Annotated in this window: 52 protein-coding genes (2 of these 52 only partly in view); 26 read left to right on the forward strand and 26 right to left on the reverse strand. The window is 67.2% G+C overall.

The features are described 5' to 3' along the window. Positions 1 to 310, reverse strand: partial view of a glycosyltransferase family 9 protein gene (locus ASF72_RS15345; RefSeq protein WP_231686114.1) — the 5' end (the start) only. The gene continues 836 nt to the left of window position 1, outside the view; only the first 310 of its 1146 coding nucleotides appear in the window; the start codon lies at positions 308 to 310; the stop codon falls past the left edge of the window. 209 nt (positions 311 to 519) lie between these two features. On the opposite strand from ASF72_RS15345, the gene ASF72_RS15350 reads away from it, so the two are divergent. The 5 genes from ASF72_RS15350 (at position 520) to ASF72_RS15370 (ending at position 5089) form a co-directional block, all read left to right on the forward strand. Continuing rightward, the gene (locus tag ASF72_RS15350) at positions 520 to 822 is read left to right on the forward strand and encodes a DUF4193 domain-containing protein (RefSeq protein WP_050687344.1); all 303 of its coding nucleotides are present in this window, start codon (positions 520 to 522) and stop codon (positions 820 to 822) included. 120 nt (positions 823 to 942) lie between these two features. Then, positions 943 to 1683, forward strand: a complete 741-nt coding sequence (locus ASF72_RS15355) for a M50 family metallopeptidase (RefSeq protein WP_050687346.1) — start codon at positions 943 to 945, stop codon at positions 1681 to 1683. Positions 1684 to 1692: 9 nt separating this feature from the next. Further along, positions 1693 to 2799, forward strand: coding sequence for a glutathione S-transferase family protein (locus tag ASF72_RS15360; RefSeq protein ID WP_056600358.1), 1107 nt, complete (start codon positions 1693 to 1695; stop codon positions 2797 to 2799). 13 nt (positions 2800 to 2812) lie between these two features. Next, a complete protein-coding gene (locus ASF72_RS15365; RefSeq protein WP_056600361.1) occupies positions 2813 to 3928 on the forward strand; it encodes a serine hydrolase domain-containing protein in 1116 nt (371 codons plus the stop codon). 27 nt (positions 3929 to 3955) lie between these two features. After that, positions 3956 to 5089 carry an FUSC family protein gene (locus ASF72_RS15370; protein WP_231686115.1) on the forward strand — a complete coding sequence of 378 codons (1134 nt, stop codon included), beginning with the start codon at positions 3956 to 3958 and terminating at the stop codon, positions 5087 to 5089. Here the strand turns inward: ASF72_RS15370 and ASF72_RS15375 are convergent. Genes ASF72_RS15375 through ASF72_RS15385 form a run of 3 tightly spaced genes read right to left on the reverse strand, consistent with a single transcriptional unit; the run spans position 5086 to position 8698 of the window. After that, entirely contained in the window at positions 5086 to 5997 is a 912-nt protein-coding gene (locus tag ASF72_RS15375) for a MaoC family dehydratase (RefSeq protein ID WP_056600364.1), read from the reverse strand. The genes ASF72_RS15370 and ASF72_RS15375 overlap by 4 nt on opposite strands. After that, the gene (locus ASF72_RS15380) at positions 5994 to 7334 is read right to left on the reverse strand and encodes a 3-oxoacyl-ACP reductase (RefSeq protein WP_056600367.1); all 1341 of its coding nucleotides are present in this window, start codon (positions 7332 to 7334) and stop codon (positions 5994 to 5996) included. Before ASF72_RS15380 ends, ASF72_RS15375 begins: the two co-directional genes overlap by 4 nt. Before the next feature lie 8 nt (positions 7335 to 7342). Further along, positions 7343 to 8698 (reverse strand): acetyl-CoA C-acetyltransferase, encoded by a 1356-nt coding sequence (locus ASF72_RS15385; protein ID WP_050687355.1) that lies wholly within the window; start codon positions 8696 to 8698, stop codon positions 7343 to 7345. A 61-nt stretch (positions 8699 to 8759) separates the two neighbouring features. Here ASF72_RS15385 and ASF72_RS15390 point away from each other — a divergent pair, with 61 nt between their 5' ends. Further along, the gene (locus ASF72_RS15390; RefSeq protein ID WP_231686116.1) at positions 8760 to 9479 is read left to right on the forward strand and encodes a TetR/AcrR family transcriptional regulator; all 720 of its coding nucleotides are present in this window, start codon (positions 8760 to 8762) and stop codon (positions 9477 to 9479) included. Between the two features lies 1 nt (position 9480). Beyond that, entirely contained in the window at positions 9481 to 11583 is a 2103-nt protein-coding gene (locus ASF72_RS15395) for an acyl-CoA dehydrogenase family protein (RefSeq protein WP_056600370.1), read from the forward strand. 83 nt (positions 11584 to 11666) lie between these two features. On the opposite strand, the gene glgA is transcribed toward ASF72_RS15395, so the two are convergent. Beyond that, a complete protein-coding gene (glgA, locus tag ASF72_RS15400; protein ID WP_056600467.1) occupies positions 11667 to 12875 on the reverse strand; it encodes a glycogen synthase in 1209 nt (402 codons plus the stop codon). A 101-nt stretch (positions 12876 to 12976) separates the two neighbouring features. On the opposite strand from glgA, the gene glgC reads away from it, so the two are divergent. Continuing rightward, complete coding sequence (glgC, locus tag ASF72_RS15405; RefSeq protein ID WP_056600373.1) at positions 12977 to 14374, forward strand: glucose-1-phosphate adenylyltransferase; 1398 nt, start codon at positions 12977 to 12979, stop codon at positions 14372 to 14374. Positions 14375 to 14458: 84 nt separating this feature from the next. After that, the gene (locus ASF72_RS15410; protein ID WP_056600376.1) at positions 14459 to 15910 is read left to right on the forward strand and encodes an SDR family NAD(P)-dependent oxidoreductase; all 1452 of its coding nucleotides are present in this window, start codon (positions 14459 to 14461) and stop codon (positions 15908 to 15910) included. A gap of 45 nt (positions 15911 to 15955) precedes the next feature. Here the strand turns inward: ASF72_RS15410 and ASF72_RS15415 are convergent, their stop codons facing one another. Genes ASF72_RS15415 through ASF72_RS15425 form a run of 3 tightly spaced genes read right to left on the reverse strand, consistent with a single transcriptional unit; the run spans position 15956 to position 19347 of the window. Continuing rightward, entirely contained in the window at positions 15956 to 16807 is an 852-nt protein-coding gene (locus tag ASF72_RS15415; protein ID WP_050687365.1) for a transglutaminase family protein, read from the reverse strand. Further along, positions 16804 to 17730: an alpha-E domain-containing protein gene (locus ASF72_RS15420; RefSeq protein ID WP_018761308.1), complete on the reverse strand. Its 927-nt coding sequence runs from the start codon at positions 17728 to 17730 to the stop codon at positions 16804 to 16806. The genes ASF72_RS15415 and ASF72_RS15420 overlap by 4 nt, the downstream gene beginning before the upstream one ends. A 60-nt stretch (positions 17731 to 17790) precedes the next feature. After that, complete coding sequence (locus tag ASF72_RS15425) at positions 17791 to 19347, reverse strand: circularly permuted type 2 ATP-grasp protein (protein ID WP_050687367.1); 1557 nt, start codon at positions 19345 to 19347, stop codon at positions 17791 to 17793. 113 nt (positions 19348 to 19460) lie between these two features. Between ASF72_RS15425 and ASF72_RS15430 the strand changes: the two genes are divergently transcribed. After that, complete coding sequence (locus ASF72_RS15430; protein WP_056600379.1) at positions 19461 to 20513, forward strand: YeiH family protein; 1053 nt, start codon at positions 19461 to 19463, stop codon at positions 20511 to 20513. A 33-nt stretch (positions 20514 to 20546) separates the two neighbouring features. Beyond that, entirely contained in the window at positions 20547 to 23147 is a 2601-nt protein-coding gene (gene pepN, locus ASF72_RS15435) for an aminopeptidase N (protein ID WP_056600381.1), read from the forward strand. Positions 23148 to 23182: 35 nt separating this feature from the next. On the opposite strand, the gene ASF72_RS15440 is transcribed toward pepN, so the two are convergent. The 5 genes from ASF72_RS15440 to ASF72_RS15460 form a co-directional block, all read right to left on the reverse strand. After that, positions 23183 to 24280 (reverse strand): lipoate--protein ligase family protein, encoded by a 1098-nt coding sequence (locus tag ASF72_RS15440; protein ID WP_056600383.1) that lies wholly within the window; start codon positions 24278 to 24280, stop codon positions 23183 to 23185. Positions 24281 to 24375: 95 nt separating this feature from the next. Continuing rightward, complete coding sequence (locus ASF72_RS15445; protein WP_050687374.1) at positions 24376 to 24633, reverse strand: type B 50S ribosomal protein L31; 258 nt, start codon at positions 24631 to 24633, stop codon at positions 24376 to 24378. A 153-nt stretch (positions 24634 to 24786) separates the two neighbouring features. After that, on the reverse strand, positions 24787 to 25596 hold the full coding sequence (locus ASF72_RS15450) for a TrmH family RNA methyltransferase (protein ID WP_056600385.1): 810 nt from the start codon (positions 25594 to 25596) through the stop codon (positions 24787 to 24789). 7 nt (positions 25597 to 25603) lie between these two features. After that, on the reverse strand, positions 25604 to 26389 hold the full coding sequence (locus tag ASF72_RS15455) for a sulfite exporter TauE/SafE family protein (RefSeq protein ID WP_056600387.1): 786 nt from the start codon (positions 26387 to 26389) through the stop codon (positions 25604 to 25606). 16 nt (positions 26390 to 26405) lie between these two features. Continuing rightward, positions 26406 to 27191, reverse strand: coding sequence for an ABC transporter ATP-binding protein (locus tag ASF72_RS15460; RefSeq protein WP_056600389.1), 786 nt, complete (start codon positions 27189 to 27191; stop codon positions 26406 to 26408). Between the two features lie 89 nt (positions 27192 to 27280). Between ASF72_RS15460 and serB the strand changes: the two genes are divergently transcribed. Beyond that, positions 27281 to 28174, forward strand: coding sequence for a phosphoserine phosphatase SerB (gene serB / locus ASF72_RS15465; RefSeq protein ID WP_056600391.1), 894 nt, complete (start codon positions 27281 to 27283; stop codon positions 28172 to 28174). A gap of 84 nt (positions 28175 to 28258) precedes the next feature. Here serB and ASF72_RS15470 read toward each other — a convergent pair whose 3' ends face one another. After that, positions 28259 to 29017 carry an SDR family oxidoreductase gene (locus ASF72_RS15470; RefSeq protein ID WP_050687383.1) on the reverse strand — a complete coding sequence of 253 codons (759 nt, stop codon included), beginning with the start codon at positions 29015 to 29017 and terminating at the stop codon, positions 28259 to 28261. Between the two features lie 119 nt (positions 29018 to 29136). Then, positions 29137 to 29862, reverse strand: coding sequence for a 3-oxoacyl-ACP reductase FabG (gene fabG / locus ASF72_RS15475; RefSeq protein WP_056600393.1), 726 nt, complete (start codon positions 29860 to 29862; stop codon positions 29137 to 29139). A 150-nt stretch (positions 29863 to 30012) separates the two neighbouring features. Here fabG and ASF72_RS15480 point away from each other — a divergent pair, with 150 nt between their 5' ends. From ASF72_RS15480 to ASF72_RS15490, 3 genes are read left to right on the forward strand one after another with little or no spacing between them, the layout of a single operon-like run. Next, on the forward strand, positions 30013 to 30444 hold the full coding sequence (locus tag ASF72_RS15480; protein WP_050687388.1) for a DUF3099 domain-containing protein: 432 nt from the start codon (positions 30013 to 30015) through the stop codon (positions 30442 to 30444). After that, on the forward strand, positions 30441 to 30710 hold the full coding sequence (locus ASF72_RS15485) for a hypothetical protein (protein ID WP_050687390.1): 270 nt from the start codon (positions 30441 to 30443) through the stop codon (positions 30708 to 30710). Before ASF72_RS15480 ends, ASF72_RS15485 begins: the two co-directional genes overlap by 4 nt. After that, the gene (locus ASF72_RS15490) at positions 30711 to 31607 is read left to right on the forward strand and encodes an SURF1 family cytochrome oxidase biogenesis protein (protein ID WP_056600396.1); all 897 of its coding nucleotides are present in this window, start codon (positions 30711 to 30713) and stop codon (positions 31605 to 31607) included. A gap of 58 nt (positions 31608 to 31665) precedes the next feature. On the opposite strand, the gene ASF72_RS15495 is transcribed toward ASF72_RS15490, so the two are convergent. After that, entirely contained in the window at positions 31666 to 33264 is a 1599-nt protein-coding gene (locus ASF72_RS15495; protein WP_050687394.1) for an ABC-F family ATP-binding cassette domain-containing protein, read from the reverse strand. A gap of 290 nt (positions 33265 to 33554) precedes the next feature. Between ASF72_RS15495 and ASF72_RS15500 the strand changes: the two genes are divergently transcribed. The 3 genes from ASF72_RS15500 to ASF72_RS15510 are packed head-to-tail and all read left to right on the forward strand — an operon-like array spanning position 33555 to position 35557. Next, complete coding sequence (locus ASF72_RS15500; RefSeq protein WP_050687396.1) at positions 33555 to 34196, forward strand: biotin transporter BioY; 642 nt, start codon at positions 33555 to 33557, stop codon at positions 34194 to 34196. A 9-nt stretch (positions 34197 to 34205) separates the two neighbouring features. Continuing rightward, positions 34206 to 34937, forward strand: coding sequence for an energy-coupling factor ABC transporter ATP-binding protein (locus ASF72_RS15505; RefSeq protein ID WP_056600398.1), 732 nt, complete (start codon positions 34206 to 34208; stop codon positions 34935 to 34937). Continuing rightward, on the forward strand, positions 34934 to 35557 hold the full coding sequence (locus ASF72_RS15510) for an energy-coupling factor transporter transmembrane component T family protein (protein ID WP_056600399.1): 624 nt from the start codon (positions 34934 to 34936) through the stop codon (positions 35555 to 35557). Before ASF72_RS15505 ends, ASF72_RS15510 begins: the two co-directional genes overlap by 4 nt. A gap of 11 nt (positions 35558 to 35568) precedes the next feature. On the opposite strand, the gene ASF72_RS15515 is transcribed toward ASF72_RS15510, so the two are convergent. Together ASF72_RS15515 and ASF72_RS15520 are read right to left on the reverse strand one after the other, a co-directional pair. After that, entirely contained in the window at positions 35569 to 36756 is a 1188-nt protein-coding gene (locus ASF72_RS15515; protein WP_056600402.1) for a thiolase family protein, read from the reverse strand. After that, the gene (locus tag ASF72_RS15520) at positions 36746 to 38158 is read right to left on the reverse strand and encodes a class I adenylate-forming enzyme family protein (protein ID WP_056600404.1); all 1413 of its coding nucleotides are present in this window, start codon (positions 38156 to 38158) and stop codon (positions 36746 to 36748) included. The genes ASF72_RS15515 and ASF72_RS15520 overlap by 11 nt, the downstream gene beginning before the upstream one ends. 60 nt (positions 38159 to 38218) lie before the next feature. Between ASF72_RS15520 and ypfJ the strand changes: the two genes are divergently transcribed. Next, a complete protein-coding gene (ypfJ, locus tag ASF72_RS15525; protein WP_056600407.1) occupies positions 38219 to 39103 on the forward strand; it encodes a KPN_02809 family neutral zinc metallopeptidase in 885 nt (294 codons plus the stop codon). Between the two features lie 61 nt (positions 39104 to 39164). Here the strand turns inward: ypfJ and ASF72_RS15530 are convergent, their stop codons facing one another. The 6 genes from ASF72_RS15530 to ASF72_RS15555 form a co-directional block, all read right to left on the reverse strand. Further along, positions 39165 to 39497 carry a metal-sulfur cluster assembly factor gene (locus tag ASF72_RS15530; protein WP_050684829.1) on the reverse strand — a complete coding sequence of 111 codons (333 nt, stop codon included), beginning with the start codon at positions 39495 to 39497 and terminating at the stop codon, positions 39165 to 39167. A 10-nt stretch (positions 39498 to 39507) separates the two neighbouring features. After that, entirely contained in the window at positions 39508 to 40296 is a 789-nt protein-coding gene (sufC, locus tag ASF72_RS15535) for a Fe-S cluster assembly ATPase SufC (protein WP_050684828.1), read from the reverse strand. Between the two features lie 78 nt (positions 40297 to 40374). Then, positions 40375 to 40734 (reverse strand): non-heme iron oxygenase ferredoxin subunit, encoded by a 360-nt coding sequence (locus ASF72_RS15540; protein WP_050684827.1) that lies wholly within the window; start codon positions 40732 to 40734, stop codon positions 40375 to 40377. A gap of 20 nt (positions 40735 to 40754) precedes the next feature. Then, on the reverse strand, positions 40755 to 42041 hold the full coding sequence (sufD, locus tag ASF72_RS15545) for a Fe-S cluster assembly protein SufD (protein WP_050684826.1): 1287 nt from the start codon (positions 42039 to 42041) through the stop codon (positions 40755 to 40757). A gap of 2 nt (positions 42042 to 42043) precedes the next feature. After that, positions 42044 to 43507 carry a Fe-S cluster assembly protein SufB gene (gene sufB / locus ASF72_RS15550; protein ID WP_050684825.1) on the reverse strand — a complete coding sequence of 488 codons (1464 nt, stop codon included), beginning with the start codon at positions 43505 to 43507 and terminating at the stop codon, positions 42044 to 42046. Next, the gene (locus tag ASF72_RS15555; protein WP_082178215.1) at positions 43507 to 44349 is read right to left on the reverse strand and encodes a helix-turn-helix domain-containing protein; all 843 of its coding nucleotides are present in this window, start codon (positions 44347 to 44349) and stop codon (positions 43507 to 43509) included. Before ASF72_RS15555 ends, sufB begins: the two co-directional genes overlap by 1 nt. Before the next feature lie 107 nt (positions 44350 to 44456). Between ASF72_RS15555 and ASF72_RS15560 the strand changes: the two genes are divergently transcribed. The 3 genes from ASF72_RS15560 to ASF72_RS15570 are packed head-to-tail and all read left to right on the forward strand — an operon-like array spanning position 44457 to position 47195. Beyond that, complete coding sequence (locus ASF72_RS15560; protein WP_050684823.1) at positions 44457 to 45425, forward strand: ABC transporter ATP-binding protein; 969 nt, start codon at positions 44457 to 44459, stop codon at positions 45423 to 45425. Continuing rightward, a complete protein-coding gene (locus ASF72_RS15565; protein WP_082178214.1) occupies positions 45422 to 46237 on the forward strand; it encodes an ABC transporter permease in 816 nt (271 codons plus the stop codon). The genes ASF72_RS15560 and ASF72_RS15565 overlap by 4 nt, the downstream gene beginning before the upstream one ends. Positions 46238 to 46244: 7 nt before the next feature. After that, on the forward strand, positions 46245 to 47195 hold the full coding sequence (locus ASF72_RS15570; RefSeq protein WP_050684822.1) for a COX15/CtaA family protein: 951 nt from the start codon (positions 46245 to 46247) through the stop codon (positions 47193 to 47195). Between the two features lie 72 nt (positions 47196 to 47267). Here the strand turns inward: ASF72_RS15570 and ASF72_RS15575 are convergent, their stop codons facing one another. Then, positions 47268 to 49616, reverse strand: coding sequence for a SulP family inorganic anion transporter (locus ASF72_RS15575; protein WP_056600410.1), 2349 nt, complete (start codon positions 49614 to 49616; stop codon positions 47268 to 47270). A 142-nt stretch (positions 49617 to 49758) separates the two neighbouring features. On the opposite strand from ASF72_RS15575, the gene ASF72_RS15580 reads away from it, so the two are divergent. After that, positions 49759 to 50442: an SDR family NAD(P)-dependent oxidoreductase gene (locus ASF72_RS15580; RefSeq protein WP_050684820.1), complete on the forward strand. Its 684-nt coding sequence runs from the start codon at positions 49759 to 49761 to the stop codon at positions 50440 to 50442. A gap of 22 nt (positions 50443 to 50464) precedes the next feature. On the opposite strand, the gene ASF72_RS15585 is transcribed toward ASF72_RS15580, so the two are convergent. Then, positions 50465 to 51424, reverse strand: a complete 960-nt coding sequence (locus ASF72_RS15585) for a heme o synthase (RefSeq protein WP_050684819.1) — start codon at positions 51422 to 51424, stop codon at positions 50465 to 50467. A gap of 510 nt (positions 51425 to 51934) precedes the next feature. On the opposite strand from ASF72_RS15585, the gene tkt reads away from it, so the two are divergent. The 3 genes in view from tkt to ASF72_RS15600 are tightly spaced (at most 23 nt apart) and all read left to right on the forward strand, a layout consistent with a single transcriptional unit that may run on beyond the window. Then, on the forward strand, positions 51935 to 54052 hold the full coding sequence (gene tkt / locus ASF72_RS15590; protein WP_056600412.1) for a transketolase: 2118 nt from the start codon (positions 51935 to 51937) through the stop codon (positions 54050 to 54052). A 23-nt stretch (positions 54053 to 54075) separates the two neighbouring features. After that, positions 54076 to 55191, forward strand: coding sequence for a transaldolase (gene tal / locus ASF72_RS15595; RefSeq protein ID WP_050684817.1), 1116 nt, complete (start codon positions 54076 to 54078; stop codon positions 55189 to 55191). 6 nt (positions 55192 to 55197) lie between these two features. Then, positions 55198 to 56592: the 5' portion of a glucose-6-phosphate isomerase gene (locus ASF72_RS15600; RefSeq protein WP_056600414.1), read on the forward strand. The gene runs 237 nt beyond the window's last position; 1395 of the gene's 1632 nt are visible here — the first part of the coding sequence; the start codon lies at positions 55198 to 55200; the stop codon falls past the right edge of the window.

Genomic DNA, 56592 nt, shown 5'->3' on the forward strand with positions numbered 1-56592 from the left:
CGTCCACGGCAGCAGGGTCCTTTGTCCCGGGACGGACCCCCTCAGCGAAGGGCAGGATCTGCACCTCATCCACCGCGGACTGCACTGCAGCCAGCAGGCTCCGGTGGACGGGCGTGCCCAGCAAGGTAATGACCGCGCCCGGATATGCGCTCCTGAGGGCAGTGATTGCCGGCAGTGCAAAAATCAGGTCGCCCAGGCCACCGCCGCGAAGCACCGCGATCCGGCGTACGCCGCTGAACCTTTGCAGGACCGGACCGACGGCGGTATCCATCTGTTCGGCGCCGCCGAATTCAGCTGTGAGGTGATCCACCGATCTCCCCTTCCGGTGTGGCGGGTGCCGCCATTGCCGTGGGCAAGCCGCCGTCAGTGCTGCCACAATAGGGCCAAACCGGGCTCTCCGCCAGTCCGTTCCGGCACCGGGGCGGGCGCCGCGCCGGTCACCACCTCTTGGGGAATACCGGGTTGATGCTGTACGTTTCATACGCGACAGGCGAACCAAAGAAAAGAGAAGCACCCAAAGTGGCAACCGATTACGATGAACTGCGTTCCGACGTCAAGGAATCGCAGGACAACTCACTCGAGCAGCTCCAGTCTGCCAATGCTCCCGACGCGCGCAGCGTTGTCCTGGAGCTGGATGAGGCTGACGGGCTGGACGGCGCCGGAGTTCCCGGAGGCGAATTTGTCGCCGAAGAACTTGTGGTGCAGGTCATTCCGCAGGCTGACGACGAGTTTACCTGCTACTCCTGCTTCCTGGTCCGTCACCGGTCCCAGATCGCGAAGCAGAAGGACGGCCACAGCTACTGCACGGAGTGCGAAGGCTAATCCGTCCACCCCGTTCGGGGCGGCGGGATGACCCGCGGCCCCGTTGCCTTGAGGGCACGCCCCGATTCCGGCGTGCCTTTTGGCTTTTAACCCGGACCCTACACGGAAACAACGGTACCCATGGACTTCGCCGGCAACGCCGGGCAGTGGCTTGCTGCCCTTTTCAGCCGGGCAGAGCTGCCTGCCATCACCGCGGTGGAGCTCCTGGTGGCGCTGCTGGCGGCCATTACCCTTTCCATTCCGCAGGCCTCGTGGCGATATTTCGGCCTGCTGACCACTGCCACGCATGAGCTGGGCCACGCGTTCGCGGCGGTGCTGAGCGGCCAGCGGCTCTCGGGAATCACGCTGCGGCTGGACCACTCCGGGACCACCACCAGCTACAGCAGGAGCCGGGCGGCCGCCGCCTGGTCGTGTTTCTGGGGTTATCCTGTACCCGCCCTGGCGGGAGCGGCCTTCGTCTGGTGCGGCTTCAGCGGGTGGGGGCCTGCGGCCCTGGCCACGGGAACCATCATACTGGCCGTCTCGCTGGTGTTCCTGCGCAACCCGGCAGGCTTCCTCATCACCTTCAGCGCGATCGGCGCTTCGGCTGGCCTGCTGCTGCTGGTCCCCCACGCGTTTGCGGGGCACGTTGCAGTCGTCCTGGGACTGGCCCTCCTGGTGGGGGCGGTCCGGGACATCTTCAAACTCGTCCACCTGCACCTCAAGCGGCGGAACCGGCTGTCGAGCTCGGACGCCTATATCCTCTACCGCGCCACGAGGGTGCCGTCGGGGCTGTGGATCGCCGCGTTTGCCGTGGTGGTTGCAGCCGCCTGGCTGCTGGCCTGGCAGCCGATCGCGCGGATTCCGTTGCCGGGCGCATAGGCTGGAGCGATGAGCCAGGACACGGACAGCAAGCAGAAGGCCTCCGACAGCGGGGCGGACCACAGCACGCGCGGGGCTTACGTTACGGGCGGCGCGGAATTCACCCGGGACACCAACTACATCGAAGACCGGATCACCAGCGACGGCAAACCCGGTGCCAATGGGGAACCCGGCTGGCCGGTGGAAACCGGACGCTACCGGCTCATCGCCGCCCGGGCCTGCCCCTGGGCCAACCGCACGGTGATTGTGCGCCGCCTGCTGGGCCTCGAGGACGCAATCTCCCTGGGCCAACCAGGCCCCACCCACGACTCCCGCTCCTGGACCTTCGACCTGGATCCCGGCGGTGTGGACCCGGTGCTGGGGATTGAGCGGATCCAGGACGCCTACTTCACCCGCTTCCCCGGCTATCCGCGGGGCATCACTGTCCCGGCACTCGTGGACGTGCCATCCGGGGCCGTGGTGACCAATAACTTCCCGCAGATCACCCTGGACTTCTCAACCGAATGGAAGGCATTCCACCGGTCCGGGGCACCGGATCTCTACCCCGAACACCTGCGAGCCGAAATCGACCACGTCAACAAGCGGGTGTTCACCGAAGTCAACAACGGTGTGTACCGCTGCGGGTTTGCCGGCTCCCAGGACGCCTATAACGCGGCTTACGACCGGCTGTGGACAGCCCTGGACTGGCTGGAGGAGCGGCTTTCCGGCCAGCGGTTCCTGGTGGGTGAGACCATCACGGAGACGGACGTACGGCTGTTCACCACCCTGGCCCGCTTTGACGCCGTCTACCACGGCCATTTCAAATGCAACCGGCAAAAACTGACAGAGATGCCCGCGCTCTGGGGTTACGCCCGTGACCTGTTCCAGACGCCCGGCTTCGGCGACACCACCGACTTTGTGCAGATCAAGCAGCACTATTACATCGTCCACGAGGACATCAACCCCACCGGAATCGTCCCCGCCGGACCTGACCTTTCCGGGTGGTTGGAAGCCCACGGCCGCGAGGCCCTGGGCGGGCGCCCGTTTGGCGATGGGAATCCCCCGGGACCTGTCCGCGCCGGCGAGGAAGTCCTGCCCGGGCACGGTGCGGCCCCTCGGGTGGAAAGCGCTTTCTGACTAGACTGGCAGGATGCAGATTTCGTCAGGCTTTGCCGCTCCCGGTTATGAAAGCGTCCGGGACCTCTTTGACTCCTTCCTGGCAGCGGACCCGGGCTACAGCGCCCAGGTGGCGGCCTACCACCACGGAAAAGTTGTGGTCCGCCTCACCGGCGGCCCGGACATGGCCCCGGACACGGTGACCGGGGCCTATTCCTGCTCCAAGGGGGTTGCCGCCATGGTGATTGCCCTCCTGGTGCAGGACGGGCTGCTTAACCTGGATGCCGCCGTCGCGCACTACTGGCCGGAATTTGCAGTGCACGGCAAAGACCGGCTGCTGGTCCGCGAGGCGCTGTCGCACCAGGCCGGGCTGATGGGCTTGGCGGGCGGAATTGCCCTCGAGGATTTCACCACAGCCGCCGGAGCCGCACGGCTGGCCGCCGCCCGTCCCACCTGGCGGCCCGGCAGCCAGTTCGGCTACCACGCCCTTACCATCGGAATCATCATGGAGGAACTGTGCCGGCGCACCGCGGGCCGGTCCCTGCAGGAGCTGTACAACCAGCTGATCCGTACCCCGCACGGTGTGGACTTCTTCCTGGGCCTTCCCGGGGACCACGAACACCGGTACCGCGACGTGCTGTACGCAGCTGCCCCGGAGGACCAGATCTGGCTGGACCCCCTGAGCCTGGAAGGCCTGAACGGCAACGCTCCGGTAAGCACCATCATGGAGTTGCCCAACCTCCGGATTGTCCGTGCGGCAGGCATGTCGGCCGCCGGTGGTGTTGGCTCAGCCGAAGGGCTGGCGCGGCTCTACGCGGCCGCCGCCACGGGGGTGGACGGCGGTGCTGCTTTCCTGCAGCCCGGGACCATCGAGGCGATGGCCCAGGAGCAGGTCTGGGGATTGGACCGGTCCTCCGGACAGGACAACGCCTTCGCGGTTGTTTTTATGAAACCGCACCCCACGCGGAATTTCGGCAGCCACCGTGCGTTTGGTCACGAAGGCGCCAACGCGGCCCTGGGTTTCGCGGACCCCGCCTACGCCCTGTCCTATGGCTACATTCCGCGGCGTGCGGAGGAAGGCCGCACGCCGGGCAAAGCCCACCGGCTGGCCGCGGAGGTCCGCCGGTCAGCTGCCGCCACCTTGTCGTAGGCCGCCCCCGGCCCTACTGTGGGGCTGATGCATAAAGCTCCAGCACGTAACAACGTCAGGTGGGCACGGGGAACCCAGCTTCTGAAACAGGCAGTCACCGGCTTGTCGGCCGCCTTCGCGGCCCAGCGCCTCCAGCTGGCGGCCAAAGCCGCCCTCGCGGCGGGGCTGGCGTTCCTGATAGCGCCCCTGATGCCTGGGGCCGCAGCGCAGTACCCCTACTACGCACCCCTCGGCGCCCTCGTGGCGATGTACCACAACGTGGCCGGCTCGGTGCGGCAGGGACTGCAGGCACTGATCGGCCTGTCGCTTGGCATCGGCCTCGCATTCATCCTGGTCAACGTCACAGACCCCTCCCCGCTGACAGTTGCCGTTTTTATGGGCATCGGGGTCCTGCTCGGCGGGCTGCCGCTGATCGGCTCAGGCAGCGACTGGATTCCGACGGCGGCCCTGCTGGTGTTGCTGGTGGGCGGAAGCAATCCGGACGACTTCTCGTTTGGCTACCTGGTGCAGATGGGTGCCGGCGTGGCGGTGGGCATTGGCGTCAATTTCCTGATCTTTCCACCGCTGCACCTGAACGCCGCCGCCTCGAGCCTGGCCGACCTGCGCCGCGCCCTGGGCCGGCAGCTCACGGACATGGGCTCGGCCCTGAAGGAGCAGTGGCCGCCCGAACACGAGGAGTGGTCCAGCCGTTCGGAGGAGCTTGCGGCGGCTGCGAGGTCCGTGCGGCACCTGGTCAAGGAAGCGGATGCCAGCCGCCGGGCCAATCCGCGGCGGAAGCTGCATCCCCGCGACGTGGAGGGCGACTACCGCGACCTGCGGAACCTGGAACGGGTCACCTTCCACATCCAGGACATGACGGACGTCCTCACCGACGTGATCTGGGACAGCGACGTGCCATACGACGTTCCGGTGCAGGACAGCGGTCCCTTGGCGGACGCGATGACCGCGACGGGCAGCTATCTCACCGCCTCAGCCGACGTAAAAGCCGACGGCAAGGCTGTGGGCTTCGACTCGGAAGGCTTCGATGCAGCGCGGACGGCGGTGGAAGCCTGCATGGCCTCCACCGCCGGCCGTGAGGCGGAACCGGAGATGGTTCCGGCCTCGGAATCAATCCTCCTCAGCCTGCACCGGATCCTCCGGGCCCTGCGGCCCCCCAACTAAAGCGCAGTCACCGACCCCGCGAAATGGCGGCGCCCGGACCTCGGGCTCCAGGCCACAAAGTCGGACCTGCCCGGTTCGGCACCCCCGCCGTGGGTGGACCTGATTTCCAACGCCACCCGGCAGGGCAGGAATACCGGTGCGTCGAAGCTGACGTCCCAGGTGAAGGCATCCCCGCGGGCCGGGCCCACATCCGCAAGTGCCCTTGAGGCCAGGTACATGCCGTGCGCGATGGACCGCCGCATGCCCAGGGCCTTGGCGGACAGCACGCTCAGGTGGATCGGGTTGAAGTCACCGGACACGGCCGCGTAGGCCCGGCCTGTGTCGACTCCCAGCTGCCAGGACGCCGTGGGATCCGGGGCGGTGAAGTCCGGGCGTGCCGGGGCAGTGGATGGCTTGTCGATGCCGGGCAGGAACACACCCTTGGCGAGGTACGTGGAGACGCCCCGCCAGCAGGGAAGCGCACGTCCGGCCTGCCGCACTTCAGTCACCACGTCCACCTGGGTTCCGGCCCGGTGTCCACGCAGGTTTTCCACCCGGGACGTCATATCCAGGGTGTCGGTGAAGACCAGGGGCCGCAGGTTCTCCACGGTGTTGCTGAGGTGGATCATCCCCAGCAACGGGAGCGGGAAGTCGTCCCGGTTCAGCACACTCATGGCCAGCGGAAAGGAGAGTGCGTGGATGAACCCGGCGGGAAGCACGTCACTGGCAGTCTCCCCCACCAGGTGCTGGTAGGCGGTGAGGTTGCCTACATCCACCGCCACACCGCGGACTTCATGGCTGTCCCCGGGAAGGGCGGGAAGGTCGTGCGCACCCAGGATCCTTCGGCGCGCAGCCTGGGCTGCGGCGTTGACATAAAGCTTGGACAACGACGGCATCTCGCCCAGGATCACCGGCTGGCCGGTGCTCATGCTCCCACCAGGTTCTGCCCGCAGACCCGGAGTACCTGGCCATTGATGCCGCCGGCGGCACCGCTGGCCAGGAAAGCGATCGCTTCGGCCACATCGATGGGCTGGCCGCCCTGCTGGAGCGAGTTGGCCCGGCGGCCCAGTTCACGCAGGGCCACCGGAATCCGGGCCGTCATGTCCGTTTCGATGAAGCCCGGTGCCACGGCGTTGATGGTGCCGCCGTAAGCTGCGATGAGCGGCGCGGTGGCACGCACCATGCCCATCACGCCGCCTTTGGATGCCGCGTAATTGGTTTGGCCCCTGTTGCCTGCGATGCCACTGGTCGAGGCCAGGGAGACGATCCGCGGTGCAGTACGGAAATGCTCCGATGCCAGCAGCGCCTCGTTGATCCGCAATTGCGCCGCGATGTTGATGTTGATGACGGAGTTCCACTTCGCCTCGTCCATGTTGGCGAGCAGTTTGTCCCTGGTGATGCCAGCGTTGTGGATGACGACGTCCAGGCTGCCATGGCGTTGCACGGCGTGGTCGATGATGAGCTGGCCGGCACCGGGCGTGGTGATGTCCAGCTGCAGGGCGGTGCCGCGGACCTCATTGGCGACGGCGGCCAGCCGGTCACCGGCGGCCGGGACGTCCACCAGGACCAGGGTGGCGCCGTCACGGTGGAGGGTCCTGGCGATCTCGGCGCCGATGCCGCGCGCGGCGCCGGTCACGACGGCGGTCCTGCCTGCCAGCGGCCGGTCAGGGGTGTCCTGGGGATCGCCGCCCGTGCCCGTCACGGTGATGAACTGGCCATCGACGAAGGCAGAGCGGCCGGACAGGAAAAACCGCACGGCAGCCAGCGCGCTGGGACTGGTGGGTGCCACGTCCGGGGCCAGGAGCACGCCGTTTCCGGTTGCCCCGCGGCGCAGTTCCTTCGCCAGCGAGCGGAGGAACCCGTCCACGCCCTGCCGGGCGGCAGCCGCGGCGGGATCGGCGGTGTCCGACGCCGGCCGTGACACGGTGATGACCCGCCCGCCGGGTCCGAGGTCACGGAGGGAAGCGGCCACCACCAGGACCGGGCCGGCAAGGTCCTCCGGCGTCACCACGTCGTCCAGGACCAGGATGATGGCGCCGAGCCGTTCGCGGGGCACCGCGTGCCGGCGGACGTCCAGGTCCCAGGTGAGGAGCTCGGAAGCGAGGCTGTCGGCGCCCGGGGTGCTGCCCTGCACCAGGACAGGCCCGGTGATCAGCGGCTGCCCCGGCTGGTACCGGCGCAGGAAAGCAGGCTGCGGCAGGCCAAGTTTTTTGGCCAGGTTCCTGCCGAGGCCCTGATTGACCAGTTGGGTGTACTTGTCGGTCATGGTGTCCCCTACAGAGATTCGAGAATGGCGACGACGCCCTGGCCGCCGGCAGCGCAGACGGACACCAGGCCCCGCGCGGGGCGGCCTTCGGTGCTGCCCTTCTGGTGCAGCATCTTGGCCAGTGAGGCCACAATGCGGCCACCGGTGGCCGCGAACGGGTGCCCTGCGGCCAGCGAGGAACCGTGGACGTTCAACCGGCTCCTGTCGATGCTGCCCAACGCGCCGGGCAGGCCCAGCCGGGTCCGGCAGAACTCCTCGTCCTCCCAGGCCGCCAGGGTGCTGAGCACGGTGGCGGCAAAGGCTTCGTGGATTTCGAAGAAGTCGATGTCGTCGAGGGTGAGCCCCTGCCGGGCCAAGAGGCGCGGAACGGCAAAAACAGGTGCCATCAGGAGGCCGTCCTTGCCATGCACAAAGTCAACGGCTGCGGCCTCGGCGTCCACCACTGCGGCGAGCTTGGGCAGGTCGTGGGCGTCAGCCCATTCGTCGGAGGCCAGCAGGACGGTGGCGGCACCATCCGTCAGGGGTGTCGAGTTCCCCGCCGTCATGGTGGCGTCCGCGCCAAGGCCCTTGCCGAACACGGGCTTCAGGGTGCCCAGCTTTTCCAGCGATGTATCTGCGCGCAGGTTGCCGTCGCGGGCCAGGCCGCGGTAGGGGGTGACGAGGTCGTCGAAGAAGCCTGCGTCGTAGGCAGCCGCCAGGTTGCGGTGGCTGTTGAACGCAAGCTCGTCCTGGGCCGCGCGGGAAATCTTCCACTGCGCCGTGGTGAGGGCCTGGTGTTCGCCCATGGACAGGCCGGTCCGTGGCTCGGCGGTGCCGGGCGCCAAGGGTGCCAGGTCCTTGGGCCGGAGCCGGCTGAGGATCTGGAGGCGCTGCGGGATGGTCCTGGCCCGGTTCAGGTCCAGGATGACGGCGCGCAGGCCTTCGCTGACCACCACAGGGGCGTCCGAGGCGGAATCCACTCCTGCGGCGATCGCAGACTCGATCTGGCCCAGCTTGATCTTGTTGGCCAGTCCCACCACGGTTTCAAGCCCTGTGGCGCAGGCCTGCTGCAGATCGTAGGCCGGGGTTTCGGCGGACAACGCGGATCCCAGCACAGCCTCGCGGGTCAGGTTGAAGTCGCGGGAGTGCTTGAGGACGGCACCTGCCGCCACCTCGCCCAGCCGCTCGTCCTGCAGGCCAAACCTGGCGATCAGTCCGTCCAGCGCTGCCGTGAGCATGTCCTGGTTGGAGGACTTTGCGTACGCTCCCCCGGACCTGGCGAACGGGATCCTGTTGCCGCCCACGATCACTGCGCGACGGACGGCTGCTGCACCTGCGGAGCCGGTTTTGGCGGGGCCTGCTGTGGGTTGTCCAACACTGGACATGGGGTCTCCTTTGGTCACGGGGCGGTTACCGATACCCAGCGTACCTGATACGCTGGGTATCGTGAACATCCAGGAACCCGGCGCCGGCGATACCGCGGCCGGCAGCCCCGACGGACGCTCCTCCCGCTGGCAGAACCACCGGGACGAACGGCGCCGTGAACTGATCAAGGCCGCACGCCGCGCCGTGCACACCCTGGGCAGTGATGCCTCCATGGAGGACATCGCGACGGCGGCCGGAACGTCGAAGTCCGTGTTCTACCGTTACTTCGGGGACAAGGCCGGGCTCCAGCAGGCGGTGGGCGAAGTGGTTCTCCGGCAGATGCAGCGCCGCATCCAGGAAGCAGCACAAGGCGCCCAGGTGCCGCGGGAGGGACTGCTGGCCATGGTGTCCGCCTACCTGCAAATGGCGGAGACCAGCCCCAACGTGTACTCGTTTGTGACCCGCTACGGCGTGGGCGAGCCGGACGCCACCCCCGGGTCTGCGGCAGCCCCGGGCGCGCTGGGCCATTTCTTCGATGCGATCGCCGACATGATCGCCGTGCCCATGCGTTCCCACCTGGGTGAAGGCAAGGAAGCGGTCATCGGCTACTGGCCGAAGGCTGCGATCGGGCTGGTCCGCAATGCCGGCGAACAGTGGCTTGGCACTCCTGACTCTCCCGCCAAACCGGGCCAGGAAGCCATGGCCCGCCAAATCACCACCTGGCTCTGCGTGGGCGTCGCCTCGGACCTGCCCGCCCCGCCAGCCATCCACAACTCCCTGTCACTACCAACGAAGGACTGACATGACTGACGTAGTTGACCGTTCCGCCACCTTAGGCGCCGGCACCCCCACGGCGCAGCCGGCCGTGGACACCGCAGCGCTCGGGGAACAGCTGCTGGGCAAATGGGCCGCGATCCGGCACCAGGCCCGCGACCTGGCCGGCCGGCCGGAACTGCACAAGACCGAAGGCCTGACGCACACCGAACACCGGACCCGCGTGACGGGCCAACTGCAGTTCCTGGTGGACAACGGCGCCGTGCACCGGGCCTTCCCGGCCCACCTGGGCGGGGCGGACAACCACGGGGGGAACATTGCCGGGTTCGAGGAACTTGTGGTGGCCGACCCGTCGCTGCAGATCAAGGCAGGCGTCCAATGGGGTCTGTTCGGTTCCGCCGTGATGCACCTGGGCACCGAAACCCACCACACAAACTGGCTGCCCGGCATCATGAACCTGGACATCCCCGGATGCTTCGCCATGACCGAAACGGGTCACGGCTCGGACGTGGCCAGCATCGCCACCACCGCAACGTATAACAACGCCGCCGGGGAATTTGTGCTCAACACCCCGTTCCGTGCCGCGTGGAAGGACTACATCGGCAACGCCGCCATCGACGGCCTGGCAGCGGTGGTGTTTGCACAGCTCATCACTAACGGCGTGAACCACGGCGTCCACGCCTTTTACGTGGAGCTCCGGGACCCGAAGACAGGTGCGTTCCGGCCAGGCGTCGGCGGCGAGGACGACGGCATCAAGGGCGGCCTCAACGGGATCGATAACGGCCGGCTGCACTTCACCAACGTCAGGGTCCCCCGCACCAACCTCCTCAACCGTTACGGCGACGTCGCAGCGGATGGAACCTACACGTCCCCCATCGCCAGCCCAGGCCGCCGCTTCTTCACCATGCTCGGAACCCTGGTCCAGGGCCGGGTGTCCCTGGACGGGGCAGCAGTCGCAGCCTCCAAGGTGGCCCTGACGGCCGCCATCCGCTACGCCACCGAACGCCGCCAGTTCAACGCCTCGTCGCACACGGACGAGGAAGTGCTGCTGGACTACCAGCGCCACCAGAAGCGGCTCTTTACCCGGCTCGCCGGAACCTATGCCGCCAGCTTCGCGCACGAACAGCTGCTGCAGAAGTTCGACGACGTCTTCTCCGGCGCCCACGACACCGATGAGGACCGGCAGGACCTGGAAACCCTCGCCGCCGCCTTGAAGCCCCTCAGCACCTGGCACGCCCTCGACACCCTGCAGGAATGCCGCGAGGCCTGCGGCGGCGCCGGGTTCCTCGCCGAAAACCGGTTCGCCTCGCTCCGGGCGGACCTGGATGTCTACGCCACCTTTGAAGGCGACAACACCGTGCTGCTGCAGCTGGTGGCCAAGCGCCTCCTGGCCGACTACGCCAAGGAATTCCGGAACGTCGACTTCGGCGTCCTGGCGCGGTACGTGGTGGGACAGGCCACCGGCGCCGCGATCCACCGCACCGGACTGCGGCAGGTGGCCCAGTTCATGGCCGACACCGGCTCCGTGCAGCGGGCCGCCATCGCCCTCCGGGACGAGGAAGGCCAACGCGCCCTGCTTACAGACCGGGTGCAGACAATGGTGGCAGGGATGGGCGCAGCCCTGAAGGGAAGCAACAAACTTCCGCAGGAGCAGGGCGCGGCTTTGTTCAACCAGCACCAGAATGAACTCATCGACGCCGCCCAGGCGCACGCCGAACTCCTGCAGTGGGAAGCCTTCACCGACGCACTGGCGGATGTCGAGGACCCGGGCACCAAAAAGGTGCTGACCTGGCTGCGTGACCTGTTCGGGCTGTCCCTGATCGAGAAGAACCTGTCCTGGTACCTCATGAACGGCAGGCTCTCCATGCAGCGCGGCCGCACCGTGGGTGACTACATCAACAGGCTGCTGGTGAAAATCCGGCCGCACGCCCTGGACCTCGTGGCTGCCTTCGGATACGGCGACGAGCACATCAGGGCTGCCATCGCCACGGGCGCAGAGAAGGAACGCCAGGACGAAGCCCGGGCCTACTTCCGGGCCAGCCGCGCCAGCGGCCGGTCCCCGATGGACGAAAAGGTCCTGATCGCCCGCGCCGCCGGGCAGCGCAGGGCAGACGCCCGGCACCCGGCCTGACCGGACGCCCGCAACAGCAACGGCCGCAAACAACGACGGCGCCGCTCCCACCCAAGGGGAACGGCGCCGTCGTCGTCAGGACGTTACTGGCCTTGGGCCGGGAGGACTGAGCGGTAGACCTCCAGGGTGGTTTCCGTGATGGATTCCCACGAGAAGTGCTGTTCCGCACGCAACCGGCCGGCTTTGCCCATGGCCCGGGCACGCTCCGGATCGGACACCACCTCGGTGAGCGCTGCAGCGAACTCGGTGACGAACTTCTCCGGGTCCAGCGGGGTGCCGGTTCCGTCCGTGACCTGCTCAAGGTCAACCAGCAGGCCCGTCTCACCATGCTGGACCACCTCGGGAATGCCGCCGGTAGCGCTGGCCACCACGGCAGCTCCGCAGGCCATGGCCTCAAGGTTGACGATGCCCAACGGCTCGTAGATGGAGGGGCAGGCGAAGGCGGTGGCATGGCTGAGGACCTGGATCAGCTCATGCCGGGGAAGCATCCGCTCGATCAGTACCACGCCGGTGCGCTGCTCCTGCAGCTCTTCGATCAGGCGGGCGGTTTCAGCGGCCAGCTCTGGAGTGTCCGCGGCGCCAAGGCAAAGAACCAGCTGGACTTCCGCCGGCAGCTTCGCCGCTGCCCGCAGGAGGTACGGAACCCCCTTCTGGCGGGTGTTGCGGCCCACGAAGACCACGCTGGGCCTGGCGGGGTCGATGCCCAGGGCGCGGACGGCGTCGTCGTTTTCGTCCCGGGTCCACAGTTCAACGTCGATGCCGTTGTGTACCACCCGCACCTTGGCGGGGTCCACCTCCGGGTAGCTGCGCAGGATGTCCTGCCGCATGCCCTCCGAGACGGCGATGATGGCGGCCGCGGCTTCGTAGGCGGTTTTCTCCACCCAGGAAGACAGGGCGTAGCCGCCGCCGAGCTGCTCGGCCTTCCACGGCCGCAGGGGCTCGAGGCTGTGCGCGCTGAGGACGTGCGGGATGCCGTGCAGCAGACCCGCCAGGTGCCCTGCCATGTTGGCGTACCAGGTGTGCGAGTGCACCAGGTCCGCCCCGGCGATATCGGGTACTATCCGCAGGTCCACCCCGAGCGTCTGCACAGCGGCGTTGGCACTGCCCAGGTCGTCAGGGACCGCATAGGACGTCACCGCCGCCCCATGGTAGTCGGCGTCGCGCGGTGCCCCGAAGGCACGAACCTGCAGGTCAACGTGCTTACTAAGCACCCTGCTCAGTTCTGCCACGTGGACTCCGGCGCCTCCGTAGATCTCCGGCGGAAACTCTTTAGTCACAATGTCTATTCGCACAACACCCAAGGTAGTCGTTCACGCTTAACTGTTCTAGTGTGAAGGAGTCCGGGCCAACCGGACTGTCTTGGGAGTTACGAAGGCGTACAGGAGCGACCACCATGCCGTTGAACAAAAAAGTCCTGGCCATTGTCCTCGCAGGCGGCGAGGGCAACAGGCTGATGCCGCTGACGGCGGACCGCGCCAAACCGGCCGTCCCCTTCGCGGGAAGCTACCGCCTGATCGACTTCGCCCTTTCCAACCTGGTGAATTCGCGCTACCTGCAGATTGTGGTCCTCACGCAGTACAAATCGCACAGCCTTGACCGACATATCTCGGAGACCTGGCGGATGTCCACGCAGCTGGGCAACTATGTTGCCTCCGTCCCCGCGCAGCAGCGCGTGGGCAAGAGCTGGTTCCTGGGCAGCGCCAACGCCATTTACCAGTCCCTGAACCTGATCCACGACTCCAACCCCGACATCGTTGTTGTGGTGGGCGCGGACCACGTGTACCGGATGGACTTCTCCCAGATGGTGGCCCAGCACGTCAACAGCGGGGCCAAGGCCACGGTCGCGGCCGTCCGCCAGCCCCTGCACATGGCGGACCAGTTCGGGGTCATCGAAGTGGACCCCAACGACCCGCAGAAGATCTCCGCCTTTGTGGAGAAGCCGGCCAGCACCCCCGGCCTCGCCGCTGATCCGTCCCAGTTCCTGGCCTCCATGGGCAACTACGTTTTCGACGCCGACGCGCTTGTCGCGGCCCTCCACGTGGACGCCGAACGGCTGGACACCAAGCACGACATGGGCGGGGACATCATTCCCTACTTCGTGAACCAGGGCGAGGCCGGCGTGTACGACTTCACCCTCAACGACATCCCGGGTTCCACGGAACGGGACCGCACCTACTGGCGCGACGTCGGCACCATTGACTCGTTCTACGACGCCCACATGGACCTCATCTCCCCGCTGCCGGTGTTTAACCTGTACAACTCCGAATGGCCCATTTACACCAGGCAGAGCATCTCCCCGCCGGCCAAGTTTGTCCGCGGCCGGGACGACACCGTGGGCACCGCGCTGGACTCCATCGTCTCCAGCGGCGCGGTCATCTCCGGCGGCGTGGTGGAAGGCTCCGTCCTCTCCAACGACGTCAAGGTGGGAACCAGTGCCCGGGTCATCGATTCCGTCCTGATGGACAAGGTCACGATCGGCGAAGGCGCCGTGATCAACCGTGCCATCCTCGACAAAAACGTGAAGGTACCCGCGGGGGCAGCCATCGGCCTGGACGCCGACCTGGACCGTGCCCGCGGCTACAAGGTCACCGATTCCGGGATCACCGTCCTGGCCAAAGGCCAGTTGGTCCCGGAGCCCGGCGACGACGAGCGCCGGCTTGCCGCCGAGCACCTGGACAGGATCCCGAAGTCCGTGATGGCCGCCGCTGACAAGTACCCGGATGTCCGCGGCGCCGTGGGCCGGGTGGGCGAAAACCATGCTGCCGCGGCGGCAAACGCCGCCCAGCGGTAGCGTTTTTCCCTGCCTTGCACCGGGTCCGGCAGCGCGGCACCAGCCGTGCGGCCGGCCCGGGGGCCAGGCTGTAAAATTGATCGAATGAGCTCCCCCGATCTGTCGCCCGAGGAAATCCAGGCCTGCCTGAAGGTCCTGAACACCATCCACGCCTACGACGAGGAGCACCCGGACTACATCTCGGTGCGCCGGGCCACGGGGAAAATGTTCAAGGCCGTGAAGCGGCACCGCCGTGTTTCCAAGCGGGACCTGATCGCCGAGGCCGACCGGGCCGTCATCGCATTGACCGCCACTGCCGCGCCGGACCGCATCGACGACGAAACCCGGGGCAACAAGCTGGCGCCCTCGGCCACCGGAGACGTGGCCGGCCACCTCATCAGGTCCAGGCCCTGCTACATCTGCAAAAACCACTACACCCAGGTGGACGCCTTCTACCACCAGCTGTGCCCCGAGTGCGCGGCGTTCAGTCACGGCAAGCGGGACGCGCGGACCGACCTCACCGGCAGGCGCGCCCTCCTCACTGGCGGCCGCGCCAAGATCGGCATGTACATCGCCCTGCGGCTGCTCCGCGACGGCGCCCACACCACCATCACCACCCGGTTCCCCAAGGACGCCGCCCGCCGGTTCGCTGCCATGGAGGACAGCGGCGAATGGCTGCACCGGCTGCGGATCGTGGGCATCGACCTCCGCGACCCGTCACAGGTGATGGCCCTGACCGATTCCCTCAACGAGGCCGGTCCGCTGGACATCATCATCAACAACGCGGCCCAGACCGTCCGCCGTTCAGGCAATGCCTACAAGCCCCTGGTGGACGCCGAGGACGAGCCGTTGCCTGCTGCCCTGGAGCCCGCCAACGGTGGCCCGGAACTGCTGACCTTCGGGCACGCCCACGACAAGCACCCGCTGGCCCTTGCCGGCAGCGTGATGGAGCACCCTGTCCTGGCAGGGGACGCCATCACGTCGCTGGCGCTGTCCACGGGGTCCGCGTCGCTGGAACGCATCGCGGCAGGAACAGCCATCGACGCCGGCGGCCTGGTCCCGGACCTGGCCGGGATCAACAGCTGGACCCAGGTGGTGGACGAGGTGGATCCGCTGGAAATGCTCGAAGTCCAACTCTGCAACGTCACAGCACCGTTCCTGCTGGTCAGCAGGTTGCGGGACGCCATGCGCCGGTCCACTGCACACCGCAAATACATCGTGAACGTCTCCGCCATGGAAGGCCAGTTCTCCCGCGCCTACAAGGGTCCGGGGCACCCGCACACCAACATGGCCAAGGCGGCCCTGAACATGATGACCCGCACCAGCGCCCAGGAGCTGCTGGACTCGGACGGCATCCTGATGACCGCCGTGGACACCGGCTGGATCACGGACGAGCGGCCGCACTACACCAAGGTCCGGCTGATGGAGGAAGGCTTCCACGCTCCCCTGGACCTGGTGGACGGCGCAGCGCGGGTCTACGACCCCATCGTGATGGGCGAGGACGGCGAAGACCAGTACGGTGTTTTCCTGAAGGACTACAAGCCCAGCCCCTGGTAAGCGAACGGTCCGGCGCCCCACACGGGGGGCGCCGGACCGGTATCCCTAAGCTACCTGCGTGATCTCGACCGTGACGCTCAGCGCCGAGCCGCCGCCACCGGACAGGATGCCCTTCAGTGGCGGGACGTCGCGGTAGTCCCGGCCCCTGGCCACGGTGACGTGGAAGTCCCCGGCGGGCTTATGGTTGGTGGGGTCCCAGCTCCGCCAGGCCCCGTCCCACCATTCCAGCCAGGCGTGCGACTGCCCGGCCACTGTCTCGCCGATTCCGGCGCTGGAGCGCGGGTGCAGGTATCCGGAGACGTACCGGGCCGGGATCCCGCAGCTGCGCAGGGCACCGATGGCCAGGTGCGCCAGGTCCTGGCAGACCCCCTGGCGCTGACCCCAGGCTTCCTCCGCGTTGGTGGTCACCGCCGTCGAGCCTGACATGTACGTCATCTCGCCGCGCATCCACGCAAAAATGGCCAGCGCCGCCTCGTGCGGGTTCTTCCCCGCCACCACTGCCGGCACAATGCCCAGCACCTCGGAACCGGGCCCACTGAGCCTGGACTGCGGGAGCCAGTCGCTGTGGACGTCAAGGGTTTCCGGAGCGGACAGGACATCCCAACCCACAATGTCCGACTCGGACGGGATCTTCTCGGCGCGGTGGACCTCCACTGTGATGTTGGAGACCACCTCAAGGTGCTCGTGCGGCATCTGCATGTCGAACGCGGTGACCCGGGTGCCCCAGTAGTCGCGGTACGTGCTGACCGCGGCCTGGGTGGGCGAAACCTTGACGGTGGATTCCAGGACCACCTGCTGGGCGTCGGTGAGCGGCGTCATCCGGGCCTCGTTGTAGGACAGGGTGACGCGTTTGTTGTATTTGTAGGCCGTCCTGTGGACGATGCTGAGCCGGGTCATGAAACTTCTCCCACCCAGGCCAGTTCGTCCGCCTGATTGAAGTACTTACGGGAAATGGCGTCGGACGCCTGCGAAACGGCCTTCTGCACGCGCTCCATGTGTTCTGGCAGTTCGGACATCAGGTCATCGGTGCGGTGGAACTCGAGGAACGTGCGCGCCTGGCCCACAATGCGGCGGGCGTCGTTGATGAAGCCCACCCGCTGCGCTGACGGGTCCAGCTTCGCCAGGCATTCGTCGGCGTCCCGCAGGGCGTACACGATGGACCGTGGGAACAGCCGGTCCAGCAGCAGGAACTCGGCGGCGTGCTGGTCCCCGAACGCAGCCCGCCGGGTCCGCAGGAAGGACTCGTACGCTCCTGCACACCGGAGCATGTTCACCCAGGACATGCCCGCGGACAGGACATCGCGGGTGGACAGCATGCGGGCGGTCATGTCGGCGCGTTCCAGGGAGCGGCCCAGGACCAGGAACAGCCAGCTCTCGTCGTGGCTGACAGTGGTGTCAGCGAGCCCGCTGACCATTGCCGTGCGCTCCAGGGTCCAGTTGCAGAACCTGTAGGTGCCCACCACGTCCTTGCGGTGCTGGCTCAGCCCGTAATAGGTGGTGTTCAGGCTTTCCCACAGCCCGGAAGACACTGTTTCCCGGGCACGCCGGGCGTTCTCACGGGCGGCCCCGAGGGACCCTGCGATGGAGGTGGCGCTGGTTTTGTCGTACGCCAGCGCGTGCAGGAGTTCAGGCAGGCCGAAGTCCTCACTCTGTGGCCGGGCGCCCATCACGGCCAGAAGCTCCTGGGCCACGCTGCGGCGCTCCTCCATGGGCAGGTGGTTCAACCGCTCCAGGTGCACGTCGAGGATGCGGGCGGTACCGTCGGCCCGCTCAACATAACGGCCGATCCAGAAAAGTGACTCGGCAATACGGCTAAGCATTCGTTGCAACCTCCTGCAGGCCCTGCATGGAAAAAGACGGGAAACTTCCGAAGAGCCGGTTCACTGCTGCTGCTCCGACTGGCGGTCGCGCCAGTTGCTCTCCACGGGCCACACGGACACGCGTTCGCGGACGGTGATGGCCTGCCGCGGCAGGGTTTCCACCGGGACCTGCGGCGAATCGGCAAGGACCCAGGTGTCCTTGGAGCCGCCGCCCTGGCTGGAGTTGACGATCAGGGAGCCCTCCTTGAGAGCCACCCGGGTCAGGCCGCCCGGCAAAACCCAGACGTTGTCGCCGTCGTTCACTGCGAAAGGCCTGAGGTCCACGTGCCGGGGACCGAACTTGTCCCCGCTCAGGGTAGGGACTGTCGAAAGCTGCAGGACCGGCTGGGCGATCCAGCCGCGCGGGTCGCCGATGATCCTCTGCCGCAGGGCATCCAGTTCATCCTTGGAGGCATCGGGGCCGATCACCAGGCCCTTGCCGCCCGAGCCGTCCACCGGCTTCACCACAAGTTCTGCGAGGTTGTCCAGGGTGTACTCCCGGGCTTCCTTCTCCTCGAGGCGGAACGTGTCCACGTTCGCGATGATGGGCTCCTCGCTGAGGTAGTAGCGGATCAGGTCAGGAACGTAACTGTAGACCAGTTTGTCGTCCGCGACGCCGTTGCCCACGGCGTTGGCGATGGTCACCCCGCCGGCGCGTGCGGCGTTGACCAGTCCGGGGCAGCCAAGCATGGAATCGGCCCGGAACTGCAGCGGGTCCAGGAAGTCGTCGTCGATGCGTTTGTAGATGACGTCTACGCGCTGCTCACCCGCAGTGGTGCGCATGTACACGCGGTTGCCGCGGCAGATCAGGTCGCGGCCTTCCACCAGTTCCACACCCATCAACCCGGCCAGCAGGGTGTGCTCGAAGTAGGCACTGTTGAAGACGCCGGGCGTCAGGACAACAACGGTGGGATCGTCCACACCGGACGGCGCCGTTTTGCGCAGCGCGGAGAGCAGCCGGCGTGGGTATTCCTCGACGGGCCGGATCAGCTGCTGGCCGAAAGCCTCGGGCAGGCCCTTGGCCATGGCGCGGCGGTTTTCGAGGACGTAGCTGACGCCGGACGGGACGCGGACGTTGTCCTCCAGCACCCGGAACGTACCGGCGGCGTCGCGGACCACGTCAATGCCGGAAATGTGCACCCGGACGCCGCCGGCGGGTTCGAAGCCCTGGACCTGGCGGTGGAAGTGGGCGCTGGTGGTGACCAGCTGGCGGGGAATGACACCGTCCGCCACAACAGTCATCTTGTCGTAGACGTCGTTGAGGAAAGCCTCCAGGGCGCGCACACGCTGCGCGACGCCCCGCTCCAGGACGTCCCACTCGGCGGCGGGAATGACGCGGGGAACGATGTCGAGCGGGAAGGGCCGCTCCTCCCCCGCGAAATCGAACGTGACTCCGCGGTCCAGGAAGGTGCGCGCCATCGAGTCCGCGCGGGCGCTGACATCAGCCAGGGAAAGTTTCCGCAGGGCGTCCGCCACCTGCCCGTAGGAGTCCCGTGCCTGCTGCCCGGGGGCGAACATCTCGTCGTAGGCTCCGGACCGGCCTGCGGCCTGGGAGTAATCCTGGAATAGGTCTGACATGTCCAATAGCCAACCACCTTTTTGTTTCGAATTCATTACTGTGGCCCATTCTGGCGTGTTGGCGGGGCTGTGTGGGTTCGTGGATTCCGGAGGTTTTCCGGCACAGTAGGTGAGTGCCAGCGAGCAGAAGCCGTTTTCGACCCCCACCGGGGAGCCCCCGTCGTGCCCGCCGGCTGCTTCCCGGGCTCGCCGCCGCTGTCGTAGCCCTGGCGGTGGCCTTCGTGGTCCACGGGCTGGTTCCGGTCCTGCCGGCAATGACCCTGGCCGTGGTGCTGGGAGTCCTCACCGCCAACCTTCCGTGGGCCGGCGCCTTTACTGCCGGGCGCGGCAGGCCGGGACTCGACTTCGCCGGCAAGCACCTGATGCGTGGCGGGATTGTGGTCCTGGGCCTGAAGGTCAGCGTGATGGACGTGCTGGGACTCGGCTGGCTGGCGCTGGTCCTGATCACCGGCGTTGTGGCTGCCAGCTTCGGCGGCACATACCTGATCTCGCGGCTGTTCCGGCTGCCGCCGGTCACGGCCCTGCTGGTGGCCACCGGATTCTCGATCTGCGGTGCCTCCGCAATTGGTGCCATGGCCGCCGTGCGCCGCATCAAGCACGTGGACACCGTCCTGCCGGTGGCCCTGGTGACCCTCTGCGGCACCCTTGCCATCGGCGCCCTCCCCCTGCTGATCCATCCGCTCCAGCTCACCGCCCCGGTCTTCGGCGCCTGGACCGGCGCCTCCGTCCACGACGTCGGACAAGTGGTGGCCACGGCGCAAACGGCCGGCACGGCGGCACTCGGGATCGCCGTCGTCGTAAAACTCACCCGCGTGCTGCTGCTGGCCCCGGTGGTGGCCATCGCCGGGGCCCACCAGCGGCTGGCGCGGCAGCCTGACGACAGCCTGGAAAGCGGGCACGTGCGTCCTCCTGTGATCCCGCTGTTTGTCCTCGGTTTCATCGCCATGGTGGGGCTGCGGTCCACCGGCTGGCTGTCCGATGGCTGGCTGGAGGCAGGGGCGGTGCTGCAGGACATCCTGCTCGGGGCCGCACTGTTCGGACTCGGCTCTGCTGTCCGCATCCGGGCGCTGCTCCTGACGGGCGGCCGGGCGCTCCTGGCCGCCCTCGCGTCGTGGCTGCTGATTGCCGTGCTGGGCCTGGGCGCCGCCGTCCTGATTGCCGGCTGATCCGGACCGACGGCCCCATGATTAGATAGCTGGGTGTCACATGAGAATCTGCAGCGCGATGAAGCCGCCCACCGTTCAGCCCTGATCAGCACCACCAGCTACGACGTCGCACTGGACGTCAGGCAGGCGGCGGATCCGGATGTTGCCGGCTACCGCACCCAAAGCACCATTACCTTCTCCGCCGCAGAGCCGGGCAGTTCAACGTTCCTGGACTTCATCGGCGAGGTGCACAGCGTCCTGCTCAACGGCGTGGAACTTCCCGCCGGGGTGGCGGACGGCGTCCGCATCAGGCTGGAGAACCTCCAGGCGGAAAACCAGGTGGTGGTCACGGCCACGGCGCTGTACAGCAGGTCCGGCGAGGGAATGCACCGCTTTGTGGACCCGGCAGACGGCCAGTGCTACCTCTACACGCAGTACGAGCCGGCCGACGCGCGCCGGGTGTTTGCCAACTTCGAACAGCCGGACCTCAAAGCGGCGTTTACGTTCCACGTCACAGCGCCTGCGGGCTGGCAGGTGGCCTCGAACGGCGTCGAAACGGCCCGCACCGTACTTGGCGATGACCCGGCTGCTGCCCGCTGGGACTTTGCCACCACCGAACGGATGTCCACCTACATCACCACCGTGCTGGCCGGACCCTATTTCAAGGCTGAGGACCGCTGGCAGGCCACGCTGGCGGACGGCACGGCCATGGACGTCCCGCTGGCCCTGTACTGCCGGGCCTCGATGGCGGCGTCGTTCGATGCTGATGCGCTCTTTACGCTGACCAAAAACGGCCTGGACTTCTTCAACCGGCTCTTCGACTTCCCTTACCCGTGGGGTAAGTACGACCAGGCCTTTGTGCCCGAATACAACCTCGGCGCCATGGAAAACCCGGGCCTGGTGACGTTCACGGAAACCTATGTCTTCACGTCGCGGGCCACGGACTCGCAGTACCAGGCCCGGGCCAACACGCTGATGCATGAGATGGCGCACATGTGGTTCGGGGACCTGGTGACCATGCTGTGGTGGAACGACCTGTGGCTCAAGGAGTCCTTTGCCGACTACATGGGCACCCTCGGTGTTGACCGGGCCACCGACTGGGACTCCGCCTGGGTCAACTTCGCCAACAAGCGCAAGGCGTGGGCTTATGTGCAGGACCAGCTGCCCACTACGCACCCGATCGTGGCGGACATCCCGGACCTCGAAGCCGCCAAGCAGAACTTCGACGGCATCACTTACGCCAAAGGCGCTTCGGTCCTGAAGCAACTGGTGGCGTACGTGGGCTTTGACGCCTTTATTGCGGGTTCCCGTGCCTACTTCCGCGAGCACGCCTACGGCAACACCACGTTGGCTGACCTCCTGGCGGCGCTCAGCGCAGCCTCCGGCCGTGACCTGGCCGGCTGGGCACAGCAGTGGTTGCAGACCTCCGGGATCTCCACCCTGGAGCTGGAGATGTCCGCTGCGACAACGGATCAGGTGCTCGGGGCCGTCAGCGTGCGCCAGGACGCCACGGATCCCGTCACGGGCGTGTCCGTCCCCCGTCCGCACCGGCTCCGGCTGGGGCTCTACAACTTCAACGGTGACGCCCTGGTGCGTACCGGAAGTGTGGAAACCGACATCGCCGGTGACCTGACGGCCGTTCCCGAACTCAGCGGCCAGGCACGGCCCGCCCTGCTGCTGCCCAATGACGACGACCTGACCTACGCCAAGGTCCGCCTGGACCCGCAGTCGCTCGCCACGGTCCTGGCGTCCCTGGACCGGATCGCTGATCCCATGGCCCGGGCGCTGTGCTGGACGGCGTTATGGAACTCGGCCCGGGACGGCGAAAGCCCGGCGCTCCGCTACATCGACGCTGTGGCGTCGTTCGGCCCCGCGGAGACGGGGATCGGCGTCCTGCTGAACATCCTCGACAACGCCAGTGCCGCCGTCGAACGCTACACACCCGCCGCTGAAAGGGACGCTGCCCGGTCCTCGTTCCTGGCCACCGCCGCTGCGGAACTGGACCGGGCTGCTCCCGGCTCGGACCAGCAGCTGGCCTGGGCACGCACGGTGGGGACCCTCAGCCGGACCGACGACGCCCTGCGGGGCCGGCTCGCCGGACTCCTGGCCGGCACCTCACCGGTGCCCGGCCTGGCTGTGGACCCCGAACTGCGCTGGCATCTGTGGCTGGCCCTGGCCGCGCAGGGCCACGCCACGGAGGCGGAGCTGGCCGCCGAACTGGCCCGGGACACCACCGCGTCCGGGCGCGCGGGCCACGCCGCGGCCATGGCGGCCCGCCCGGATGCCGCAGTCAAGGCCGCAGCCTGGGCCGCGGCAGTGGAAGGCGAGGAGCTGTCCAACCAACTCCTCAGCGCCACCATCAGCGGCTTCACCACGGCGCCGGCCCACCTGCTGGCTCCTTATGTGGAGCGGTACTTCGACTGCCTGCGGGGCGTGTGGGCCGGTCGCAGCATCGAGATTGCCAGCCGGATTGTAAGGGGCCTGTATCCGTCCGCGCAGGACCTGGCGCCTGGTACGGAGCCGGCGGAGCACCCGGTCCTGCGCCGCACCGACAGCTGGCTCGAAGCCAACGCCGATGCGCCCCGCGCCCTGCGCCGGATCATCATCGAACAGCGCAGCCACCTGCTGCGGGCCCTCACGGCGCAGGCGGCCTGAACCAACCTGCGCAGCGAACCCGGGCCTGGGGGCGCTCAGGGGACCCGGTGGAGCCATTCGTCGGTGCCAAAGCGCTGCTCCACCCGCTCGCGGGCCGTGGTGAGCTCCGCTGGGGTGAGCTCCGCCGGGGTAGCGCCGTACCTTTCGGCGAACACCTCCGTCATGGCCGCGATGATGGCGGTACGGGACAGGCCCGTCTGGCGGCGGAGCGGGTCCACGCGCTTCTTGGCGCTCCGGGTTCCCTTGTCGGACAGCTTTTCCTTGCCGATCCGCAGGACCTCCACCATTTTGTCCGCGTCGATGTCATAGCTCATGGTCACGTGGTGGAGCATGCCGCCGTTGGCCAGCCGCTTCTGGGCCGCGCCGCCGATCTTGCCCTGGTCGGTGGTGATGTCATTCAGCGGCACGTAGTAGGCGCTGATGCCGATCTTCTCCAGGGCCGCCATGACCCAGGCATCCAGGAAGGGGTAGGAGTCGGCGAAGCTCAGGCCGTCCACCAGGGTCTGCGGGACGTACAGCGAGTAGGTGATGCAGTTGCCGGCCTCCATAAACATCGCTCCCCCGCCGCTGATCCGCCGGACCACCTTGATGCCGTGCCGCGCCACGCCGTCCGGGTCCACTTCATTCCGGACCGACTGGAAGCTGCCGATCACCACAGAGGGTTCCTCCCAATCCCAGAAACGCAGGGTGGGGTTGCGGCGGCCGGCGCCTACTTCCTCGGTGAGGACATCGTCCAGGGCAACGTTGATCTCGGTGGGCAGCACGGTGGGGGCAATAACGTCCCAGTGGTGGTCCTGCCAGGACGTGGCTTTCGCGAGGGCCCGGCGGACGGTGATGGCCACGGCGTCCGCGGAGAAGCCGAACAGGACTGCGGCGGCGGGCAGCGCGGCCGTCACGGCCGCGGCGAGGTCAGCGGCCGGCGTCGTCTCCGGCAATCCGGTGAGTGCCCTGTTGATGTCCAGGAGGGCCTCATCCGGCTCCAGGAAAAAGTCGCCGCTGACGGAGACGTCGGCCAGCGCACCGTCAACCACGGCCAGGTCAACCACCACGAGTTTGCCGCCCGGCACTTTGTACTCGCCGTGCCTGCTCCGGGCGTCGGCAGGGTCGTTGGCTGAAAGCTGTTCGGAGGTCATGGTTCCATCCTGCCCCAGGGAAGAGGTGGCCCGCCAACGCAGAACGCCCGCACCGTTTCCGGTGCGGGCGTTCTGGGAACTGCTGGGGCGAAGGGTTACTTCTTGCCGCCGAAGCCCTTGAAGCGTGCGTTGAAGCGCTCGACGCGGCCGGCCGAGTCCATGATGCGCTGCTTGCCCGTGTAGAACGGGTGGGACTCGGAGGAGATTTCGACGTCGATGACCGGGTAGGTGTTGCCGTCTTCCCACTCGATGGTCTTCTTGGAGCCAACGGTGGACTTGGTCAGGAACTTAACGCCGGAAGCCAGGTCGTTGAAAACAACTGCTTCGTACTTCGGGTGGGTGTTCGACTTCATAATGGGGCCTTTGTTCAACGCAACTGGATTTTGCCAGATGCCAGGTATGAATGGGATGGCTGGCCGTTGCTGCAGCAGAAAGCTGGCTTGGCAGGACAACCAGCTACCCATCATAGCGGAAGGCGCCGCGTACTGACGAACGCGCCGCGGCGGTCAGGGCCGCGCCCGGAGCTCCCAGAAAGCCACCGCGGACGCCGCCGCCACGTTCAACGAATCAACGCCCCGCCGCATCGGGATCTTCACGGCAAGATCCACGGCTGCCAGGGTTTCCGGGCTCATGCCGGCACCCTCCGTTCCCAGGACCAGCGCCAGCTTGTCCGGGTTCCGGGCCGCCACCGCGTCCACGTCCTCGGCGTCCGCCGTCAGTTCCAGGGCCGCCACGGTGAAACCGTGCTCCTTGAGCACTGCCAGGTCGCCGGGCCAGTCCGTCAGCCGCGCCCAGGGCACCTGGAAGACGGTACCCATGCTGACTCGGACGCTGCGGCGGTACAGGGGGTCCCCGCACCGTGGCGAAACGAGGACGGCGTCCAGGTCCAGGGCCGCCGCTGAACGGAAGATGGCGCCGACGTTGGTGTGGTCCACGATGTCTTCCAGGACCGCCACCCGGCGGGCGCCGGCGAGGATGGTGGCCAACGGCACCGGCGCGGGCCGCTGCATGGCGGCCATGGCCCCCCGGTGCAGGTGGAATCCGGTGATCTCCTCCAGCACAGCGGCAGTGCCGATGAAGGCCGGCACTTCCGGGTGGGCGGCCAGGACGTCCTGGAGATCCGCCAGCCACTTTTCGGCCAGGAAAAAGGACCTCGGCCGGTGGCCTGCTGCCAACGCGCGGCGCAGCACCCGGGAGGACTCGGCGATGTACATGCCTTCTGCGGGCTCCCGGAGCTTGCGCAGGTGCACGTCGGTGAGCTGGGTGTAGTCGGAGACGCGCGGGTCTTCGGCGGTCTCGAGGTAGTGGAGGGTCACGGGGTGATTATTTCAGCAGGTTGGCGACCATAAAGCCCATGGCCACCAGGCCCAGGACGAAGATCACACCGCGGAGCACTGCGGGCTTCAGTTTCCGGCCCACTTTCGCGCCCACCAGTCCACCCACCGTGGAGGTGACGGCGATCAGAAGGACCACCAGCCAGTGGATCCGGTCAAAGGCGAAGAGCAGGTAGGACAGGGCAGCCACCAGGTTCACGCCGAGCACCAGGACATTTTTCATGGCGTTGGCGTTCTGGATGGTGCCCTTGAGGAAGACCCCCAGGATGCCCACCAGGAGGATGCCCTGGGCGGCCACAAAGTAGCCGCCGTACACCCCGGCCAGGAACACCAGCACCACCAGGAGCAGGCCGTGCCGTTTGTCCCGGACCGCCTGTTCCGGATCGGACTCGCGGTTGCGGACCCATGCCTGCAGCCGGGGCTGGAACACCACCATCAGGAGCGCGAGGACCAGCAGCACCGGCGCGACGTAGTGGAACACCTGTTCGGGGAGGTGCAGCAGCAGCCACGCGCCGGAGATGCCGCCCAGCAGGGACGCCGGCAGGAGCTTAAGCAGCTGCCGGCCGCGGCCCCTGAGTTCGCGGCGGTAGCCGAACGCACCGGCCGCAGTGCCGAACACCAGGCCCATGGCATTGGACATCGACGCCACCACCGGGGTCACGCCCAGTGCAATGAGCACCGGGAACGTCACCAGCGTGCCGGAGCCCACCACCGCGTTGATGGTGCCGGCCCAGAGCCCGGCGATGGACACAAAGATGCTGCTGAGGAGGTCCACGCCGCAGGCTCCGGGGTCAGTGGCGGGCGACGGCGGCGTACCGGCCGGCGTTGACGCTCACGTCGAGGTCCAGGCCGAAGGTCCGGCTCAGGTTCGCACCGGTCAGTACCTCTTCGATGGGGCCTGAGGCCACCACTCCCGCATCGCGGAGCAGCATGGCGTGCGTGAAGCCGGGCGGGACTTCCTCGAGGTGGTGTGTGACCAGGATCATGGCCGGGGCCGCCTCATCGCGGGCCAGTTGGCTGAGCCGGTGGACCAGGTCCTCGCGGCCGCCGAGGTCCAGGCCAGCTCCTGGCTCATCCAGGAGCAGTAGTTCGGGATCCGTCATGAGGGCGCGGGCGATCTGGACCCGCTTCCGTTCACCCTCGGACAGGGACACGAAACGGCGGTTGAGCATCGGGCCCATGCCCCATTCGTTCAGGAGCCGGAAGGCCCGCCGTTCGTCGTCCTTCTCGTAGCCTTCACGCCAGCGGCCGGTCACGCCATAGGCGGCGGTGACCACCACGTTCAGGACGGTTTCATCCCCGGGGATCTGGTTGGCCAGCGCGGCTGAGGAAAGGCCGATGCGGGGCCGGAGTTCAAAGACGTCCACAGCGCCCAGGACCTCGTCCAGAATGCCGGCGGTGCCGCTGCTGGGGTGCAGCCTGGCCGCGGCGATCTGGAGCAGCGTGGTCTTGCCGGCGCCGTTGGGTCCCAGGATGACCCACCGCTCACCCTCCTTGACCTGCCAGTCCACCTTGTCCAGGAGCGTCTTGGCTCCACGCACAACGCTGACGGCGGCCAATTCAAGAACATCACTCATAGGAATAGACACTAGGACAAATAAGAGGCGGACTGCTAACCGGTGCGCACCGGCGCAGCGGGCCGCTGCCGCTCGCTAAGATTGCAGGCATGACTTCGAACGTAACCGCCGTCAGCTATGGCCGGAACATGACCGCTGAAGCACTGGACCGGCTGGGGTCCGTCCTTACCGCCGCCGGTGTTTCCCCGCAGCCCGGAACCACGTCCGGGGACGCCCGTTACCAGGTCCACATTGCCGATCTTTCCCTGCCGGACGCCACCGCCGCCGGACTGGCCGGCCTGCGCCGGGCCGTGGCGGATGCGGCCATCCCGGGAGTTGACACCGCACTGGTTCCGGCCGGCCTCCGGGCCGCCGGCCGGAAGCTGCTGATCATGGATGTTGACTCCACCCTCATCCAGCAGGAAGTCATCGAACTCCTGGCAGCGTACGCCGGCAAGCGCGAGGAGGTGGCTGCCGTGACGGAAGCCGCCATGCGCGGCGAGCTCGACTTCGCCCAAAGCCTGCATGCCCGGGTGGCGGTCCTCGCCGGGCTGCCGGCCGACGTCGTCACTTCCGTCCGGTATGAGGTGAAACTCAGTGAGGGGGCCGCGGAACTCGTTGCAGCGTTCAAGGCCGCAGGCCATGTGGTGGCGGTGGTCTCCGGCGGCTTCAACCAGATCCTGGCGCCGATCGCGGCCGACCTGGGCCTGGACTACTGGCAGGCCAACGAGCTGGAAATTGTGGACGGCGCGCTGACCGGGAAGGTCCTGGGCGCCGTGGTGGACCGGGCGGCCAAGGAGAAGTACCTGCGGGAGTGGGCTGCTGCCGAGGGCATCGCCCTGGAGCACACGGTGGCGGTGGGTGACGGCGCCAACGACCTGGACATGCTGGGTGCGGCCGGAATCGGGGTGGCGTTCAACGCCAAGCCGGCCGTCCGCGCCGTGGCCGACGCCGCCGTCAACATGCCGTACCTGGACGCCGTCCGCCACGTCGCGGGCGTCTGACCCTTAACCGCGAGATGGCACTTCGCGGCAATGTCCGGGAGGATCATTGCCGCGAAGTGCCATCTCGCGGAGGGGCAGGAAAGGCTAGCTTGCAGGCCCGCTCTTGCCGAAGTAGTCGGCGCCGCCGGCGTATTCGGTGTGGCCGGGTTCGACGTCGGCCGTGGCCATGCCCGCAACGACCTCGGCGAACTCCTCGACGGAGTACAGCTTTCCGGCTTCCGCCCGGCGTGCCTCGATGGCACCCGGGGTGGAGCGGTCCAGCAGTGTGGCCGTGACTGTTCCCTCGATCATGTCGCCGGAGACCACCACCAGGGTGATGCCCTTCTCAGCCAGTCCGGGGACCAGTTCGCGCAGTGCGTCCTCGCCGGCACGCTTGCTGCGGGCCACCCCTTCGTAAGCGGGCATGGTGGGGACAGTGTTGATGAAGTGGGCCTGGTGGCTGGTGACAAACACCACGCGGGAGCCTTCGTTCATCAGCGGCACTGCCGCGTTGAGCATGTTCACCTGCGCGTCGCGGTTCAGCCGCAGCGCGTAATCCTCGCCCATGCCGGCCTCCATGCCGCCGGAAGCGTTCAGCACCAGGATGTCCAGGGTGCCGAAGTTTTCCATTGCGGCGCTGGCCAGCGCGTGCACACCCTCCTCGGTGGTGAGGTCGGCGCCAACGGCCACGGCACGGCCGCCGGCTGCTTCGATGCCTGCAACCACCTTGTTGGCGCGCGGCGCCTTCTGGCGGTAGTTGACCACAACGGCGGCGCCCTCGCCGGCGAGTATTTTGGCGACGTCAGCGCCGATGCCGCGGGAAGATCCGGTGACGATCGCGGTTTTGTTGTCCAGCAGTCCCATGGGGCTCCTTTTGTTTGAAACGTCTAAATTGCTCTCGGCCTGCCATCCATCATGCCAGCGGTCAGGACCGATTCCCTTGTCCGACCCCTCCAAAGAAGGCCAGTACGGCTAGTTGCCCGTCAGTGCCCCATGCCCAGGCCGCCATCAACGGGGATAACGGCACCGGAGATGTAGGCGGCCTCATCGCTGGAGATCCAGCGGACCACGTTGGCCACCTCTGAGGCCTCGGCGAAGCGGCGGGCAGGGATGCTGGCCAGGTAATCCTTCTGGGTCGCCTCGGGCAGTTCGGCGGTCATGTCCGTGTTGATGAAGCCGGGGGCCACCACGTTGGCGGTGATGCCGCGGGAGCCCAGCTCGCGGGTCAGCGACCGGGCGATGCCCACCAGTCCTGCCTTGGACGCGGAGTAGTTGATCTGGCCCGGAGCGCCGTAGAGGCCGGACACCGAGGAAATCAGCACCACGCGGCCCTTGCGGAGCCGGATCATGCCCTTGGAGGCGCGTTTGATGACCCGGAACGCGCCCGTGAGGTTGGTGTCGATGACGGACGTGAAATCGTCTTCGCTCATCCGCAGCAACAGGGTGTCCTTGGTGATTCCGGCGTTGGCCACCAGGACCTCAACGGGGCCGTGCGCTGCCTCGACCTCGGCGAAGGCCGCGTCCACGGAGGCTTCGTCGGTGACGTCGGCCTTCACGCCCAGGATCCCTGCGGGCAGCGTGGATTCGCTGCGGTAGGTCACGGCAACCTTGTCGCCGTTGGCCAGGAAGGATTCCGCGATAGCCAGGCCGATCCCCCGGTTGCCGCCGGTGATCAGGACGCTGCGGGGGGCGGGAACTGCTTCAGTCATGAAGGATCTCCAGGAATTCTGCGGCGCTCCGCCGCTGTAGGAAGGGTGATTTGGCTGAAACCGATCTTAGCGCCCGGCCCGGCCGGCGTTTGGGTGCCACTGCCGATGGTGAGAGAATTGAGGGAAGCCTTTGGAGCGTGATCTGCCACCATGACCCTTGAAAACCATGCGGGACAACCCGTGCCCGGAGAACCGGGCCGGTTTTCCGGCGATGCGGAAGTGCACAGCATCACAGAGGCAGGCGGCGCCCACTCCGAGGCCATCCGGCAACGCATGATCAAGTACGCGGTGGCCATGGGCATCCGCATGGTCTGCCTGGTCCTGATCTTTGTGGTGGATGGCTGGTTCAAGATCATTCCCATCGCGGGCGCGGTCTTCCTTCCCTGGTTCGCCGTGATCATCGCCAACGGTGATGACACCGCCGCAGGCCACAGCGATTCGCTGATCGACGCGGCGCCGCTGGCCGAACTGGACAGCCCGTTGGCCGGACCCGCGGAACCGCCGGCAGGCAGCGAAGTCCTGCAGGGAGAACTGGTGGAAGACACCGACGACGACAACCCGGAAGAGGGCCGCCGACCTTGAGTATCTTCGACCTGGCAGCGGGGCTGCCACCAGCTTCCGCCGGCCCCGGCGCGGTCTGTTCCCGCAAGGCCTGCCGTGCGCAGGCGTCGTGGCAACTGCTGTGGAACAACCCGAAAATACACCCGCCGGAGCGCCGCAAGACCTGGCTGGCCTGCGCCGAGCACCGCGGCTGGCTGGAGGACTACCTCCAGACCCGCGGGCTGTGGAAGGAAACCATCCCGATGCCGGCCGCACCCACCACCGGCCCCATGGAGCATGAGCGCTGAATGTACCGTTTCCTTTTTTCCAGCAAATGGCTGGGCTACCTTCTGCTGGCTGCGGTCTTCGCCACCGCCTGCGTGTTCCTTGGCCGCTGGCAGATGGACCGTCGCGCCGAGACCCTCGCGGAAATCAACCGGGTGGTGACCAACTACTCCGCCACACCCGTCCCCTTTGCTGACGTCCGGGACCAGTTCACCAGCCTCGATCCCGCCCGGGAATGGACGCAGGTGACGCTCACCGGGACCTACGACGTGGCCGGGCAGCGGATTGTCCGGAACCGGCCGCTCAACGGCCAGCCCGGCTACGAAGTGGTGGTCCCGCTCCGGCTGTCAACAGGTGAAACGGTGGTGGTTGACCGGGGCTGGCTGCCCATCGGCAACAAAAACCCCGGCAGCCCCGATTCGATCCCGGCGCCCCCGTCCGGTGAGGTAAGCGCCGTCGTGCGCCTGAAGCATCCCGAACCCGAACTCCAGCGGGGCGCTCCCGCCGGGCAGTTGGCGTCCATTGACCTGAACGCCTACGGGGGGCAGCTGGATTACCCGCTGCTGACGGGCGCGTACGGCCAGCTCGCCACGGAGACGCCGGCCAGCGCCGAGATGCCGTTCCCGTTCCCCAAACCGGCCACGGAAGAGGGCACGCACCTTTCCTACTCGCTGCAGTGGTTCGCCTTCGGCGTCCTGATGTTTGTGGGGTTCGGGTACGCCGCCCGCCAGCAGGCCCGCAACGCGGCCATCGATGCCGAGGCGGACGCCGCGGCGGAAGCTGACGGGCCGGTCGATTCCGGCAGCCCCGTACACTCCGCCGCAGCTGCAGCCCGGCGCCGGCCCCCGGCGGCGCGGAAGCGGAAGCACCCCACCGCGGAGGAAGCGGAAGACGCACTCCTGGACGCGCAAGGATACTGAAAAGGTCCGCCACAATTGTGGCGGACCTTCTCAACCGGCAGTGTTCACACCGGGCGGATCACGCCAGGGTGATCAGGTCCAGGTAGTCTTCGTTCCAGTGGTCCTCGACGCCGTCCGGCAGCAGGACAACACGCTCCGGATTGAGGGCCTCGACGGCCCCCTCATCGTGGCTGACCAGGACGACGGCGCCGCTGTAGTTCTTGAGGGCCCCCAGGATCTCGGCGCGGCTGGCCGGGTCCAGGTTGTTGGTGGGCTCGTCCAGGAGCAGTACGTTGGCGCTGGAAGCCACGATGGTGGCCAGCGCCAGGCGGGTCTTCTCGCCGCCGGACAGCACACCGGCGGGCTTGTCCACGTCATCTCCGGAGAACAGGAACGAACCGAGGATGCCGCGCACCTCCGCATCCTTCATGTCCGGGGCCGAGGAACGCATGTTTTCAAGGACCGTACGGTCCACGTCCAGGGTTTCGTGTTCCTGGGCGTAGTAGCCCACCTTGAGGCCGTGGCCGGCGATCACATCACCGGTGTCCGGCTTGTCGACACCGGCGAGCATCCGCAGCAGGGTGGTTTTGCCGGCACCGTTGAGGCCCAGGATGACCACCTTGGAGCCGCGGTCGATCGCCAGGTCCACGTCAGTGAAGATTTCCAGTGACCCGTAAGACTTGCTGAGGCCCTCCGCGGTGAGCGGGGTACGGCCGCAGGGTGAGGGGTCCGGGAACCGGAGCGCTGCCACGCGGTCGTTCTCGCGGACTGCTTCCAGGCCGCTGAGCAGCCGTTCGGCTCGTTTGGCCATGTTCTGGGCAGCGACGGCCTTGGTGGCCTTTGCGCGCATCTTGTTGGCCTGGTCAAAGAGGACCTGGGCCTTCTTTTCGGCGTTGGCACGCTCGCGCTTGCGTGCCCGCTCGTCGGTTTCGCGCTGGGTGAGGTACCGCTTCCAGTCCATGTTGTAGAAGTCGATCTGAGCCCGGTTGGCATCCAGCAGGAACACCTTGTTAACCGTGGCTTCAAGCAGTTCGGTGTCGTGGCTGATCACGATCAGGCCGCCCTGGTGGTTCTTCAGGAAGTCACGCAGCCAGGCGATGGAGTCGGCGTCCAGGTGGTTGGTGGGTTCGTCAAGGAGCATGGTTTCGGCATCCGAGTAGAGGATGCGGGCCAACTCCACACGGCGGCGCTGGCCACCGGACAAGGTCTTAAGGGGCTGGTTCAGGAGCCGGTCCGGCAGGGCAAGGTTGGAGCAGATCGCTGCGGCCTCGGCTTCGGCGGCGTACCCGCCGGCGGCCAGGAACTCGGATTCGAGCCGGTCGTAGCGGTTCATGGCCTTGCGCTGGACCGCGGCGTCGTCGCTGGCCATTTCCTCGTGGGCGAGGCGGAGCTTGCTGACGGCGATATCCAGGCCGCGGACGGACAGGATCCGGTCCCGTGCCAGCTGTTCCATGTCCGGGGTGCGCGGGTCCTGCGGCAGGTAGCCGATCTCCCCCGTGCGGGTGACTTTGCCGGCAGCAGGCAGGCCCTCGCCGGCCAGGACCCGGGTCAGCGTGGTTTTGCCGGCACCGTTGCGGCCCACCAGGCCGATTTTGTCGCCCTTGTCGATCCGGAAGCTCACCTGGTCCATGAGGAGCCGTGCACCGGCACGCAGTTCAAGATCCTGGACAGTAATCACAGCAGGTAAGGCCTTTCACAACAGGGGAACGCCGCAGCCCGCTTCATCGGATCCGGAGCGGGCGGGGCAGAGTGGCCGGAGAACGGCCCACCCAAGTCTACCGTCCATGGCTTCAGCGCATAACCGCCGGGGACGGTGCCGTCCATCACCGCACCCGCTGACGGCCTTTGTTTCCACTCTCAGGTTGCCGGCTCCGGCTTTAGTAGGACCCCTACAAAATCCGGCCACCGCCGCCCCGGTAGCGTCGGCGGTACGAATTGACCTGCTTGTACAACCCCGACAGGACCCCCATGAGCAACACCGCACCCTCCCCCACCAAGACCCACACCCCGGGCCGGACCCGCTGGAACGCCACGGACCTGGGCCTGATCGCCGTCTTCGCCGCGCTGGTGGCCGCCGCGGCGCTCGCGCCCGCCCTGGCCATTACGGGAATCGGCGTCCCCATCACTTTCCAAACCCTGGCGGTGATGCTGACCGGCCTGGTGCTGGGCCCGGCCCGGGCGTTTGCCGCCGTCGGCCTTTACGTCCTCCTGGGCCTTGCCGGCCTGCCCATTTTCAGCCTGGGCCGCAGCGGCCTGGCGGTCCTGGCGGGCCCCTCCGCCGGGTACATCATCGCCTTCCCCATCGCCGCGGCTGTTGTTGGCTGGCTGGCCACCTTGGTGATCCGCAGGACCACCAAGGCCCGCACGCTGTGGTTCTTCGCCTCCGCCTTGCTGACCAGCGCCGTGGTGGTCCACTCGCTGGGTGTGGCCGGCATTGCCATCACCACCAAGGCCACCCTGGGCCAGGCATTCCTCAGTGACGCCGTGTTTTACCCGGGAGACATTGTCAAGAACATCCTTGCCGCCGGTATCGCCGTCGCCCTGCACCGCGCCTTCCCGGACATCCTGGTGCGGCGTGCCAAGCGCACCGCCCGGCCCGTTGCCGCGTAGCCGCGCCGGATGCCCAAGGTAACGTTCGACGGCGTCTCCGTAGCCGTCGCGGTGGATCACCTGCCGGAGCCCAAGATGCTGCTGCAGGATGTCAGCCTGGAGCTCACCGAGGCGCGCGTTGGCGTGATCGGTGCGAACGGCTCGGGAAAGTCCACGCTCCTGCGCCTGGTCAACGGGCTGGTGCAGCCCAGCGAAGGCCACGTCGCGGTGGACGGGCAGGACACCGTCCGTGCTGTCCGGTCCGTCCGGCGGGCCGTGGGTTTTGTTTTTACCGACCCGCTGTCCCAACTGGTGATGCCCACGGGACGCGAGGACGTGGAACTGTCCCTGCGGCGGACAGCCCGCAACGGTGCCGAACGGCGCCGCCTGGCCGACGCGGCACTGGACCGGTTCGGGTTGCTGCCCCTGGCAGACCAAAGCATCTACGAGCTTTCGGGCGGCGAACGGCAGCTCCTGGCCCTGGCGGCAGTGCTGGCAGTGGACCCCGCCGTGTTGGTGCTGGATGAACCGTCAACGCTGCTTGACCTGCGGAACAGGGAACTGCTGCGCCGGACCCTGACCGGGCTGGACCAGCAGATCATTATGTCCACCCATGACCTGGACCTGGTCCTCGGGATGGACAGGGTGCTGGTCATCGACCAGGGCGCAGTGGTGTTTGACGGCCAGGCCGCAACCGCTGTCGCCTTCTACCGGGAACTGTGCCTGGCCGGCCTCGAGACTCCAGGGCCAGGTCCGCGGTGAAGGACCACGGTTTCCTTCTGGCCACCTACGCGCCAGGCACCTCACTGGTCCACCGCACGCCGCTGGCCGTGAAATTCCTGCTGGTCTTCGCCTGCGGCGTTGCCTCCTTCGTGGTGGCGGACTGGCGCTGGTCTGCGGTCGCCCTGGCGGCCCTGGCCGCATTGTTCCTGCTGTCCGGCGCCGGTTTCCGGCGGTTATGGCGCGCGGTCCGGGCCCTGGTGCCGGTGCTGCTGGTGATCGGGTTGTTCCAGGGTTGGCAGCTGGGTGCGCCAACGGCCGCCCGGATTGTCCTGAACATCCTGGTCTGCGTGGTGGCCGCGTCCATCCTCACCGTGTCCACGCCGGTCCAGCGCCTGTTGGACGGGGTGGTGGCGGCTGTCCGTCCGCTGCAGCGGTTCGGCGCCGACCCGGAACGGTTCGCCCTGACCATCGGCATTATGCTCCGCAGCATTCCGTATATCGCGGGCACCTTCGCCGATGTCCGCGATTCCGCCAAAGCACGCGGCCTGGAACGCAATCCCCGCGCCCTGGTCCTGCCCGTCTTCATCAGCTCGGTGGCTTACGCGCGCCGGACCGGCGAGGCGCTGGCCGCCCGCGGGCTGGGCGACGCGGAAGACTGACTTGGCCCGGCTCAGTCGCGGCTGATCCGCTCGTAGCGGAGGAGCGCGGCCGTGCCCATCCCCCCGGCCATGCTGATCAGGGCCAGCGCCAGGGTGCCGGCCACCCCCTGCGCGCGCGCCTGTGCCAGCAACCGGGTGACCAGGACGGCCCCGGACGCTCCATAGGCATGCCCCAGGGCCAGGGCGCCGCCGTCGGCATTAGCCAGCTCCGGGGCAATGCCCAGCAGGTCCAGGCAGGCCAGCGTCTGAGCGGCGAAGGCCTCATTGAACTCCACCAGGTCCACCTCTGCTGCTGCCAGGCCGGCCGCCGCCAGGACGCTGCGTGCCGCCGGAACGGCGCCAATGCCGAGGACCGCGGGGTCCACGCCGGCCGTGGCGGTGCCAAGCACCAGCAGCCCGTCCGCGGCGTTCAGTTCCCTGGCCCGCGCCAGCGAGGTCACCACCACGGCGGACGCCGCGTCCGCGTCAAAGCAGGAGTTTCCGGCGGTGACAGTGCCGCCGGGGACAAAAGCGGCCGGGAAACGCGCCATAACGGCGTTGTTCAGGCCTCGGCGGGGGCCGTCGTCGGCTGAAACCTCCGTGGCGCCTACGGCCACGGAGACAATTTCGCCGGAAAAGGTTCCGGCTGCTGCGGCAGCGAGGGCCCGGCCGTGGCTGGCCAGGGCCAGCGCGTCCTGGCGTTCCCGGCCAACAGCGTACTCCCGGGCCACGTTTTCCGCCGCGACGCCCATGTCCGGATCACCGAAACCCGCCGGTACAAACTGGGCCCGCGAATAGAACCGGGGCGTCCCGTCGGCATCCGGGCGGGCCCGGAGCGGTGCGGTGCTGGTGCTCTCCACTCCCCCGGCCAGGTACACGGGGTTTCCGCCGGCTGCCACCAGCCGGGCCGCCAGGGCGATGGCGTCCAGGCCGGAACCGCACTGGCGGTCAACGGTCATGCCGGGTACCCCCACGGGAAGGCCTGCCGCCAGCAGGGCGAGGCGGGCCACGTTGCCACCGGCGCCCACGGCGTTGCCGATCACCACATCCGCAACGGCGGCTGGGTCCAGCCCGGTGGTGCTGACCAGCCGGCGAAGCACAGGCGCCAGGAGTTCATGGGCCGGCACTGTGCGCAGCGGACCGTTGACCCGGCACACCGGGGTGCGCAGCGCCGCGATGATGACCGGTTGGCGGTCCGGGGGCAGCAGGTCAGGCGCCAAGGTTCTTCACCCGGGGATCGTGTCCGGCAATCCAGTCCAGCAGCAGGGTGCGGCTGACCTTGCCGCGGTCCGTGGCGGGCAGCTCGGTGAGCAGGAAGTACTGCAGCGGACGTTTGTCCCGCGGCAGGATGGCCTCCAGGCCGGCCCGCAGCGAGGTGGCCGTCAGCCCGCCATGGGCCGGGACCACCCCCGCCACCACCCGCTGGCCGCGGATGTCGTCAGGCATTCCGGCGGCCACGGCTGCGCACACGCCGGGGAGGGCGGAGAGGGCCAGCTCCACCTCATGCGGGTAGACGTTTTTCCCGGCGGTCAGGATCATGTCGGCGCGGCGGCCCAGGATGTGCAGTTCACCGTCACGCAGGAACCCCTGGTCCCCCACCGTGTACCAGTCGCCGAAAGAACGCAGTGCCTCGCCGTCGTCCCCCCAGAGGTAGCCGTTGCTGACCAGGCCGCTCCGGACGCAGATGTTTCCGGCGCCGTCGTCGGGTACCTGGGCCCCGGCGTCGTCAAGGATGCGGACCTCCACGCCAGGGAACGGCCGCCCGATGCCTGTGCCGCCAACCTCCGGAGGCCGGCCGGCAGGCAGCCCGGCACCCGAGACGAAGCTCAGCTCGGAGGCGCCGTAGTACTCGAAAATCGTGGCGTTGGGGGCCCACCGGCGGGCCGCCTGGAGCGTGCGCGCATCAAGCTTGGACCCGGCGCAGATGATGGTCCGGATGCCTGCTGCGTCCACCCCGCCGGCCAGGCCGCGTTCGCTGAGCATCCGGAGCATGGTGGGAACCAGGACCAGCCGGGTGACCCGGTCATAGGTGATGGCCGCGTGGATGTCCCCCACATCAAAGGAGGCCAGGGTCTGGAACTCGGAGCCGGCGTACAGGCATTCGGAGAGGGCGTACAGGTTGAGGCTGGCAGCCAGGGGGCCCGGGGCCAGTGTCACGTCATCCGCGCGGAGGCCGAAGAACTCGATCGACGCCTCAAACGATTCCTGCCAGGAACGCCGGGACCTGGTGAAGGCCTTGGGCAGGGACGTGGTTCCGGACGTCAGCCCGATCAGGAAGGTGGAGCCCGGCGGCCCGTCAGCCAGCAGGTCCGCGGCAGCGTCCGGAACCTGGCCGGGGACGGCGTGCGCGCGTACCGCCGCCACGATGTCCGCCTGCAGGCCGGCTGGCCAGGAGGGGTCCAGCACGGCGCACTGCCGCTCCCCCGCCACGGCTGCCGCGTACTGCAGGGCGAAATCCACGGAATTCTCCTGGCAGAGGGCCGTGATCGGTCCCGTGGCACCCAGCCGGGCCTCGGCGCCGTCGCGCAACTGCGCCCACGTGAGCCGGCGGCCGGCGATCACGACGGCGGGATGGTGCGGACGTTCGTCGGCCCAGCGCTGGAGTCGGTCAAGAAAAGGCATCGGATCAACTTTACCGGCAGGCTCCGGTCCGGCGCCGTGGCCGCGGGCTATTGTGACCCTATGAGTTTCAATGACAATGTGCAGCTGGACCCTTCGCAGGTCCAGGACCGCCGCGGCATGGGCCGCGGCGTAAAAGTGGGCGGCGGCATCGGCGGCGGACTTGTCCTCCTGGTGGCGCTGCTCCTGGGCATCAACCCGGACCTCCTGGGCGGCCTGGCAGGCACCCAGGCACCGCAAACCCAGCAGCAGGGCACGGCGCCGGCCTGCTCCACAGGTGCGGACGCCGATGCGCGCGAGGACTGCCGCATCACGGGCACGGTCAACAGCCTCAACGCTTTCTGGCCGGCCTACCTGCAGCAGTACAACGTGCAGTACCCGCAGCCCGAGACCGTCATTTTCGAGGGCGGCACCGACACCGGCTGCGGTTCGGCCACCAGCGCCGTGGGTCCGTTCTACTGCCCCACGGACACCACCGCTTACTTCGACCCGGGTTTCTTCCAGGAACTGGTGGACCGGTTTGGGTCCTCCGGCGGTCCACTGGCCCAGGAATACGTGGTGGCCCATGAGTTTGGCCATCACGTCCAGAACATCCTGGGCGACCTGGACCGCGCGCAACAGGATCCGCAGGGGCCGGAGTCCGGCGCCGTCCGTACGGAACTGCAGGCCGACTGCTACGCGGGGCTCTGGGCCCGCCACGCCACCACCGTTGCGGACCCGGCTACCGGCCAGCCGTACCTGGAACCGTTGACCCAGCAGGACCTGAACGATGCCTTGTCGGCCGCGTCCGCCGTGGGCGATGACCGCATCCAGGCGTCCGCCACCGGCCAGGTCAACCCGGAAGCCTGGACCCACGGTTCCAGCGAGCAGCGCCAGGCCTGGTTCAGCAAAGGCTACGAAACCGGCGACATCAAACAGTGCGACACCTTCGCCGCCGCCAACCTTTAAGGCACGTACGACGACGGCCGGTTACCTTTTGCGAAAAAGGTAACCGGCCGTCGTCGTACTTTCAGATGTTGAAGCCGAGGGCCCGCATCTGGTCCTTGCCGTCGTCCGTGATCCGCTCGGGACCCCACGGCGGCATCCAGACCCAGTTCAGGCGCCACTCGTCCACAACGCCGTCGAGGGACTTGCCCACCTGCTCCTCGAGGACGTCGGTGAGCGGGCATGCTGCGGTGGTCAGCGTCATGTCGATCAGCAGCGCGCCGTCGTCGTCGGAGTACTTGAGCCCGTAGAGCAGGCCCAGGTCCACGATGTTGACGCCGAGCTCGGGATCGATGACATCCTTCAACGCCTCTTCGACGTCCTCCAGGGCCGTCTGGCCCGGCTTGATATCAGTCATGGCGGGTTCCTTACAGGGCCGGTGCCGCAGCGATGGCGGCAGCGCCGGCGCCCTTGGCGTAACGGTCGTAGCCTTCGTCTTCCAGGCGGTCGGCGAGCTCCGGGCCGCCCTCTTCAACAACCTGGCCGTCAACGAAGACGTGGACGAAGTCAGGCTTGATGTAGCGCAGGATCCGGGTGTAGTGCGTGATGAGCAGCGTGCCCATGTTGCCCTCGGAGTGGGCGCGGTTGACGCCTTCGGAGACGACCTTGAGCGCGTCGACGTCCAGGCCTGAGTCGGTTTCGTCCAGGATGGCGAACTTGGGCTTGAAGAGCTCAAGCTGAAGGATCTCGACCCGCTTCTTTTCGCCGCCGGAGAAGCCTTCGTTGACGTTGCGCTGGGCGAAGTCGGCGTCGATGCGCAGCTGCTCCATGGCAGCCTTGACGTCCTTGGTCCAGGTGCGCAGCTTGGGGGCTTCGCCGTCGATGGCGGTCTTGGCGGTGCGCAGGAAGTTGGTCATGCTCACGCCGGGAACCTCGACAGGGTACTGCATGGCGAGGAAAACGCCGGCGCGGGCACGCTGGTCAACGCTCATTTCCAGGACGTCTTCGCCGTCCAGCGTGATGGAGCCGCTGGTGACGTTGTAGCGGGGGTGTCCGGCGATGGTGGAGGCCAGCGTGGACTTGCCGGACCCGTTGGGGCCCATGATGGCGTGGGTTTCGCCGGTCCGGATGGTCAGGCTGACGCCCTTCAGGATTTCCTTGGTGCCCTGCTCCGTCTCAATGCTGACGTGCAGGTCCTTGATCTCAAGAGTAGACATATGTCTTGTTCTCCTCTGCACCGGCCTGGCGGCTGCGGTGCGGTCTTTGTCTGGAAGTTGGTTCGTGAATCTGTGGTGCTAGCTGAAGGTTGGTGCCTCGGCGCCGTTGAGGACGTTGCTGAAGTCCACGTAGACCTCGTCGGCCCGGATTTCAACAGCGAACACAGGAACGGGATCGTAGGCGGGCAGCTGCAGGGGCTGGCCACTGCGCAGGTCGAACTGGGAGCCGTGGCCCCAGCACTCGATGGCGCACCCTTCCACTTCGCCCTCGGACAGGGAAATGTCCGCGTGCGAGCAGGTGTCGCCGATCGCATGGATTTCCCCCATGGAGTCCTTGACGATGGCCACCGGGTAGTCCTCGATCAGGATCCGCAGGGCCTGCTTCGGCGAAATGTCATCGACTTTGCAGACGAGTTCGCCTTTTGGCTGGTCAGTCATGTGTTCCCGTGCCCCGTGCCTTAGTTTTCCGTCAGCGCGAGTTCGCGCTCCACGGCGTCCGTGAGGCGTTCCTCAAGGGCGGGTACCTTGATCTGCTGGATGATCTCGTTCAGGAAGCCACGGACCACGAGGCGGCGGGCCACGTTTTCCGGGATGCCGCGGGCCATCAGGTAGAACAGGTGCTCGTCATCCAGCCGGCCGGTGGCGCTGGCGTGGCCGGCACCCTCGATCAGGCCCGTCTCGATTTCGAGGTTCGGGACGGAATCGGCGCGGGCGCCGTCCGTGAGCAGCAGGTTGCGGTTGGCCTCGTAGGTGTCGGTGCCTTCTGCTTCCTTGCGGATCAAGACATCGCCCACCCAGACGGCGTGCGCGTTGCGGCCCTGCAGGGCACCCTTGTACAGCACGTTGGACTTGCAGTTGGCCACGGCGTGGTCAACAAACAGGCGCTGCTCAAGGTGCTGGCCGGCGTCGGCGAAGTACAGGCCGAACAGTTCGGCTTCGCCGCCGGGGGCGGTGAAACGCGCGGACGGCGTGACCCGGACCAGGTCACCGCCCAGGCTGACCATAACGTGCTTGAGCTTTGCGTCGCGGCCGATCTTTGCCTGCTGCGAGGAGGCGTGCACTGCTGCGTCGTCCCATTCCTGAAGGGACACCACCGTGAGGTTGGCGCTGTCCTCAACAACGATTTCGACGTTTTCGGCCACCACGGCGTTGCCGGTGTGGTTGAGCACAACAACGGCCTTGGAGAACTTCTTCGCCACGATCACCAGGTGCTGGGCGGCGGCGTCGGCCGAACTGCCCGTGATGTTGACGGTGATTTCCGAATCGGCTTCGAACTCTTCGGGGATGGTCACCACGGTGGCCTCGGCGAAGTTCTCCCAGGCGTTGGCGGAGACCCGGTCCTCCGGGATCCCGGCGGTGCCGATCCGCTGGTCGTCGCGGCCAACCGTTTCCACGATGACAGCGTCAGGACCGCTGACGGACACGGCGGGGGCCGCGCCGGAGAGGACCTCGCTGTGCAGGCCGCGGAGCCGTTTGAGCGGGGTGAAGCGCCAGTCCTCTTCCAGGCCGGTCAGCGGCTTGAAGTCCGCCAGCTTGTAGGAGGTCAGGCGGCCGGCGCGTGAGCTGTCCGGAATGCCTTCGCCGCCGCCGTGGGAGTGGCTCTTGGCAGAGGCTCCCGCCAGCGGGGACTTGGCGCCCGCAGCGTTGATGGGCGAAAGGCTTTCGCCCTCTTCAGTGAAACCGTCGATGAACGGCTGGGCTGAGGGCGCGCCGATGCGCGCTTTTTCGGTAGTGATTTCAGTCATCGTTATCCGACGGACCCTTCCATCTGCAGTTCAATCAGGCGGTTCAGCTCAAGTGCGTATTCCATGGGGAGTTCCCGGGCGATCGGCTCGATGAAGCCGCGCACGATCATCGCCATGGCCTCGTCTTCGCGCATGCCGCGGGACATCAGGTAGAACAGCTGCTCTTCGCTGACGCGTGACACGGTGGCCTCGTGTCCCATCACAACGTCGTCCTCGCGGATGTCGATGTACGGGTACGTGTCCGAGCGGCTGATGGTGTCCACCAGCAGCGCGTCACAGCGGACGGTGTTGGCGGAGTGCTTGGCGCCTTCACGGACCTGGACCAGGCCGCGGTAGGCGGCTCGGCCGCCGCCGCGTGCCACCGACTTGGAGATGATGGAGCTCTTGGTGTTCGGTGCGATGTGGACCATCTTGGAACCCGTGTCCTGGTGCTGGCCTTCGCCGGCGAAGGCGATGGACAGCGTCTCGCCCTTGGCGTGCTCGCCAACGAGGTAGACGGCCGGGTACTTCATGGTGACCTTGGAGCCGATGTTGCCATCGACCCACTCCATGGTGGCGCTTTCTTCGCAGATGGCGCGCTTGGTCACCAGGTTGTAGACGTTGTTCGACCAGTTCTGGATGGTGGTGTAGCGGACGCGGGCGCCCTTCTTCACCACGATCTCCACAACGGCGGAGTGCAGGGAGTCCGAGGTGTAGATCGGCGCCGTGCAGCCTTCGATGTAGTGGACGTAGGAGTCCTCGTCCGCGATGATCAGCGTCCGCTCGAACTGGCCCATGTTTTCCGTGTTGATGCGGAAGTAGGCCTGAAGGGGGATGTCCACGTGGACGCCCTTGGGGACGTACACAAAGGAACCGCCGGACCAGACGGAGGTGTTCAGTGACGCGAACTTGTTATCGCCCACGGGGATGACGGTGCCGAAGTACTCCTGGAAGATCTCCGGGTGTTCCTTCAGCGCGGTGTCGGTGTCGAGGAAGATGACGCCCTGCTGTTCCAGGTCCTCGCGGATCTGGTGGTACACCACTTCCGACTCGTACTGGGCTGCCACGCCGGAAACCAGGCGGCTGCGCTCGGCTTCGGGGATGCCAAGCTTCTCGTACGTGTTCCGGATGTCCTCGGGCAGGTCCTCCCAGGTGGCAGCCTGCTTCTCGGTGGAGCGCACAAAATACTTGATGTTGTCGAAGTCGATGCCGGAGAGGTCTGCACCCCAGGTGGGCATGGGCTTGCGGTCGAAGTACTTCAGGCCCTTCAGGCGCAGGTCAAGCATCCACTGGGGTTCGCTCTTTTTGGCCGAAATGTCCCGGACGACCTCTTCGCTGAGCCCACGTCGGGCGTTGGCGCCGACGTCGTTTTTGTCAGCCCAGCCATACTCGTAGTTACCGATGCCGTGGAGCTCGGGATTCTTTTCGAGAATCTCCGAGATCACAGTGCTTTCGGCTACCGCTTTCTCTGATAGTTGGTCCGTCATCACGGCCTTTCTTGCTGATGGTTGTTTACTTCAACCAGGCTGGCGGGGGCTGCCGGGGAGCCTGCGGGCTCCGGGGCAGACAGCCTGCCTGTGGGAATGTGGGTGGTGCAGACGTGGCCGCCGCGGGCCAGCGTGGAAAGCCGGCGGACGTCGACGCCCACCAGCCGGGAGAAAACTTCGGTCTCAACGTCGCAGAATACGGGGAAACGGGACGCGAGTTCCTGGATGGGGCAGTGTCCCTGGCACAGCTGGACGCTGGACAGGGCCGCCGGCAGCGGGGCCTTGGCTTCGATGGAGGCTGCGGAGGACACGAAGTTGTCCCGGCTCAGGGCATCGGAGAGCGCCTTGGCACGGTCGGCGATGTCCGGGCCTGCCTTGTCGATTTCCGGGGCGTAGCGGCGTTCCATGTCGGCGAAGCGTTCGACGGCGAACGCCCGGACAGCGTCCGGGCCGGCGGCTTTCTGGAGCTGCTGGAGCGCCAGGGCGGCGATGTCCAGGTAATCGTTCCCCAGGCTCGACTGGCCCTGCGAGCTCAGGACGTACCGCCGGGCGGGGCGTCCTGCGCCGCCGCCGGAGCGGGCAGCACGCTTGACTTCGATGACGCCCGCGCGCGAAAGGTTATCCAGGTGGCGCCGGACGGCGGCAGGGGTGAAGCCCAGAAGGTCGCCGAGTTCGGCGGCGCTCACGGGCCCGTGCTCCAGGACGGCGGACAGGACGCGGTCCCGGGTTCGGTCATCCGCGTCGGCCACCGCACCGGCGGCCACAGGGCTGCGGTGGGTGGGGGCCTGTGCGGCCCCGCGCCCGGTGACGGGCGCAACAGTAGCGTTACTCACGGAATACACAACACAATCATGTCGTAATTTAGTCCCGTCCTCCAGTAAGGACAGGCTGGCCTCGGCCTGGCGGCCGGCGCGGCGGCCGTAAGTACTACGTCCCGTAGAATACGTGGGTGCGATCCCCATCTTCCCCGGTCCTGTCCATTGACGGGCTCATCAAGGACGTCGGCCCCCTTTCCAGCCTCGACGGCCGGATGCTCCGCGTGGTCAGCGGTGTGTCGCTGACCGCGGAACGCGGCCAGGTCACCGCCCTCCTCGGCGCCAACGGAGCCGGTAAAACCACCACGCTCGAGTGCGCGCAGGGCCTGCAGAAGCGTACCGGGGGAACCATCACCCTGCTGGGCCAGGACCCCGCTGCGGCGGGGGCTGACCTGCGGTCCCGCGTTGGCGTGATGCTGCAGGACGGCGGCCTCCCTCCGTCGGCCAGGCCCATCCCGCTGCTGCGGCACGTCGCAGGCCTTTACGCCAACCCCTGGCCGGTGCCCGAACTCGTGGAACGGCTGGGCATCGACGCCTTCAGCCGAACCACTGTGCGCCGGCTCTCCGGCGGCCAGAAACAGCGCCTGGCCCTGGCTGCGGCGCTGATCGGCCGCCCCGAAGTGCTCTTCCTGGATGAGCCAAGCGCCGGCCTGGACCCGCAGTCACGCCAGGTGGTGTTCGAGCTCATCGCAGAACTCCGCGACGCCGGCATGGGAATCATCCTCACCACGCACCTGATGGATGACGCCCAGCGGCTTGCCGATTATGTCTACATCATCGACGGCGGCCGCAACGTAGCCGAGGGCACGGTCCAGGAACTGCTGCAGCGGGACCATGGCGTAACACCCGGCGCGGAGCAGGTGCGCACCCTGGTCTTTGATGCGGACCCCGGACTGGAGTTCGACGGCGTCCTGCCGCCCGGTGCGGAAATCCTCGAGGTCCGGGCCGGCAGCTACACGGTGACCGGCGCCCTGGCCCCGGCGCACCTGGCCGCTCTGGCCACCTGGTGGGAAGCACGCAACATCATGCCGACCGCCATGAGCCTGCAGGCGCGTAGCCTTGAAGACGTCTTTTTGGATATTTCGGGAAAGGACGTCCGATGAACGGGACCCCCGCAACCACCGGCCCTGCGCCGTCCCCCGGCGCTGCCGGAAACCCGGGCGGCAGCACGCTTTCCGGTCCGGCGACGCTGTTCCGGCGGGTGCTGCTGCAGGGCAAATACGAGGCGCTGGCGATGCTGCGGAACGGTGAGCAGCTGATCCTTGCCATCATCCTTCCGCTGCTGGCACTGGTGGGACTCACAGTCACGCCTTTCCTGGACGGCATGGGTGCCAGCCGGATCAACGTCGCCGTACCGGGCATCCTGGCACTGTGCGCCATGTCCACGGCCTTCACCGGCCAAGGGATCGCCACGGGGTTTGACCGCCGCTACGGTGTGCTCCGCTTCCTGTCCACCACTCCCCTGGGCCGCGGTGGACTGATCGCCGGCAAGGCCCTCTCCGTCCTGGTGGTCCTGTGCCTGCAGGTGGTGGTGGTGACCCTGGTGGCGCTGCTGCTTGGCTGGCAGCCGCCCGCCGCGGGGTGGCTGCCCGGCCTGCTGCTGCTGGTCCTTGGTGCAGGCGCCTTCACGGCGCTGGGCCTGCTGGTTGCCGGAACCGTCCGGCCGGAAGCCACCCTGGCCATCACCAACCTGCTGTGGATCCTGCTGGGCGCCCTCGGCGGGATTGTCATCCCGGGCGAACGGCTCCCGGGTGCCGCGCAGGCAGTGGTGCACTACCTGCCCTCAGGTGCGCTGGGCGAGTCCCTGCGTGAGGCATTCCTTGGCGGCACCCTGAACGGCGCCGCTGCCCTTGTCCTGCTGCTGTGGACGGTTATCGCCGGTGCAGCAGCCATCCGCTGGTTCAAATGGAATTGAGTTTTTCGTGAGCACGGTTTCCCGCCTTCCTCAACTAGCCGGCCGCCTTGCCGCGCGGCTGCCCCGCACGGTGGACAAGAGTGTCCGCCGCCTGGCCGTGGCCTCCCTGATCGGGCAGACCCTGCTGGTGGTGACCGGCGGCGCTGTCCGGCTGACCGCTTCCGGACTGGGCTGCCCCACCTGGCCGCGCTGTACCGAAACGTCCCTGGTGAACACGCCGGAGATGGGAATCCACGGCTTCATCGAATTCGGCAACCGGCTGCTTACTTTTGCGCTGGCCGCCGTCGCCGCCCTCCTGCTGGTGTACCTGTGGAACCTCCGCAAGGAACGCCGGGACCTGTTCCTGCTGGCCCTGGGCCTGCTCGCCAGCATTCCGGCGCAGGCTGTGATCGGTGGCATCACCGTCCTGACCCAACTCAACCCCTGGGTGGTGGGCCTGCACTTCCTGGTCTCCATGGCCCTGGTGGTCTTCGCCACCCTGCTGGTGAACCGGGCCTACGGGCGGACCGGCAGGTTCCCCGCCCTTCGGCTTCCCGCTGTTCCGGGCGTTATGCGCCCGCTGACCGCCGCCGTCGCCATCTTCTCCATCCTGGCCGTGATGCTGGGCGTGGTGGTCACCGGAGCCGGGCCCCACGCCGGCGACGCCGACGCCCCCCGCAACAACCTTGACTGGGACCTGTTCTCACACATCCATGCCGTACCGGCTTACCTGATTACAGCAGGAACCCTGGTGGCGGTGGCAGTGGTCCTGTTGCGCCGGATCAAGGGTCCGTTCCGTGCAGCCGTGCTGGGCCTGCTGGCCGTGACGCTGCTGCAGGGCGTCATCGGCTTCACGCAGTACTACAACGGCATTCCTGAACTGCTGGTTGCGGCGCACATGCTCGGAGCCGCGCTCTTGATGTCAGCCGCTACCAACGCCTGGGATGTTGCCCGCAGCAGCCCCGTGGCTGCCGGGTAGCAGCGCGGACTCCAGTCCCTGCGCAAGGCGCCCCGGTCCACCTGGACCGGGGCGCCTTCCATTTTTAAGACGTCAGGATGCCGCTGCAGGCACAGGAGTGTTGCCGGCAGCGGCATGCGCGGGATCGAGGACCTCGATCCCGCCGGGCGTCACCAGCACCACCCGCGCGGAGGCGATGTCGTAAAACAGCCCGGTCGCCTGGACGGTGCCGGCCGCCAGGGCCGGGCCCACCAGGGGGTGGCTTTCCAGTTTGGCCAGTTGAACGGCCACGTTGACCATTCCCAGCTGGTCGAGGCGGCAGTAGCCTGCCCCGGCTGCCGCCAGCGCCACGGGATGCCCGGCCACCAGTTCGCGGTAGCTGGGCCGGGCGTGGTCCAGCCAGGCCTCGAAACCGGTGCCCAGCGCAGCGTTTCCCGTTCCGCCGGCATCGTCGAAGAGGGCCTTCATGGCGCCGCAGTTCGAATGCCCGCAGATGACAATCGAATCCACGTCCAGGCCCTTGACCGCGAAGGAAAGCGCAGAATCGATGGAGGCATCCTGGCCGTCGTGGCACACCACGTTGCCGATGTTCCGGAGCGTCAGCAGGTCACCCGGTCCGCTGCTGGTGATGAGGTTCGGGTTGACCCTGGAGTCCACGCAGGCAACAAAGAGGGTGTCCGGGTTCTGGCTGTCCGCCAGGTCCTGCACCAGTGGCTTGACCTGGTCCGCAAAGCGGCGGTGGTACTTGTTGATCCCCAGCAGGATGGAGCGCAGCGGCCTGGCTGCGGCGGAACCGCCCTCAGCTGCCGCGTGGCCGGTGACAGCGGCAGCCGGCTCCTGCCACGTGGTCCGCGGCGGCAGCGGCAGCTCACGGGCTTCCTGCCGCTTGGGGGTATTGTCTGCCGCGTCCTGGAACAGGGTGTTGCCGTGTTCCTCGAGGCTGACGCTGCCGCCGGTTGCCTGGTACTGGTTCTGCCAGGCGATCAACGCCTCGCGGAATGCATGGTCCAGGTAGTCGGCGTTCATCTCCACCACCATCTGATGGCCTTCCGGGACTGCCTGCAGGACCCGGTTGAGGCGGGGCAACGCGAAGAAGCTGCAGGAGCCGGCAATGGTGATCCGCCAGGCGGCGTCTGGGCCGGCAGGCTGGTGGGCCTTGATCTCGGCCCGGAGCACCCGCCACAGTACGCTTGCCGCGGCAAGGGCCAGGCCGATGATCACACCCTCGAGCAGGTTGAGGAACACCACGCACAGCAACGTCACGGCGTAGACCAGCAGGTCACCGGTGCGCAGGCTGGTCCGGATGTCCGCCACCTTGATCAGCCGCGCCCCGATCACCACCAGGAGTCCGGCGAGGACCGACAACGGAATCAGTTGGATCAGTCCGGCGAAGAGGGCCGAGAAAGCCAGGATCCAGATGCCGTGCAGCACGGCCGAGGAACGGGTCCGGGCGCCGGCCTCGACGTTGGTGGCGCTCCGGACGATCACGCCCGTTACGGGCAGGCCGCCAAGCGATCCGGAAACAATGTTGGCTGCGCCCTGGCCCACCAGTTCCCTGTTGAGGTTGGTGCGGGGCCCGTTCTGCATCTTGTCGACGGCGACGGCGGACAGCAGGGATTCGATGCTGGCGATCAGGGCCATGGAGAGCACGGCAAACGCAATGGTCCGCCAGTTGCCGTCCGGAAGTTCCGGCAGCGCCACGGCGTCGAAAATTGATCCGCTAAAGGAAATCCGTTCCAGGCCTGGCGCCAGTGCCACGGAGAGGGCGGTGCCGGCGGTGACTGCGGCAAGCGGACCGGGAATGCGGCGGATGGCAGGCGGAAGGTATTTCCAGCCCAGCAGGATGCCGATGACAGCAAGGCCCAGCAGTGCGGCATGGATTTCGAGTCCGGTGATGGCGGCCGGAAGTGATGCGAGGTTTTCCAGGGCCGAGCCGGCCGGCTGGGCGCCCAGCAGGACCTGGAGCTGCTGCAGGATGATGGTGATGCCGATCCCCGCCAGCATCGCCTTGACCACTACGGGGGACACCGCCAGCGCTGCCCGGCCCACCCGGCTGATGCCCAGCAGGAGCTGGACGATGCCTGCAGCTGCGGTGATGGCGCAGGTGGCCTGCCAGCCGAACTGGTCCACCAGGCCCGCCACGATCACTGTCAGTCCGGCGGCAGGCCCGCTGACCTGCAGCGGCGAGCCGCCCAGGCTGCCGGCCACGAGGCCGCCGACGGCAGCGGCGATGAGTCCGGCCATGATGGGGGCGCCGGAGGCGGCCGCGATGCCGAGGGAGAGCGGCAAGGCCACCAGGAAGACCACCAGGGACGCTGGAATGTCGGCACCCAGGTGACGCAGGAAAGCCGGCCTGCGGAGCCCGGGACGCTTGCTGCCCGGCTGGCCTGGGTTCGGCGGGCTGTGGCTGGTGGACGGGAGGTTCGAGTGACCGGGGGCCATGGATATTCCTTTGCTTGCGGGAAGGATCCATTCCACCGTAACCAGTCAGTAACGCCGAGTGACCAAAAAAGTGATCAATATGACAAGCCTGTCATATCTAGGTTGCCGAAGTAAGTTCCACGTGCCGCAGTAGGGTTTTTCCATGGGACAACTGATGGTGGTAACGGGTGCCGGACGGGGATTCGGCCGTGCCTGCGCCGAAGAATTCAGCGCACAGGGCTGGGACGTGGTGGCGGTGGTCAGGTCGGCCCAGGGGCTGGAACCGTTCGACGGCGGCATCACCGTCGTCGAGCACAACGTCACGGCCGATCCCGCAGGCGTTTTCCGGGAGGCGCTGGGTGGGCGTGGCGTGGACCTGCTGGTCAACAACGCCGCGCAGGGTGCCCCGCGCGGCGGGGTCCGCGATGTGGATCCGGACCTGCTGCTGGCAAGCCTCGATACCAACGTGGCGGGGCCGCTCCGGCTGGTGCAGGAACTGCTGCCGGCCCTGCAGTTGACTCCCGCGCCTCTCATTATCAACGTCAGCTCGCGGCTGGGCTCCCTGTCCCGGCAGGCCGCCGGGCACTACGTCCACCTGGGCACCAGCTATGCGTACCGCGTCTCGAAGGCCGGGCAGAACATGCTGACCATCTCCCTGGCCAATGAACTCGGTGGCTCAGTCCGATGCTGGGCAGTTCACCCGGGCCAACTTGCCACGGCCATGGGTGTTCCCGGGGCGTCGAAGCTGCCGGCAACGGCCGCCGTCGAACTTCTCAAGCTGGTGGAAAGCGGCGACCCGGCTCCCCTGCGGTTCTGCGCGCTGGGCGGAGCCGACCTCGAATGGTGATGCCGGGCCGTAAAGTTGCCGGCTAACCTGCCATCACGGCGGGGCCGACGAACGGGTCAACGGCCAGGGCGATAAACAGCAGGGTGAGGTAGCTGATGGAGCCGTGGAACACCTTCATGGCGCGCTTGTCCGAGATCTCCTCGTGCTGGGCGCGGTTATACAGCGAGTGCGACTCGTAGAGGAACCATGCGCCGGCCACCACGGCCGTGACGGTGTAGACCCAACCGGCCCCGCCGGCGGGAACCATCAGCAGGGAGCAGGCCACCATGGCCCAGGCATACAGCACCACCTGCACGGAGACCACCTTGGCGCCCGCGATGGCGCCAAGCATGGGGACGTTGGCGTTGCGGTAATCCTCGCCGTAGCGCATGGACAGCGGCCAGTAGTGGGGCGGCGTCCACAGGAAGATGACCATAAACAGGATGATGGCGGGCCATTCCACCGAGTTGGTCACTGCCGCCCAGGCGATGACAACGGGGAAACAGCCGGCGGCACCGCCCCAGACGATGTTCTGGGCCGTGCGCCGTTTCAGGATGATGGTGTAGATGACCACATAGAAGAAGATGGCCGCGAGCCCCAGCCAGGCGGACAGGGGGTTGGCGCCGAACCACAGGATGGCGATGGCCGCGGCGCCCAAAAGCCAGGCAAAAACCAAAGCCTCGCGCGGGGTCACCTCACCGGTGACCAGGGGCCGCTTTTCGGTCCGGTGCATCAGTTTGTCGATGTCGCGGTCGATGTAGCAGTTGAAGGCGCCGGCACTGCCCGCGGCGAAAGCGCCACCCACCAGGGTGGCAAGGATCAAACCGATGGAGGGAAAGCCGCGCTCGGCGTAGATCATGGTGGGAAGTGTGCTCACCAGGAGCAGCTCGATCACGCGGGGCTTGGTGAGGGCGAGATACGCCTTGGCCTTACGGGCAAACCCAGGGCCCGTGGTCCCGGATGCTTTCAGCGGCGTATCGGTTGTGCTCACGGTGGCAGTCACCCGTTCTGTGTGGCAGTTCTGTCTGGCAATGCAGCTCATGTCCGGCGGCCGGCCCGTCCGCGCACCCGCAGCTTCAACCGGCGATCCGCAAACAGCCGGATTCCGGCCCGGACGTTGACGTCCGCTGACTGGAATTGGCCTCCCCTCATCATAGCGTGCCGGAACCCGCCGCCAGTCCGGCTGATATGCGGTGATGATCGCTCACGTGCCAATTCGAGCAGATTAACTCAACCTCACAGCAGGGCCATTCATAAAAGGGGAAATAGCGTCCACAACGTGAGATTTTTCCGATTTCCGGCGCGCGGGCGGGCTAAGCTGTCACCAGATCAGCGCGCGGCAGGAATGCCTTGGAAAACGCATTCCATGCCGGTTCGCGGCTGAGTGATAGATAACGTTTCGATGGTGAACGGCTGGTACACACCGCAGCGGGCGCCACACGGCGTGCCCCTGACCGGATCCGGTGTACCACCTGCCATCAGCACAGAGAGGGGCCCGGTTTTCGTGCCACATTTGGAAGAGCAAGAACTGTCATGGACCAGCTTGGACCAGCGCGCCGTGGACACCGTCCGCGTACTTGCCGCTGATGCAGTGGAGAAGGTGGGCAACGGCCACCCCGGAACGGCGATGAGCCTGGCCCCGGCCGCTTACCTCCTGTTCCACAAACTGATGCGCCACGATCCCCGGAACCCGGACTGGCTGGGCCGCGACCGCTTCATCCTGTCACCCGGCCATACGTCGCTGACCCTTTACATCCAGCTGTTCCTCTCCGGCTACGGCCTGGAACTGAAGGACCTCGAGGCGCTGCGCACCTGGGACTCGCTGACCCCGGGCCACCCCGAGTACAAGCACACCGCCGGCGTGGAGATCACCACCGGTCCGCTGGGCCAGGGCCTGGCCTCCTCCGTGGGCTTCGCCTACTCCCAGCGCCGCCAACGCGGTCTCTTCGACGCCGACGCCGCCCCGGGCACCAGCCCGTTCGACCACACCATCTGGGTCATCGCCTCGGACGGCGACCTCCAGGAAGGCGTCACCGCGGAGGCATCCTCCCTTGCCGGCCACCAGGAACTGGGCAACCTTGTTGTTGTCTACGATGAGAACCACATCTCCATCGAGGACGACACCGACATCTCCTTCACCGAGGATGTCCTGAAACGCTACGAGGCCTACGGCTGGCACACCCAGCGCGTTGACTGGACCAAGACCGGCGAATACGTCGAAGACGTCCAGGAGCTGTACACGGCACTGCTGGCCGCGAAGGCCGAGACCTCAAAGCCGTCCATCATCTCGCTGCGGACCATCATCGGCTACCCGGCCCCGAAGAAGCAGAACACCGGCAAGATCCACGGTTCCGCGCTGGGCGCAGAGGAAGTCGCAGGCCTCAAGGAGGTACTGGGCTTTGATCCCGCCAAGTCCTTCGACGTGGACCAGGACGTCCTGGCACACGCCCGCTCCGTTGTGGACCGCGGCGCAGCAGCGCACAAGGAATGGGAAGAGTCCTTCAACGCCTGGCAGGCAGCCAACCCGGAGGGTGCAGCACTCCTGCAGCGCATCGAGTCCAAGGAACTTCCCGACGGCGTCGACGCGGCACTGCCTGTCTTCCCGGCCGGCAAGGACGTTTCCACCCGCGCCGCCTCCGGCAAGGTACTGAACGCACTGGGTCCGGTCCTGCCGGAACTCTGGGGCGGCTCCGCCGACCTCGCCGAGTCCAACAACACCACGATTGAAGGCTCTCCGTCCTTCATCCCGGCGTCCAAGCAGACCGACGCCTGGTCCGGAAACCCCTACGGCCGGGTGCTGCACTTCGGCATCCGTGAGCACGCCGCCGCAGCAATCGTCAACGGCATCAGCCTGCACGGCAAGACCCGCGCCTTCTCCGGTACGTTCCTGATCTTCAGTGACTACCAGCGGCCCGCCATCCGCCTCGGCGCCCTGATGGGGGCCTCATCCCTGTACGTATGGACGCACGACTCAATCGGCCTGGGTGAGGACGGCCCCACCCACCAGCCCGTGGAACAGCTCGCCACCCTGCGCGCCATTGTGGGCCTGGACGTTGTCCGCCCCGGTGACGCCAACGAGGTATCCATTGCCTGGAAGACCATGCTGGAAAACCACGCCAACCCGGCCGGCATTGTCCTGACCCGGCAAAACATCCCCACCTGGGAACGCGGCGAAGGTGCAGCCGACGGCGACGTCTTCGGTTCCGCCGCAGGCACCGCCAAGGGCGGCTACGTCCTCGCCGAAGCCAGCCGGGACGGTGCCACCGTTCCCGCCGACGTTGTCCTCATCGGCACCGGTTCCGAGGTCCAGCTGGCCGTCCAGGCCCGCGAGGCACTCCAGGCGGAAGGCATCGCCGCCCGCGTTGTGTCCATGCCGTGCGTCGAATGGTTCAACAAGCAGGACGCCGCCTACCGCGAATCCGTCCTGCCTGCTGACGTCAAGGCACGCGTCTCCGTCGAGGCCGGCCTTTCGCTGGGCTGGAAGGAATTCGTTGGCGACGCCGGGCGTTCCATCTCGCTCGAGCACTACGGCGCATCCGCCGACTACAAGCGCCTTTTCCAGGAGTTCGGCATCACCGCGGAAGCAGTAGCTGCCGCCGCCAAGGACTCCCTCTCCGGCCTCCAGGCCTGAACCCGAATTTAGGAGAAACAACAATGACTACTCCCACACAGCAGCTGTCCGACGCCGGCGTTTCGATCTGGCTCGATGACCTGTCCCGCGGCCGCCTGGACACGGGCACCCTCCGCAAGCTCATCGAAGAGAAGAACGTGGTGGGTGTGACCACCAACCCGTCGATCTTCCACGCCGCCATCACCGCCGGCACCGACTACGACGGCACCATCGCCGCGCAGGCAGCCGCCGGTTCCAGCGTCGAGGAAACCATCTTCGAAATCACCACCACCGACGTAGCCGACGCCTGCGACCTGTTCGCCCCCGTCGCCGCCGCGACCAAGGGTGTTGACGGCCGTGTCTCCATCGAGGTGGACCCCCGCCTGGCCTGGGATACCGCCGGCACCATTGCCGAGGCCAAGAACCTCTACAAGAAGGTCAACAAGGACAACGTCCTGATCAAGATCCCCGCCACCCTTGAAGGCCTCGAAGCCATCACGGCCACCCTGGCAGAGGGCATCAGCGTCAACGTGACCCTGATCTTCTCCCTGGAGCGTTACCGCGCCGTCATCAACGCCTTCCAGGCCGGCCTGGAACAGGCCAAGGAAAACGGCCACGACCTCTCGAAGATCCACTCCGTGGCGTCCTTCTTCGTCTCCCGCGTCGACTCCGAAATCGACAAGCGCCTCGACGCCCTCGGCACCGATGAAGCGAAGGCCCTCAAGGGCAAGGCCGGCGTGGCCAACGCCCGCCTGGCCTACCAGGTCTACGAGGAACTCTTCAGCACCGAGCGCTGGGCGCTCCTCGCCGAAGCCGGCGCACTCCCCCAGCGTCCGCTGTGGGCCTCCACCGGCGTGAAGGACCCGGCCTACCCGGACACCCTCTACGTCACCGAACTGGTGGCCGCCGGCGTTGTGAACACCATGCCGGAGAAGACCCTTGACGCCAGCTTCGACCACGGCGTTGTCACTGGTGACACCATCACCGGCACCTACGCGGAAGCGAACGGCGTCCTGGACGCCCTCGAAGGCCTCGGCATCTCCTACAACGAGGTTGTGGCCCTTCTGGAATCGGAAGGCCTGGACAAGTTCGTGGCCAGCTGGAAGGAACTGCTGGCCGACGTCGAAGGCGCCCTCGCCGCTGCACGGAAGGCTTCCTAGTCCCCTATGAGTACTCTCAGCTACGACGCCACCGGCGCTGCCCGGCAGGCTCTTGAACAGCACCTCCCCTCCCTGGTGGCGGACCGCATCGCCACCAGGATCTTCGCCAAGGACCACACCCTTTGGGGTCCCGACGCCGAAGCCGAGTCGGCCGTCAGGCTCGGCTGGGTGGAAGCCGCCACTGTCTCGCAGGCCCTGGTGCCGGCCATCCTGGAACTCCGGGACGCCCTGCGCGCCGAAGGCGTGACCCGCATCGTGCTTTGCGGCATGGGCGGCTCCTCGCTGGCGCCCGAGGTCATTGCCGGCACCGCCGGCGTCGAGCTGACAGTGCTTGACAGCACCGACCCTGACCAGGTCCGCGCCGCACTGGCCGACCGCCTTGCCCACACCGCCATTGTGGTTTCCTCCAAGTCCGGGTCGACGCTGGAAACCGACTCCCAGCGCCGCATCTTCGAGCACGCCTTCACCGAGGCGGGCCTGGACGCCAAGAGCCGGATCATCATTGTCACCGACCCCGGCTCCCCGCTGGACAAGTCCTCCCGCGAAGCCGGCTACCGTGCCGTCTTCAACGCGGACCCCAACGTGGGCGGCCGCTACTCGGCGCTGACGGCTTTCGGTCTGGTCCCCTCCGGCCTGGCCGGTGTGGACATCCAGAAGTTCCTGGACGAAGCCGAGGAAGCCGCAGAAATCCTCAACGATGACGCGGCTGGGAACATTGGACTCGCGTTGGGCGCTGCCCTCGGCGGCACCAGTCCGCTGCGCAACAAGATCGTCATCGCGGAGGACGGCTCCGGCATTGTGGGCTTCGCTGACTGGGCCGAACAGCTCATCGCCGAATCCACCGGCAAGCTGGGCACCGGCGTGCTTCCGGTAGTGGCCGGACCCGCATCCCCCGAGGCCGGCTCCGGCGCCCCCGACGTCCTGGTGGTGCGCCTGGTGGCTGCTGATGCCGACGTCGAACCCGGCGCCAACGAGGTGGCCATCGCCGGCGGCCTGGCCAGCCAGATGATGGTCTGGGAATTCGCCACGGCCGTGGCCGGCCGCCTGCTGGGCATCAACCCCTTCGACCAGCCGGACGTTGAGGCCGCCAAGGTGGCAGCCCGCGGCCTCCTGGACGCGCAGCCCGAACCCACGCCGGCGGCCTTCGTGGACGGGTCCATTGAGGTCCGGGGCGGTGACTGGCTCGGCGACGCAACTACTGCGGAGGCAGCCGTCACGGCACTGCTCGGCACGTTGGATGACGACAGCTACCTCAGTGTCCAGGCCTACTTCGACCGGCTTGCCTTTGCGCAGCTCGAAGGCGTGCGGGACGAGCTGGCAGCCGTCAGCGGCCGGCCGGTCACGTTCGGCTGGGGACCGCGGTTCCTGCACTCCACCGGCCAGTTCCACAAGGGCGGACCC

It is taken from the genome of Arthrobacter sp. Leaf141, assembly GCF_001424565.1.
Classification (GTDB): Bacteria; Actinomycetota; Actinomycetes; order Actinomycetales; family Micrococcaceae; genus Arthrobacter.

Excerpts from the sequence above, each read along its gene's own strand:
- ASF72_RS15415 (WP_050687365.1), bottom strand. The coding sequence starts at position 16,807 with ATGACCCGGCTCAGCATCGTCCACAGGACGGCCTACAAATACAACAAA.
- ASF72_RS15490 (WP_056600396.1), top strand. The coding sequence starts at position 30,711 with ATGTACCGTTTCCTTTTTTCCAGCAAATGGCTGGGCTACCTTCTGCTG.
- tal (WP_050684817.1), top strand. The coding sequence starts at position 54,076 with ATGACTACTCCCACACAGCAGCTGTCCGACGCCGGCGTTTCGATCTGG.
- ASF72_RS15540 (WP_050684827.1), bottom strand. The coding sequence starts at position 40,734 with ATGACTGACCAGCCAAAAGGCGAACTCGTCTGCAAAGTCGATGACATT.
- ASF72_RS15500 (WP_050687396.1), top strand. The coding sequence starts at position 33,555 with ATGAGCAACACCGCACCCTCCCCCACCAAGACCCACACCCCGGGCCGG.
- ASF72_RS15395 (WP_056600370.1), top strand. The coding sequence starts at position 9,481 with ATGACTGACGTAGTTGACCGTTCCGCCACCTTAGGCGCCGGCACCCCC.
- ASF72_RS15520 (WP_056600404.1), bottom strand. The coding sequence starts at position 38,158 with ATGCCTTTTCTTGACCGACTCCAGCGCTGGGCCGACGAACGTCCGCAC.
- sufD (WP_050684826.1), bottom strand. The coding sequence starts at position 42,041 with ATGACTGAAATCACTACCGAAAAAGCGCGCATCGGCGCGCCCTCAGCC.
- ASF72_RS15580 (WP_050684820.1), top strand. The coding sequence starts at position 49,759 with ATGGGACAACTGATGGTGGTAACGGGTGCCGGACGGGGATTCGGCCGT.
- serB (WP_056600391.1), top strand. The coding sequence starts at position 27,281 with ATGACTTCGAACGTAACCGCCGTCAGCTATGGCCGGAACATGACCGCT.
- sufB (WP_050684825.1), bottom strand. The coding sequence starts at position 43,507 with ATGACGGACCAACTATCAGAGAAAGCGGTAGCCGAAAGCACTGTGATC.
- ASF72_RS15360 (WP_056600358.1), top strand. The coding sequence starts at position 1,693 with ATGAGCCAGGACACGGACAGCAAGCAGAAGGCCTCCGACAGCGGGGCG.
- ASF72_RS15445 (WP_050687374.1), bottom strand. The coding sequence starts at position 24,633 with ATGAAGTCGAACACCCACCCGAAGTACGAAGCAGTTGTTTTCAACGAC.
- ASF72_RS15380 (WP_056600367.1), bottom strand. The coding sequence starts at position 7,334 with ATGACCGACAAGTACACCCAACTGGTCAATCAGGGCCTCGGCAGGAAC.
- ASF72_RS15420 (WP_018761308.1), bottom strand. The coding sequence starts at position 17,730 with ATGCTTAGCCGTATTGCCGAGTCACTTTTCTGGATCGGCCGTTATGTT.
- ypfJ (WP_056600407.1), top strand. The coding sequence starts at position 38,219 with ATGAGTTTCAATGACAATGTGCAGCTGGACCCTTCGCAGGTCCAGGAC.
- ASF72_RS15575 (WP_056600410.1), bottom strand. The coding sequence starts at position 49,616 with ATGGCCCCCGGTCACTCGAACCTCCCGTCCACCAGCCACAGCCCGCCG.
- ASF72_RS15385 (WP_050687355.1), bottom strand. The coding sequence starts at position 8,698 with ATGTCCAGTGTTGGACAACCCACAGCAGGCCCCGCCAAAACCGGCTCC.
- ASF72_RS15480 (WP_050687388.1), top strand. The coding sequence starts at position 30,013 with ATGACCCTTGAAAACCATGCGGGACAACCCGTGCCCGGAGAACCGGGC.
- ASF72_RS15460 (WP_056600389.1), bottom strand. The coding sequence starts at position 27,191 with ATGAGTGATGTTCTTGAATTGGCCGCCGTCAGCGTTGTGCGTGGAGCC.
- glgC (WP_056600373.1), top strand. The coding sequence starts at position 12,977 with ATGCCGTTGAACAAAAAAGTCCTGGCCATTGTCCTCGCAGGCGGCGAG.
- ASF72_RS15365 (WP_056600361.1), top strand. The coding sequence starts at position 2,813 with ATGCAGATTTCGTCAGGCTTTGCCGCTCCCGGTTATGAAAGCGTCCGG.
- fabG (WP_056600393.1), bottom strand. The coding sequence starts at position 29,862 with ATGACTGAAGCAGTTCCCGCCCCCCGCAGCGTCCTGATCACCGGCGGC.
- ASF72_RS15410 (WP_056600376.1), top strand. The coding sequence starts at position 14,459 with ATGAGCTCCCCCGATCTGTCGCCCGAGGAAATCCAGGCCTGCCTGAAG.
- ASF72_RS15370 (WP_231686115.1), top strand. The coding sequence starts at position 3,956 with ATGCATAAAGCTCCAGCACGTAACAACGTCAGGTGGGCACGGGGAACC.
- ASF72_RS15530 (WP_050684829.1), bottom strand. The coding sequence starts at position 39,497 with ATGACTGATATCAAGCCGGGCCAGACGGCCCTGGAGGACGTCGAAGAG.
- ASF72_RS15355 (WP_050687346.1), top strand. The coding sequence starts at position 943 with ATGGACTTCGCCGGCAACGCCGGGCAGTGGCTTGCTGCCCTTTTCAGC.
- ASF72_RS15505 (WP_056600398.1), top strand. The coding sequence starts at position 34,206 with ATGCCCAAGGTAACGTTCGACGGCGTCTCCGTAGCCGTCGCGGTGGAT.
- ASF72_RS15565 (WP_082178214.1), top strand. The coding sequence starts at position 45,422 with ATGAACGGGACCCCCGCAACCACCGGCCCTGCGCCGTCCCCCGGCGCT.
- ASF72_RS15425 (WP_050687367.1), bottom strand. The coding sequence starts at position 19,347 with ATGTCAGACCTATTCCAGGATTACTCCCAGGCCGCAGGCCGGTCCGGA.
- ASF72_RS15375 (WP_056600364.1), bottom strand. The coding sequence starts at position 5,997 with ATGAGCACCGGCCAGCCGGTGATCCTGGGCGAGATGCCGTCGTTGTCC.
- ASF72_RS15470 (WP_050687383.1), bottom strand. The coding sequence starts at position 29,017 with ATGGGACTGCTGGACAACAAAACCGCGATCGTCACCGGATCTTCCCGC.
- ASF72_RS15440 (WP_056600383.1), bottom strand. The coding sequence starts at position 24,280 with ATGACCTCCGAACAGCTTTCAGCCAACGACCCTGCCGACGCCCGGAGC.
- sufC (WP_050684828.1), bottom strand. The coding sequence starts at position 40,296 with ATGTCTACTCTTGAGATCAAGGACCTGCACGTCAGCATTGAGACGGAG.